The 57,384-nt window shown below is 64.7% G+C and carries 54 protein-coding genes, 2 tRNA genes and 1 pseudogene (1 of these 57 cut by a window edge); 42 read left to right on the forward strand and 15 right to left on the reverse strand.

Going from position 1 to position 57,384, the window contains the following annotated elements; translation table 11 throughout:
* Positions 1 to 123: 123 nt before the first annotated feature.
* Complete coding sequence (pepN, locus tag ACZY1I_RS14910) at positions 124 to 2,712, reverse strand: aminopeptidase N (protein WP_463755227.1); 2,589 nt, start codon at positions 2,710 to 2,712, stop codon at positions 124 to 126.
* 128 nt (positions 2,713 to 2,840) lie between these two features.
* On the opposite strand from pepN, the gene ACZY1I_RS14915 reads away from it, so the two are divergent.
* The 4 genes from ACZY1I_RS14915 to ACZY1I_RS14930 all read left to right on the forward strand — a co-directional run bounded on the left by ACZY1I_RS14915 (position 2,841) and on the right by ACZY1I_RS14930 (position 5,312).
* The gene (locus ACZY1I_RS14915) at positions 2,841 to 3,452 is read left to right on the forward strand and encodes an Rv2466c family mycothiol-dependent reductase (protein ID WP_463755228.1); all 612 of its coding nucleotides are present in this window, start codon (positions 2,841 to 2,843) and stop codon (positions 3,450 to 3,452) included.
* Between the two features lie 125 nt (positions 3,453 to 3,577).
* The gene (locus tag ACZY1I_RS14920) at positions 3,578 to 4,057 is read left to right on the forward strand and encodes a ribose-5-phosphate isomerase (RefSeq protein ID WP_463755229.1); all 480 of its coding nucleotides are present in this window, start codon (positions 3,578 to 3,580) and stop codon (positions 4,055 to 4,057) included.
* Between the two features lie 15 nt (positions 4,058 to 4,072).
* Entirely contained in the window at positions 4,073 to 4,876 is an 804-nt protein-coding gene (locus ACZY1I_RS14925) for an Fpg/Nei family DNA glycosylase (RefSeq protein WP_463755230.1), read from the forward strand.
* Between the two features lie 139 nt (positions 4,877 to 5,015).
* On the forward strand, positions 5,016 to 5,312 hold the full coding sequence (locus tag ACZY1I_RS14930) for a hypothetical protein (RefSeq protein ID WP_463755724.1): 297 nt from the start codon (positions 5,016 to 5,018) through the stop codon (positions 5,310 to 5,312).
* A 163-nt stretch (positions 5,313 to 5,475) separates the two neighbouring features.
* Here the strand turns inward: ACZY1I_RS14930 and ACZY1I_RS14935 are convergent, their stop codons facing one another.
* Together ACZY1I_RS14935 and ACZY1I_RS14940 are read right to left on the reverse strand one after the other, a co-directional pair.
* Positions 5,476 to 6,666, reverse strand: coding sequence for a serine hydrolase domain-containing protein (locus tag ACZY1I_RS14935; protein ID WP_463755231.1), 1,191 nt, complete (start codon positions 6,664 to 6,666; stop codon positions 5,476 to 5,478).
* A gap of 32 nt (positions 6,667 to 6,698) precedes the next feature.
* Positions 6,699 to 6,769: transfer RNA gene (locus tag ACZY1I_RS14940), tRNA-Gly, on the reverse strand.
* A gap of 166 nt (positions 6,770 to 6,935) precedes the next feature.
* Here ACZY1I_RS14940 and ACZY1I_RS14945 point away from each other — a divergent pair.
* From ACZY1I_RS14945 to clpP2, 4 genes are all read left to right on the forward strand, one after another.
* Positions 6,936 to 7,012 (forward strand) — tRNA-Pro (locus ACZY1I_RS14945).
* Between the two features lie 51 nt (positions 7,013 to 7,063).
* A complete protein-coding gene (tig, locus tag ACZY1I_RS14950; RefSeq protein WP_463755232.1) occupies positions 7,064 to 8,662 on the forward strand; it encodes a trigger factor in 1,599 nt (532 codons plus the stop codon).
* Between the two features lie 108 nt (positions 8,663 to 8,770).
* Positions 8,771 to 9,361, forward strand: coding sequence for an ATP-dependent Clp protease proteolytic subunit (locus tag ACZY1I_RS14955; protein ID WP_463755725.1), 591 nt, complete (start codon positions 8,771 to 8,773; stop codon positions 9,359 to 9,361).
* Entirely contained in the window at positions 9,358 to 9,993 is a 636-nt protein-coding gene (gene clpP2, locus ACZY1I_RS14960; protein WP_463755233.1) for an ATP-dependent CLP protease proteolytic subunit ClpP2, read from the forward strand. Before ACZY1I_RS14955 ends, clpP2 begins: the two co-directional genes overlap by 4 nt.
* Positions 9,994 to 10,057: 64 nt before the next feature.
* Here clpP2 and ACZY1I_RS14965 read toward each other — a convergent pair.
* Positions 10,058 to 10,156: pseudogene (locus ACZY1I_RS14965) on the reverse strand (homocysteine S-methyltransferase); the annotation flags it as partial.
* Positions 10,157 to 10,481: 325 nt separating this feature from the next.
* Between ACZY1I_RS14965 and clpX the strand changes: the two are divergent.
* The 12 genes from clpX (at position 10,482) to ndk (ending at position 25,608) form a co-directional block, all read left to right on the forward strand.
* Positions 10,482 to 11,762 carry an ATP-dependent Clp protease ATP-binding subunit ClpX gene (gene clpX / locus ACZY1I_RS14970; protein ID WP_463755234.1) on the forward strand — a complete coding sequence of 427 codons (1,281 nt, stop codon included), beginning with the start codon at positions 10,482 to 10,484 and terminating at the stop codon, positions 11,760 to 11,762.
* 367 nt (positions 11,763 to 12,129) lie between these two features.
* Positions 12,130 to 14,088: a 2-oxoacid:acceptor oxidoreductase subunit alpha gene (locus ACZY1I_RS14975; protein ID WP_463755235.1), complete on the forward strand. Its 1,959-nt coding sequence runs from the start codon at positions 12,130 to 12,132 to the stop codon at positions 14,086 to 14,088.
* A 202-nt stretch (positions 14,089 to 14,290) separates the two neighbouring features.
* A complete protein-coding gene (locus ACZY1I_RS14980; RefSeq protein ID WP_463755236.1) occupies positions 14,291 to 15,370 on the forward strand; it encodes a 2-oxoacid:ferredoxin oxidoreductase subunit beta in 1,080 nt (359 codons plus the stop codon).
* Positions 15,371 to 15,382: 12 nt separating this feature from the next.
* The gene (gene mobA / locus ACZY1I_RS14985) at positions 15,383 to 15,988 is read left to right on the forward strand and encodes a molybdenum cofactor guanylyltransferase (protein ID WP_463755237.1); all 606 of its coding nucleotides are present in this window, start codon (positions 15,383 to 15,385) and stop codon (positions 15,986 to 15,988) included.
* Between the two features lie 1,034 nt (positions 15,989 to 17,022).
* Entirely contained in the window at positions 17,023 to 17,583 is a 561-nt protein-coding gene (locus ACZY1I_RS14990; protein WP_463755238.1) for a transglycosylase family protein, read from the forward strand.
* A gap of 126 nt (positions 17,584 to 17,709) precedes the next feature.
* A complete protein-coding gene (locus ACZY1I_RS14995; protein ID WP_463755239.1) occupies positions 17,710 to 18,966 on the forward strand; it encodes a saccharopine dehydrogenase family protein in 1,257 nt (418 codons plus the stop codon).
* A gap of 107 nt (positions 18,967 to 19,073) precedes the next feature.
* Positions 19,074 to 19,649: a DUF937 domain-containing protein gene (locus ACZY1I_RS15000; RefSeq protein WP_463755240.1), complete on the forward strand. Its 576-nt coding sequence runs from the start codon at positions 19,074 to 19,076 to the stop codon at positions 19,647 to 19,649.
* A gap of 147 nt (positions 19,650 to 19,796) precedes the next feature.
* The gene (locus ACZY1I_RS15005) at positions 19,797 to 20,432 is read left to right on the forward strand and encodes a LysM peptidoglycan-binding domain-containing protein (RefSeq protein ID WP_463755241.1); all 636 of its coding nucleotides are present in this window, start codon (positions 19,797 to 19,799) and stop codon (positions 20,430 to 20,432) included.
* Positions 20,433 to 20,517: 85 nt separating this feature from the next.
* Complete coding sequence (locus ACZY1I_RS15010; protein WP_463755242.1) at positions 20,518 to 23,169, forward strand: valine--tRNA ligase; 2,652 nt, start codon at positions 20,518 to 20,520, stop codon at positions 23,167 to 23,169.
* Complete coding sequence (gene folC / locus ACZY1I_RS15015) at positions 23,166 to 24,599, forward strand: bifunctional tetrahydrofolate synthase/dihydrofolate synthase (protein WP_463755243.1); 1,434 nt, start codon at positions 23,166 to 23,168, stop codon at positions 24,597 to 24,599. Before ACZY1I_RS15010 ends, folC begins: the two co-directional genes overlap by 4 nt.
* The gene (locus ACZY1I_RS15020; protein ID WP_463755244.1) at positions 24,596 to 25,021 is read left to right on the forward strand and encodes a DUF4233 domain-containing protein; all 426 of its coding nucleotides are present in this window, start codon (positions 24,596 to 24,598) and stop codon (positions 25,019 to 25,021) included. The genes folC and ACZY1I_RS15020 overlap by 4 nt, the downstream gene beginning before the upstream one ends.
* Before the next feature lie 176 nt (positions 25,022 to 25,197).
* The gene (gene ndk / locus ACZY1I_RS15025; RefSeq protein WP_463755245.1) at positions 25,198 to 25,608 is read left to right on the forward strand and encodes a nucleoside-diphosphate kinase; all 411 of its coding nucleotides are present in this window, start codon (positions 25,198 to 25,200) and stop codon (positions 25,606 to 25,608) included.
* Between the two features lie 53 nt (positions 25,609 to 25,661).
* On the opposite strand, the gene ACZY1I_RS15030 is transcribed toward ndk, so the two are convergent.
* Positions 25,662 to 25,805, reverse strand: coding sequence for a hypothetical protein (locus tag ACZY1I_RS15030; RefSeq protein ID WP_463755246.1), 144 nt, complete (start codon positions 25,803 to 25,805; stop codon positions 25,662 to 25,664).
* A 142-nt stretch (positions 25,806 to 25,947) separates the two neighbouring features.
* Here ACZY1I_RS15030 and rne point away from each other — a divergent pair, with 142 nt between their 5' ends.
* The 5 genes from rne to proB all read left to right on the forward strand — a co-directional run bounded on the left by rne (position 25,948) and on the right by proB (position 32,428).
* Positions 25,948 to 28,965, forward strand: a complete 3,018-nt coding sequence (rne, locus tag ACZY1I_RS15035; protein ID WP_463755247.1) for a ribonuclease E — start codon at positions 25,948 to 25,950, stop codon at positions 28,963 to 28,965.
* Between the two features lie 237 nt (positions 28,966 to 29,202).
* Entirely contained in the window at positions 29,203 to 29,514 is a 312-nt protein-coding gene (rplU, locus tag ACZY1I_RS15040; RefSeq protein WP_463755248.1) for a 50S ribosomal protein L21, read from the forward strand.
* A 47-nt stretch (positions 29,515 to 29,561) separates the two neighbouring features.
* A complete protein-coding gene (rpmA, locus tag ACZY1I_RS15045; protein ID WP_463755249.1) occupies positions 29,562 to 29,828 on the forward strand; it encodes a 50S ribosomal protein L27 in 267 nt (88 codons plus the stop codon).
* A 54-nt stretch (positions 29,829 to 29,882) separates the two neighbouring features.
* Positions 29,883 to 31,322: a GTPase ObgE gene (gene obgE / locus ACZY1I_RS15050; RefSeq protein ID WP_463755250.1), complete on the forward strand. Its 1,440-nt coding sequence runs from the start codon at positions 29,883 to 29,885 to the stop codon at positions 31,320 to 31,322.
* Complete coding sequence (gene proB / locus ACZY1I_RS15055; RefSeq protein WP_463755251.1) at positions 31,322 to 32,428, forward strand: glutamate 5-kinase; 1,107 nt, start codon at positions 31,322 to 31,324, stop codon at positions 32,426 to 32,428. Before obgE ends, proB begins: the two co-directional genes overlap by 1 nt.
* Here proB and ACZY1I_RS15060 read toward each other — a convergent pair.
* Positions 32,425 to 33,081, reverse strand: a complete 657-nt coding sequence (locus tag ACZY1I_RS15060) for a TetR/AcrR family transcriptional regulator (protein WP_463755252.1) — start codon at positions 33,079 to 33,081, stop codon at positions 32,425 to 32,427. The genes proB and ACZY1I_RS15060 overlap by 4 nt on opposite strands.
* A gap of 124 nt (positions 33,082 to 33,205) precedes the next feature.
* On the opposite strand from ACZY1I_RS15060, the gene ACZY1I_RS15065 reads away from it, so the two are divergent.
* Together ACZY1I_RS15065 and ACZY1I_RS15070 are read left to right on the forward strand one after the other, a co-directional pair.
* Positions 33,206 to 34,465 carry a cytochrome P450 gene (locus ACZY1I_RS15065; RefSeq protein WP_463755253.1) on the forward strand — a complete coding sequence of 420 codons (1,260 nt, stop codon included), beginning with the start codon at positions 33,206 to 33,208 and terminating at the stop codon, positions 34,463 to 34,465.
* 217 nt (positions 34,466 to 34,682) lie between these two features.
* Positions 34,683 to 34,847, forward strand: a complete 165-nt coding sequence (locus ACZY1I_RS15070; protein ID WP_463755254.1) for a hypothetical protein — start codon at positions 34,683 to 34,685, stop codon at positions 34,845 to 34,847.
* Here the strand turns inward: ACZY1I_RS15070 and ACZY1I_RS15075 are convergent.
* Entirely contained in the window at positions 34,831 to 35,664 is an 834-nt protein-coding gene (locus ACZY1I_RS15075; protein WP_463755256.1) for an NAD-dependent protein deacetylase, read from the reverse strand. The two genes, ACZY1I_RS15070 and ACZY1I_RS15075, sit on opposite strands and share 17 nt — an antisense overlap.
* A 71-nt stretch (positions 35,665 to 35,735) precedes the next feature.
* Here ACZY1I_RS15075 and ACZY1I_RS15080 point away from each other — a divergent pair, with 71 nt between their 5' ends.
* Together ACZY1I_RS15080 and ACZY1I_RS15085 are read left to right on the forward strand one after the other, a co-directional pair.
* Entirely contained in the window at positions 35,736 to 37,790 is a 2,055-nt protein-coding gene (locus ACZY1I_RS15080; protein WP_463755257.1) for an NAD(+) synthase, read from the forward strand.
* A gap of 9 nt (positions 37,791 to 37,799) precedes the next feature.
* Positions 37,800 to 38,615: an isocitrate lyase/PEP mutase family protein gene (locus ACZY1I_RS15085; RefSeq protein ID WP_463755258.1), complete on the forward strand. Its 816-nt coding sequence runs from the start codon at positions 37,800 to 37,802 to the stop codon at positions 38,613 to 38,615.
* On the opposite strand, the gene ACZY1I_RS15090 is transcribed toward ACZY1I_RS15085, so the two are convergent.
* From ACZY1I_RS15090 to ACZY1I_RS15100, 3 genes are read right to left on the reverse strand one after another with little or no spacing between them, the layout of a single operon-like run.
* The gene (locus tag ACZY1I_RS15090) at positions 38,612 to 39,160 is read right to left on the reverse strand and encodes a YbhB/YbcL family Raf kinase inhibitor-like protein (protein ID WP_463755259.1); all 549 of its coding nucleotides are present in this window, start codon (positions 39,158 to 39,160) and stop codon (positions 38,612 to 38,614) included. The two genes, ACZY1I_RS15085 and ACZY1I_RS15090, sit on opposite strands and share 4 nt — an antisense overlap.
* Before the next feature lie 15 nt (positions 39,161 to 39,175).
* Positions 39,176 to 39,391 (reverse strand): hypothetical protein, encoded by a 216-nt coding sequence (locus ACZY1I_RS15095; protein WP_463755260.1) that lies wholly within the window; start codon positions 39,389 to 39,391, stop codon positions 39,176 to 39,178.
* Between the two features lie 23 nt (positions 39,392 to 39,414).
* On the reverse strand, positions 39,415 to 39,648 hold the full coding sequence (locus tag ACZY1I_RS15100) for a hypothetical protein (protein WP_463755261.1): 234 nt from the start codon (positions 39,646 to 39,648) through the stop codon (positions 39,415 to 39,417).
* Positions 39,649 to 39,968: 320 nt separating this feature from the next.
* Between ACZY1I_RS15100 and ACZY1I_RS15105 the strand changes: the two genes are divergently transcribed.
* Entirely contained in the window at positions 39,969 to 40,793 is an 825-nt protein-coding gene (locus ACZY1I_RS15105) for a GntR family transcriptional regulator (RefSeq protein WP_463755262.1), read from the forward strand.
* A 21-nt stretch (positions 40,794 to 40,814) separates the two neighbouring features.
* On the opposite strand, the gene ACZY1I_RS15110 is transcribed toward ACZY1I_RS15105, so the two are convergent.
* From ACZY1I_RS15110 to ACZY1I_RS15125, 4 genes are all read right to left on the reverse strand, one after another.
* Complete coding sequence (locus ACZY1I_RS15110) at positions 40,815 to 41,027, reverse strand: hypothetical protein (protein ID WP_463755263.1); 213 nt, start codon at positions 41,025 to 41,027, stop codon at positions 40,815 to 40,817.
* Positions 41,028 to 41,172: 145 nt separating this feature from the next.
* Positions 41,173 to 42,540, reverse strand: coding sequence for an HNH endonuclease signature motif containing protein (locus tag ACZY1I_RS15115; protein WP_463755264.1), 1,368 nt, complete (start codon positions 42,538 to 42,540; stop codon positions 41,173 to 41,175).
* A 107-nt stretch (positions 42,541 to 42,647) separates the two neighbouring features.
* A complete protein-coding gene (locus tag ACZY1I_RS15120) occupies positions 42,648 to 43,265 on the reverse strand; it encodes a methyltransferase family protein (RefSeq protein WP_463755265.1) in 618 nt (205 codons plus the stop codon).
* On the reverse strand, positions 43,265 to 44,128 hold the full coding sequence (locus ACZY1I_RS15125) for a ribokinase (RefSeq protein ID WP_463755266.1): 864 nt from the start codon (positions 44,126 to 44,128) through the stop codon (positions 43,265 to 43,267). Before ACZY1I_RS15125 ends, ACZY1I_RS15120 begins: the two co-directional genes overlap by 1 nt.
* Before the next feature lie 75 nt (positions 44,129 to 44,203).
* Here ACZY1I_RS15125 and ACZY1I_RS15130 point away from each other — a divergent pair, with 75 nt between their 5' ends.
* The 7 genes from ACZY1I_RS15130 (at position 44,204) to ACZY1I_RS15160 (ending at position 52,962) form a co-directional block, all read left to right on the forward strand.
* Positions 44,204 to 44,959: a hypothetical protein gene (locus ACZY1I_RS15130; protein WP_463755267.1), complete on the forward strand. Its 756-nt coding sequence runs from the start codon at positions 44,204 to 44,206 to the stop codon at positions 44,957 to 44,959.
* 145 nt (positions 44,960 to 45,104) lie between these two features.
* Positions 45,105 to 47,285, forward strand: coding sequence for an adenylate/guanylate cyclase domain-containing protein (locus tag ACZY1I_RS15135; protein ID WP_463755268.1), 2,181 nt, complete (start codon positions 45,105 to 45,107; stop codon positions 47,283 to 47,285).
* Entirely contained in the window at positions 47,286 to 48,689 is a 1,404-nt protein-coding gene (locus ACZY1I_RS15140) for a mechanosensitive ion channel domain-containing protein (RefSeq protein WP_463755269.1), read from the forward strand.
* 236 nt (positions 48,690 to 48,925) lie between these two features.
* Positions 48,926 to 49,330: a hypothetical protein gene (locus tag ACZY1I_RS15145; protein ID WP_463755270.1), complete on the forward strand. Its 405-nt coding sequence runs from the start codon at positions 48,926 to 48,928 to the stop codon at positions 49,328 to 49,330.
* A gap of 42 nt (positions 49,331 to 49,372) precedes the next feature.
* Positions 49,373 to 50,620, forward strand: coding sequence for a glutamate-5-semialdehyde dehydrogenase (locus tag ACZY1I_RS15150; protein ID WP_463755271.1), 1,248 nt, complete (start codon positions 49,373 to 49,375; stop codon positions 50,618 to 50,620).
* Positions 50,621 to 50,644: 24 nt separating this feature from the next.
* Positions 50,645 to 51,520, forward strand: coding sequence for an AAA family ATPase (locus tag ACZY1I_RS15155; RefSeq protein WP_463755272.1), 876 nt, complete (start codon positions 50,645 to 50,647; stop codon positions 51,518 to 51,520).
* Entirely contained in the window at positions 51,520 to 52,962 is a 1,443-nt protein-coding gene (locus ACZY1I_RS15160) for a vWA domain-containing protein (RefSeq protein ID WP_463755273.1), read from the forward strand. The genes ACZY1I_RS15155 and ACZY1I_RS15160 overlap by 1 nt, the downstream gene beginning before the upstream one ends.
* Before the next feature lie 21 nt (positions 52,963 to 52,983).
* On the opposite strand, the gene ACZY1I_RS15165 is transcribed toward ACZY1I_RS15160, so the two are convergent.
* On the reverse strand, positions 52,984 to 53,934 hold the full coding sequence (locus tag ACZY1I_RS15165; protein ID WP_463755726.1) for a methyltransferase domain-containing protein: 951 nt from the start codon (positions 53,932 to 53,934) through the stop codon (positions 52,984 to 52,986).
* 329 nt (positions 53,935 to 54,263) lie between these two features.
* Between ACZY1I_RS15165 and nadD the strand changes: the two genes are divergently transcribed.
* The 5 genes in view from nadD to ACZY1I_RS15190 are tightly spaced (at most 6 nt apart) and all read left to right on the forward strand, a layout consistent with a single transcriptional unit that may run on beyond the window.
* Positions 54,264 to 54,929: a nicotinate-nucleotide adenylyltransferase gene (gene nadD, locus ACZY1I_RS15170; protein WP_463755274.1), complete on the forward strand. Its 666-nt coding sequence runs from the start codon at positions 54,264 to 54,266 to the stop codon at positions 54,927 to 54,929.
* Positions 54,926 to 55,312 carry a ribosome silencing factor gene (gene rsfS / locus ACZY1I_RS15175; protein WP_463755275.1) on the forward strand — a complete coding sequence of 129 codons (387 nt, stop codon included), beginning with the start codon at positions 54,926 to 54,928 and terminating at the stop codon, positions 55,310 to 55,312. The genes nadD and rsfS overlap by 4 nt, the downstream gene beginning before the upstream one ends.
* Positions 55,309 to 55,980, forward strand: coding sequence for a glucosyl-3-phosphoglycerate phosphatase (gpgP, locus tag ACZY1I_RS15180; RefSeq protein WP_463755276.1), 672 nt, complete (start codon positions 55,309 to 55,311; stop codon positions 55,978 to 55,980). The genes rsfS and gpgP overlap by 4 nt, the downstream gene beginning before the upstream one ends.
* Entirely contained in the window at positions 55,970 to 56,770 is an 801-nt protein-coding gene (octT, locus tag ACZY1I_RS15185; RefSeq protein ID WP_463755277.1) for a diglucosylglycerate octanoyltransferase, read from the forward strand. The genes gpgP and octT overlap by 11 nt, the downstream gene beginning before the upstream one ends.
* 6 nt (positions 56,771 to 56,776) lie before the next feature.
* Positions 56,777 to 57,384, forward strand: the 5' portion of a protein-coding gene (locus ACZY1I_RS15190; protein WP_463755278.1) for a DegV family protein. The gene runs 223 nt beyond the window's last position; the window shows 608 of its 831 coding nt (coding positions 1-608); the start codon lies at positions 56,777 to 56,779; its stop codon lies off the right edge, out of view.

Here is a 57,384-nt window from a genome sequence, read left to right on the forward strand (position 1 = left end):
AGCGCTTGCGATCACTCCGGCTTGATGGTCGTGACCCGCTGCGCGCTGCTTGACGCAGCGCTTGCGATCACTCCGGCTTGATGGTCGTGACCCGCTGCGCGCTGCTTGACGCAGCGCTTGCGATCACTCCGGCTTGTCGAACTTTCGGGCCCGTAGCGACCGCTTGACCCCCGCCTGGCCCTCCAGCACGAGTCGGCGCAATGCCGACGGAATCTCGGGGCCGGCCAGGAAAGCGTCGGCCGCCGCGATGGCCTCGTCACTAATGTCCCAACTGGGGTAGAGGCCGATCACTACCGACTGCGCCACTTCGCTGGAACGGCGCGCCCAGACTCCCAGGATCACCTCGAAGTAGCGCGCGGTGAACGGCGCGAGCAACTTACCTTGTCCAGGCGCGTTGATACCCGCGATCATTGCCCGCCCGACCGCATTGGCCAGGGTGTCGTCTTCGACAACCGCGGTGAACGTTTCCTCCTTGACGCTGAGCTGCGGTCGCGCCGCGGACGCCTGAGCGCCGTGCCGTTTGCCGGCCGCCGTGGGGTCGCTCTTCACCTCGGCGTCGATCTTCGGCGAATCCGTTCCGTCGGCGTCGATCGCGCCGGCGGCCGCCAGTGCGATCACGATGCGCCAGCGCAGATCGGTGTCCACGTCCAGGCCGGCCAGCCCCTGCGCTTCGGGGTCGCCGTCCAGCAATGCGGCCAGTGTCTCCACGTGGCGTGGCGACAGGACCGAGCTGCACAGTGAGTTGAAGTACGCGAGTTGGTGGTCCGACCCGGGTGCCGCGTCGCGTGCCAACTCCAGCAACCGGTCGGCGTACTGCGGCCAGCCGTGCTCGCGGGCCCAGTCCGGGTCGGCATACGAGCCCACCGCGGTCTGCGCTTGCAGCAGCAGTCGCTGCAACACCGTGACCTCGGTTTCGGCTTGGATGCCGCCCATTACCAACGACACGAAGTCGCGGGCACGCAGTTCGGCCTCGCGCGTCATCTCCCAGGCGGCCGACCACACCAGCGTGCGCGGCAGCGAATCAGCGATGTCGGCGATGCGTTCCAGCGCCGTCCGCAGCGATTCCTCGTCGAGTCGCAGTGAGCAGTAGGTCAGGTCTTCGTCATTGACCAGAATCAGCTTGCCGCGCGAAACACCAACCAGCGCAGGAACTTCGGTGCTCGGCCCGTCAACGTCGAGTTCTTCCCGGTGGACCCGGGCCAGTTTGCCGGAGTCGTTGTCGTCGTAGATCCCGACCGCAATCCGGTGCACCCTGGTTTCGCCTGCGCCAGGTGCGGCACCGCCCTGGATCACGGCGAACCGGGTGAATTTGCCGTCTTCGTCGACATCGAAGTCCGGGCTCAGCACGTTGAGTCCGGTGGTCTTGAGCCACTGCTGACCCCAGTCCGACAGGTCTCGACCCGAAGCCTTTTCCAGCGCGGCCAGCAGGTCGTCGAACGTCGCATTACCGAATGCGTGGGTACGGAAGTAATCCCGCAGTCCGGCCAGGAATTGTTCCAGCCCCACGTAGGCGACGAGTTGCTTGAGCACCGACGCGCCCTTGGCGTAGGTGATGCCGTCGAAGTTCACCTCGACCGCGTGCAGGTCGGGGATATCGGCGGCGATCGGGTGCGTGGACGGCATCTGGTCCTGTCGATAGGCCCACGACTTCTCCACTGTCGCAAAGGTCGTCCACGCCTCGGTGTATTCAGTGGACTCGGCCTGGCACAGCACCGAGGCGAATGTGGCGAAGGATTCGTTGAGCCACAGGTCATCCCACCAAGTCATGGTGACCAGGTCGCCGAACCACATGTGGGCCATCTCGTGCAGCACCGTTTCGGCACGCCGCTCGTAGGAGGCCCGGGTCACCTTGCTACGGAAGACGTAATCCTCCAGGAAGGTCACCGCACCGGCGTTTTCCATTGCGCCGGCGTTGAATTCGGGAACGAACAACTGGTCGTACTTGCCGAACGCGTACGGTAGCCCAAAGTTCTTGTGGTAGAAGCCGAATCCCTGCTTCGTCTCGGTGAAGAGCCGCTCGGAATCCATGTGCGGAGCCAGCGATGCCCGGCAGTAGATACCCAGCGGGATGTCGCCGTGGTCGTCGCTGTACGTGTCGTTCCACACCGCGTACGGACCGGCGATCAGCGCCACCAGGTAGGTGCTCATCCGCGGCGTGGTGGCGAAAGTGTGCAGGCTGCTGGCTTCGGCCTCGTCGACGGAGACGGTGGCTCCGTTGGAGATCACCTGCCAGTGCTTGGGCGCGGTCACCGCAATGTCGAAGGTGGCCTTGAGGTCCGGTTGGTCGAAGCAGGCGAACATGCGCTTGGCGTCGGCGGTTTCGAACTGTGAGTACAGGTACGTCTGCTCGTCGACCGGGTCGACAAAGCGGTGCAGCCCCTCGCCGGTGTTGGAGTAGAGGCAGTCCGCATCGACCACGACGACGTTGCGGTCGGCCAGTCCGCTCAACGCAATGCCGGTCGATTCGTCGTAGCCGGATACGTCGATGTCCTGACCGTTGAGGCTGGCGCGGTGCACGGTAGCCGCCGCGAGGTCGATGACGGTGTCGGCACCGGCGAGCGCGTCGAACACCACCGTGGTGGTGGAGCGGAAGGTGCGGGTGCCCGGAGCGCCCGAACCGTCGGTGACATCGAGGTTGATTTGGTAGCTGTGCACGGTGAGCAGAGCGGCGCGTTCGACCGCCTGGTCCCGGGTGAGGTTGGGAAGGGCCACGTCGTCCAACATATCGGCTGAGGCGGGAACACTCCTGCCGCGACTACGGTTAGTCCTAGACAGCGGCCCGGAGAAACCACAGCCGCCCCGCAGTTTTGTCCCAGATCTCTTTCTGAGAGGACCGCACTATGTCGGAGAAGTCTGTCGCAGGATTCTGGTTCGACCCGCTGTGTCCCTGGTGCTGGATCACCTCACGCTGGATTCTCGAGGTGGAGAAGGTCCGCGACATCGAGGTGCAGTGGCATGTGATGAGCCTGGCGGTGCTCAACGAGAATCGTGAAGGTCTGCCGGAGCAGTACCGGGAAATGATGGCGAGGGCTTGGGGGCCGGTGCGGGTGGCGATCGCCGCCGAGCAGGCTCACGGCGCCAAGGTGTTGGAGCCGCTTTACACCGCGATGGGCACCCGGATCCACAACGAAGGCAACAAGGACCTCGACGAGGTCATCAAGCTGGCCTTGGCCGACGCGGGCCTGCCTGCCGAATTGGCCGAGGCCGCTACCACCGACGCTCATGACGAGGCGCTGCGCAAGAGCCACCACGCCGGTATGGACGCGGTGGGACCCGACGTCGGCACACCCACCATTCACGTCAACGGAGTGGCGTTCTTCGGCCCGGTGATCTCCAAGATCCCGCGCGGCGAAGAGGCCGGCAAGCTCTGGGATGCATCGGTGACGTTCGCGTCCTACCCGCACTTCTTCGAGCTCAAGAGGACTCGCACCGAGCCGCCCCAGTTCGACTGATACGCCGCGCGAGTGTGAATTCGACGACGCGGCGCGCCGGATTTGTGTCGCGTCGTTCACTCTCGAGGGGTAGTGGCGCCGGTTGAGTGCCGCGGGTGAGAAGTCGTGGGGCACAATGTGCTCCCATGCGCGTCTACCTGGGGTCTGACCACGCCGGATTCGAACTCAAGCAGCACATCATCGAACACCTGAAGACGACCGGTCACGAGCCGATCGACTGCGGTGCGTTCAGCTACGACGCCGAGGACGACTACCCGGCGTTCTGCATCGAAGCGGCCAGTCGCACGGTCGCCGATCCGGACAGCCTGGGCATCGTCCTGGGTGGTTCCGGGAACGGGGAGCAGATCGCGGCCAACAAGGTGCCTTTCGCGCGCTGCGCGCTGGCGTGGAGCGTGGAAACCGCATCACTGGCCCGTCAGCACAACAACGCGCAGTTGATCGGGATCGGCGGACGTATGCACTCCGTCGAGGAGGCATTGGCGATCGTCGACGCCTTCCTGGCCACGCCGTGGTCGAAAGCTGAACGCCACCAACGTCGTATCGACATTCTGTCGGAATACGAACGGACTCACGAAGCGCCGCCGGTGCCCGGCGCTTCGAACTGAGGGGCCTGAGGCCCTGTGCCTGAGGGGCACACGCTGCACCGACTGGCTCGGCTGCACCACCGCCGATTCGCCGGTGCGCCGTTGTTGGTATCGAGCCCGCAGGGCAAGTTCGTCGATGCTGACGCGGTGAACGGACGGGTGCTGAAACGCGCCAGCGCCTGGGGAAAGCATCTTTTTCACTACTACGTCGGCGGTCCCGTCATACACGTGCATCTGGGGCTCTACGGCACCTTTACCGAGTGGGAACGGCCCGATCCCGCCGTGTTGCCGGACGTGGTCGGACAGGTGCGGATGCGCCTGGTCGGCGCCGAATACGGCACTGATCTGCGCGGGCCGACGGTGTGCGAGCTGCTGGATGTCAGCCAGGTCGACGACGTGGTTGCCAGGCTGGGACCAGATCCATTGCGCGCCGACGCCGATCCGGCGTGGCCGTGGGCGCGAATCAGTAAGTCGCGCAGGACTATCGGCGCGCTACTGATGGACCAGACGGTGATCGCGGGCGTGGGCAACGTCTACCGCAACGAGTTGTTGTTCCGGCACGGAATCAATCCGCACCGCATCGGGCAGAAGATCTCCGAGGCCGAGTTCAGTGCCGCGTGGACGGATTTGTTGGCGTTGATGAAAGTCGGCTTGCGGCGCGGGAAGATCGTAGTGGTCCGTCCTGAGCACGACAACGGCGCACCGTCGTACGCGCAGGGGAGGCCCCGCACGTACGTGTACCGGCGCGCCGGCGAACCATGCCGCGTGTGTGGAGACACCATCCTCACGGCTGTGCTCGAGGGCCGCAATCTGTTCTGGTGCCCGACCTGTCAGGTCTGATGTCCAGGAAACTGGCAGCAAGATACGCTCGCGTCTACAGTTTCACTTCAGGTTCGCCGGGTAGACATACCTCGTGAAGACCTTTATACGTTTAGCTGCAACGACTTTCGCGATCGCTGCCGGCGTCGGACTGGCGGGGGTGGGTGCTGCGTCGGAGGCGCAGGCTCAGCCCGGGCCGCTGCCGCAGTGGTGCCCGGGAGATTTTTGGGACCCGCTCTGGGGGGACAACTGGGACGGGAACTCTTGCCATGACAATTGGCGTGGAAACGGACCCAATCCTCATCCGGGCGATTACGGCCCTGGACCGGGGGGACCAGGGGGACCAGGAGGACCAGGTGGTCCTGGGGGACCGGGTGGACCCGGCGGAGGCCCCGGTGGACCCGGATATGGGCCTGGCGGTCCTGGGGGGCCGGGAGGCCCCGGTGGCCCGCGTTAAGTCCCGCTGCGGCAAGCAGTTTCACTGAGAATCGCGCCCTGCTGACGCCAAGTCGGCAGGGCGCGAGCTAACGGAGCCGAGTCTGTGCCGGCGGCATCGAATCCGTACTAAGAGTCCGATGTCGGCTAACAGCGCTTGTCGGTGCGCTGAGCGCAGCAACCCGTCAGTCCTGGATGACTCCGAGGACCCGGTACACCTCGTTGCTCAGCTCGACGCTGCGCGGGTCGGCATTGGCCTTGCTGGCGTCGAACAGGTTCGACACGTACCCGTACCCGATCCGATTCTCCAAGTCGACGAAGGCGAAAGAACCGCCCAATCCGCCATGGCCGAACATCTTCGGGTTGGGCCCGTTGATGCAGCGCTGGTTCAGCATGTAACCCAGGCCCCACCCGTGGTCGGCGACCCGCGGACCCAACACCAGGTCGGTGTCGAGGCCGCCCTGGCACACCCTGACGAGGTCCATGTGTTCGCGGCTGAGCAGCTTCTCCTGGGCGAGCGCGTTGTAGAACGTCGCCATGCCCAAAGCCGACACCTGAGCGTTGGTGCCGGGAAATTCGAGCCGACGCCACAAGTTCAGGTTTTCGGTGTCGAGGTCGTCGTCGCCAAGGAAGCCCATGGAGATCGACATGCCGGCCTTGGGGTGCTCGTCCAGACGCGTCGGGTCGCTGGGGGCCTTCAGCTCGGCGAGCAGCTGACGCCCGGTCGGCTTGTTCACCCGGTCGGCGCAGCGAAGCTGCTGAGCCTCGGACAAGCCGATGTGCACCTCGGCGCCGATCGGTTCGGCAATCTCGGTCCGCAGATACTGGCCGATGGTGCGGCCCGTGACGCGCTTGAACACCTCGCCGAGAATGAAGCCGTACGTAGTCATGTGGTAGCCCTGCGCGGTGCCGGGCTTCCACCAGGGTTCGGCGACGGCCAACTGCGCGCAGACGTAGTCCCAGTCGCAGAGTTGTTCGGTGGTCACCCGGCGGCGCGGCCCGATCACGCCGGATCGGTGACTCATCACCATGGCCAGCGTGATGTCTTCCTTGCCTGCTTGGCCGAACTCGGGCCAGTAGCGGGCCACCGGGGCGTGCAGGTCGAGCTCACCGCGGTCGGCGAGCTGATGGACGCAGGTGGATGTAAGACCTTTGGTGCCGGACAGCACCGTGGTCAGGGTGTCCTCTTGCCAGGGCCGCGTGCCGGCGCCATCCGCGGTGCCACCCCACAGATTGACAACCAGATTGCCGTCGACCCAAACCGCGACAGCCGCGCCGACCTCGCCGCGCAGCTCGAAGTTACGCTCGAACGCGTCGCGCACTCCGACGTAGTCCGACGCGCACACACCGTGAATGACGCTTTTGACGTCGCTCATCGCGCCTTTCTGTCGAGCAAATGTTAGCGCAGAGCGGGCGACGGGAATCGAACCCGCGTAGCTAGTTTGGAAGACTAGGGCTCTACCATTGAGCTACGCCCGCATGTATTCGTCGAGCCAGACTGTACGTGGTGGCGGAGATCAAATCTAATCGACGCAGTCGCGTGATCGCTCTGTGAGCTTTGCCATGCCCTTCCCCAGGACCCAGTGGGTCTCAGGAGGTCTTTGCGTGGCTGGCGGCGCAGGGCCGTAGGATCGCGAGGTCAGCGCGGGGTGTAGCGCAGCTTGGTAGCGCATCCGCTTTGGGAGCGGAAGGCCGCAGGTTCAAATCCTGTCACCCCGACCAGCGCGCAAGACGCATCGCCATACGCAGAAACGACACACCAAGGAGCAAGCCGTGAAGAGCACCGTCAAGCAGTTGAGCCCGACGCGGGTTCGCATCAACGTGGAGGTGCCGTTTACCGAGCTCGAGCCCGACTTCCAGAAGGCATACAAGGAGCTGGCCAAGACGGTTCGACTGCCCGGTTTCCGGCCCGGAAAGGCTCCAGCCAGGCTGCTGGAGGCGCGCTTCGGACGCGAGGCACTGCTCGAGCAGGTCATCGAGGAAGCCGTCCCCAGCCGCTACGGCCAGGCGCTGACGGAGACCGAGGTGCAACCGATCGGTCGCCCCAACATCCAGGTGACCAAGAAGGACTACGGCGAGGAACTGCAGTTCTTCGCAGAGGTCGACGTTCGGCCCAATCTGGAGATCCCCGACCTCGACGCGCTGACCGTGTCGGTCGATCCGGTCGAGGTGAACGACGAAGAGGTCGAAGCCGAACTGGACTCATTGCGGGCCCGGTTCGGAACCCTGACCGGGGTGGACCGCCCCGTGCAGACCGGCGACTTCGTCTCGATCGACCTTTCAGCGACGGTCGACGGTGAGGACGTGCCGAACGCCGCGGCCGAGGGCCTGTCCCACGAGGTCGGCTCGGGCCGGCTGATCGCGGGCCTCGATGACGCACTCGTCGGCCTGGCCGCCGATGAAGCCCGCACTTTCACCGCCAAGCTGGCAACCGGCGACCACGCCGGGCAGGACGCTGAGGTCACCGTCACGGTCAAGTCGATCAAGGAACGCGAACTGCCCGAGCCGGACGACGAGTTCGCCCAGCTCGCCAGCGAGTTCGACACCATCGACGAGCTGCGTGCCAGCCTCAACGACCAGGTGCGCTCCACCAAGCGGGCGCAGCAGGCCGAGCAGATCCGCAACTCCGCCCTGGACGCACTGCTGGAACAGGTCGAGGTGCCGGTGCCGGACGCGATCGTGCGGTCGCAGATGGACGAGACCCTGCAAGCCGCGCTGAGCAGCCTCAAGGGTGACCAGGCCAAGTTCGCCGAGGTGCTCGAACAGCAAGGCACCTCGCGCGCGGAGTTCGACGCAGAAGCGCGCATCGCCGCCGAGAACAACGTCAAGCGTCAGTTGCTCCTGGACGCGATCGCCGACGAACTCGACGTCCAGGTCGGACAGGAAGACCTGACCGAACGCCTGGTGCTGACGTCACGGCAGTACGGCATCGAGCCGCAACAGTTGTTCGCGTACCTGCAGGAGAACAACCAGTTGGCGGCGATGTTCGCCGACGTGCGGCGCGGATTGGCTGTCGCCGCGGTGATCGAGAAGGCGACGGTCACCGACAAGGATGGCAACGCGATCGACACCAGTGAGTTCTTCGGCAGCCGCCAGGCCGACCACGACCACGATCACGACCACGATCACGATCACGATCACGACCACGGTGAGGACGCCGGCGGCGCCGACGAGTCCGACGATGTTGTCGCCGAAGCCGCGGTCGAAACCGAAGCCGCAGCCGCGGTCCAAGCCGGAGACGAGGCCAAAGCGGAGGCCAAAGACGAGGCCGAGGTAGAAGCCGAAGCAAAGCCCAAGAAAAAAGCCAAGAAGAAGGCCAAGAAGGACGACGCCGACAAGGACGATTCCGACAACGGCGACGCCACCGCGTGACGCTGTGAGCGAACGTGCCCCGCTCAGGTAGTCAAAGGGCAGGCCTGGTTGGTTAGTGTCGGTGCAACAAGCAACATTGAGAAAGCAGGTAACCCAGTCGTGACTGACATGCGTGGAAACTCGGTGGGTCTCAACCTCACGGACTCCGTCTATGAGCGCTTGCTCTCCGAGCGCATCATCTTCCTGGGTTCGGAGGTGAACGATGAAGTCGCCAACCGGTTGTGCGCGCAGATTCTGCTACTCGCGGCAGAGGACGGCGACAAAGACATCAACCTCTACATCAACTCCCCGGGTGGATCGATCAGCGCCGGAATGGCGATCTACGACACCATGGTGCTGGCGCCTTGCGATGTCGCGACCTACGCGATGGGCATGGCCGCGTCGATGGGCGAGTTCCTATTGGCCGCCGGAACCAAGGGCAAGCGCTACGCGCTGCCGCACGCTCGGATCCTGATGCACCAGCCACTCGGCGGCGTCACCGGTAGTGCGGCCGACATCGCCATCCAGGCCGAGCAGTTCGCCGTCATCAAGAAAGAGATGTTCCGGCTCAACGCGGAATTCACCGGACAATCGCTCGAACGCATCGAGGCGGATTCCGACCGTGACCGGTGGTTCACTGCTCCGGAAGCCCTGGAATACGGCTTCGTCGACCACATCATCACCCGCGCCGCGCACATCACCAATGGAGAAGCCCGATGAACCCTGAGACCCAGCCCCAGGCGCGGTACATCCTTCCGTCGTTCATCGAGCACTCCAGCTTCGGTGTCAAGGAGTCCAACCCTTACAACAAGCTGTTCGAGGAGCGCATCATCTTCCTCGGTGTCCAGGTCGACGACGCGTCGGCGAACGACATCATGGCGCAGTTGTTGGTGCTCGAGTCGTTGGATCCCGACCGTGACATCACCATGTACATCAACTCGCCCGGTGGTGGGTTCACCTCGCTGATGGCCATCTACGACACCATGCAGTACGTCCGGGCCGACATTCAGACGGTGTGCCTGGGTCAGGCGGCCTCGGCCGCCGCGGTGCTGCTCGCTGCCGGAACGCCGGGCAAGCGGATGGCGCTGCCGAACGCTCGTATCCTGATCCACCAGCCGTCGCTGTCCGGCGTGATCCAGGGGCAGTTCTCCGACCTGGAGATCCAGGCCGCCGAGATCGAGCGGATGCGCACCCTGATGGAGACCACGCTGGCCCGCCACACCGGCCGGGACGCAGCACAGGTCCGCAAGGACACCGACCGCGACAAGATTCTGACCGCCGAAGGCGCCAAGGACTACGGCATCATCGACACGGTGCTGGAATACCGGAAGCTCTCCGCGCAGAGCTCCTGACCGCCAACGCCACGCGAGCCTGACCGCACTGCGGTCAGGCTCGCTGGCTTAAGGCCACCAGTTTGCTGGCTGTGGTGGCGATCTCGGCACCGGCGCGATAGTGGCTGGCATGAATCGCGGTGATCTCATGTGGCGCGTCAAGAAGCACGCCGTCGCTGATGAGTAATGATCCGCCAACAGATCGCGCCAGGTCACTGTAGGGTTATTTGCTGGGGGACCAGCCGTCATTGGTGACTGGCCAACGTCGGTCGGATAACGACCGCGACACGCCAGAAAACGCATAGCGCGTCTCGACCAGTGTCAGACACCGTCGAGGGATATGTTGCATTCAGACGAAGCGGCAGGAATGCGAAGGAATATCAAGCACGCTATTCGGTGCTAACGGTCGCGGCGGGCCGGAACAAACAGGTAGCGTCGTGGGATACACGCGGCAAGCTAGTAAATCAAAGCAAGACGACGGCGAAACAGGAAGTAGGCCCTGAAGCATCATGGCGCGCATCGGAGACGGCGGCGACCTGCTGAAGTGCTCGTTCTGCGGAAAGAGCCAAAAGCAAGTTAAGAAACTCATTGCTGGTCCGGGTGTCTACATCTGCGATGAATGCATCGATCTGTGCAACGAGATCATCGAAGAGGAACTCGCCGACGCCGACGATGTGAAGCTCGACGAACTGCCCAAGCCCATCGAGATCCGGGACTTCCTGGAGGGTTATGTCATCGGGCAGGACACCGCCAAGCGCACGCTGGCCGTCGCGGTCTACAACCACTACAAGCGGATCCAGGCCGGCGAGAAGGGTCGCGACTCCCGCTACGAGCCGGTCGAGCTGACCAAGTCCAACATCCTCATGCTCGGGCCTACCGGGTGTGGCAAGACTTACCTGGCCCAGACGCTGGCCAAGATGCTCAACGTGCCGTTCGCCATTGCCGATGCCACCGCGCTGACCGAGGCCGGCTACGTCGGCGAGGACGTCGAGAACATCCTCCTCAAACTGATCCAGGCCGCCGACTACGACGTCAAGCGCGCCGAGACCGGCATCATCTACATCGACGAGGTGGACAAGATCGCCCGCAAGAGCGAGAACCCGTCCATCACGCGTGACGTCTCCGGCGAGGGCGTGCAGCAGGCCCTGCTGAAAATCCTGGAGGGCACCCAGGCGTCCGTCCCACCGCAGGGTGGCCGCAAGCACCCGCATCAGGAGTTCATCCAGATCGACACCACCAACGTGCTGTTCATCGTTGCGGGTGCGTTCGCCGGGCTGGAGAAGATCGTCTACGAGCGCGTCGGTAAGCGTGGCTTGGGCTTCGGCGCCGAGGTGCGCTCCAAGACCGAGATCGACACCACCGACCACTTCTCCGAAGTAATGCCCGAGGATCTGATCAAGTTCGGTCTGATCCCCGAGTTCATCGGCCGTCTCCCGGTGGTCGCCTCGGTCACCAACCTGGACAAAGAGTCGCTGGTCAAGATCCTGTCCGAGCCGAAGAACGCGCTGGTCAAGCAGTACACCCGGCTGTTCGAGATGGACAATGTTGAGCTGGAGTTCACCGAAGAGGCGCTTGAGGCCATCGCGGACCAGGCGATCCACCGGGGTACCGGCGCTCGCGGTCTGCGCGCGATCATGGAGGAAGTCCTGCTGCCGGTGATGTACGACATCCCGAGCCGCGACGACGTCGCCAAGGTGGTTGTGACCAAGGAAACGGTGCAGGACAACGTGCTGCCGACGATCGTGCCGCGCAAGCCGTCCCGCTCCGAGCGCCGCGACAAGAGCGCCTAAACAGCTAGCTTCCCGTAGCTGAGCAGGCGGCCCCGGGCCACCTGAAGCTGGCGACAAAACGCCAGATTAGAACGTGTTCTAGCAGAGCGCTGGGTGCCGGACTAACCACGACGTCGTCTGCCCCGCGCAGACGTGACCAAAACCACAGTTTGTCCAGTCGTATCGCCTGAAATGGCCTCTGACGTCCCCTTTTAGCCACTGGGTAGATGCACTCGACCCGCTTGCGGTCCCGGTGTATTCCTTAAAGAAGTGCCATAATTGGTACTGCCAGTGACATAAAGGTGAGGACGAGGAGGAAGTCACTCCGACGACGCGTAACCTGAGTGTGCATCGGAGTGCCTGTCCGCAACAGATGGAAGGCGGCGACGTGGATCCGAACGGCAGCGAGGCCGGGGCGGAGTCCCAGAATGGGGCTTCCACCGGATCAACTCGACAACGCCTGGAGAATGTCGTAATTCGTTTCGCGGGTGACTCCGGCGATGGCATGCAGCTGACGGGCGACCGATTCACCTCGGATGCCGCGCTGTTCGGCAATGACCTCGCGACCCAGCCGAACTATCCCGCCGAGATCCGCGCGCCGGCAGGCACACTGCCCGGCGTCTCGTCTTTCCAGATTCAGATCGCCGACTACGACATTCTGACCGCCGGAGACCGGCCGGACGTCCTGGTCGCGATGAACCCGGCAGCGTTGAAAGCCAACATCGGCGACCTGCCGCGCGGCGGCATGGTGATTGTGAACTCAGACGAGTTCACCAAGCGCAACCTGACGAAGGTCGGCTACGTCACCAACCCGTTGGACACCGACGAGCTCGAAGAATACGTCGTGCAATCGGTCGCGATGACCACCTTGACCCTCGGGGCGGTGGAGTCGATCGGGGCGACCAAAAAGGACGGCCAGCGGGCCAAGAACATGTTCGCGCTGGGCCTGTTGTCCTGGATGTACGGCCGTCCGATCCAGACCAGCGAGAACTTCATTCGGGAGAAGTTCCTGCGCAAGCCCGACGTGGCCGAGGCCAATGTGCTTGCGCTGAAGGCGGGCTGGAACTACGGCGAGACCACCGAAGCGTTCGGCACCACCTACGAGGTGACCAAGGCGTCGCTGCCGGTCGGCGAGTACCGCCAGATCTCCGGCAACACCGCGCTGTCGTACGGCTTCGTCGCGGCCGGCCAGCTGGCCGACAAGCAGGTGGTACTCGGCAGCTACCCGATCACCCCGGCATCGGACATCCTGCACGAGCTGTCCAAGCACAAGAACTTCAATGTGATCACCTTCCAGGCCGAAGACGAAATCAGTGGCATCTGCGCTGCCATCGGCGCCTCGTACGGCGGCGCACTGGGTGTCACCAGCACCTCCGGCCCGGGAATCTCGCTGAAGTCCGAGGCGCTCGGACTGGCCGTGATGACCGAGCTGCCGCTGTTGGTCATCGACGTCCAGCGCGGCGGGCCGTCGACAGGCCTGCCGACCAAGACCGAGCAGGCCGACCTGCTTCAGGCGTTGTTCGGCCGCAACGGCGAGTCGCCGGTGGCGGTGGTGGCACCCCGATCTCCCTCGGACTGCTTCGAGACCGCCATCGAGGCGGTGCGGATCGCGGTGTCGTACCACACTCCGGTGATCGTGCTGTCAGACGGCGCGATCGCCAACGGCTCTGAGCCGTGGCGCATTCCGGATGTCACGTCGCTGAAGCCGATCAAGCACATCTTCGCCAAGCCGGACGAGCCGTTCCAGCCGTATGCCCGGCATCCGGAGACCCTGGCCCGCCAGTTCGCGGTGCCCGGAACACCGGGACTCGAACACCGCATCGGCGGACTGGAAGCGGCCAACGGCTCCGGAGACATCTCCTACGAGCCGGTCAACCACGACCTGATGGTCCGAATCCGCCAAGCCAAGATCGACGGCATCAGCGTGCCGAATCTGGAAGTCGACGATCCGACCAACGACGCCGAACTCTTGCTGATCGGTTGGGGTAGTTCCTACGGACCGATCGGGGAAGCCTGTCGGCGCGCGCGCGGCAAGGGCATCAAGGTCGCCCATGCCCACCTCCGTAACCTCAACCCGTTTCCGGCCAACCTCGGTGACGTATTGCGTCGGTACCCGCAGGTGGTGTGCCCGGAGATGAACCTCGGACAGCTGGCGATGTTGCTGCGGGCGAAATACCTGGTCGATGTGCAGTCGGTCAGCAAGGTGCATGGCCTCGCGTTCCTCGCCGACGAAGTGGGGCGCATCATCCGTGCCGCCCTGGGCGGGACCTTGGCCGAAATCGAACAAGACAAAGCAATGGTCGCCAGAATGGGTGCGGCGACCGTGGGTGCAGGAGTGGACAAATGACCTCTGACGAGGGTGACGAATCGCCGCGCCCGGTAGCGCCGCGCCTGCGACCGTCCGCTACCGACGGTGGCGATTCGCTACGCCAGGGGTCGCGGGGCTTGCGATCATCCGCTGCCAACGACGAGGGTTCGCTGCGGCCGGGTTCGTCGCGCTTGCGGCCAGGCAGCAGTTCAAAGCGGGACGATGACGGGAAGAGGCGCGGATGACTAGCGTGATTGGCACTGACCTTGGTGTGACAGCGAGACCAGGCAAGAACCACGGTGTACCCACCGCGGATCAGCCACAGAAGGGCAAGGACTTCACCAGCGACCAGGAGGTGCGCTGGTGCCCTGGTTGCGGGGACTACGTCATCCTCAACACCATCCGTAACTTCTTGCCCGAACTCGGCCTGCGCCGCGAGAACATCGTCTTCATCAGCGGCATCGGGTGCAGCAGCCGTTTCCCGTACTACCTGGAGACGTACGGGTTCCACTCGATTCACGGCCGTGCGCCGGCCATCGCGACGGGCCTTGCGCTGGCCCGCGAGGACCTCTCGGTCTGGGTGGTGACCGGTGACGGCGACGCGTTGTCGATCGGCGGCAACCATCTGATCCACGCCCTGCGGCGCAACGTCAACATCACCATTTTGTTGTTCAACAACCGCATCTACGGGCTTACCAAGGGCCAGTACTCGCCGACCTCCGAGGTGGGCAAGGTCACCAAGTCGACACCGATGGGTTCGTTGGACCACCCGTTCAACCCGGTGTCGTTGGCCCTGGGTGCCGAGGCGACCTTCGTCGGACGTGCGTTGGACTCCGATCGGGCCGGCCTTTCGACGGTGCTGCGCGCGGCGGCCCAGCATCGCGGGGCCGCGCTGGTCGAGATCATGCAAGACTGCCCCATCTTCAACGACGGATCGTTCGACGTGCTGCGCAAAGAGGGCGCCGAGGAGCGGTTGATCAAGGTAAGCCACGGAGAGCCGATCGTCTTCGGCGCCAACGGGGAGTTCTGCGTGGTGAGGTCGGGCTTCAGCCTCGAGGTGGCCAAGACCGTTGACGTGTCCGCCGACGAGATCGTGGTGCACGACGCGCATTCCGACGACTCGGCGTACGCCTTCGCCTTGTCGCGGCTCTCTGAGCAGAACCTCGATCACATGGTGATGGGGATTTTCCGTGACATCAGCCGGCCTACCTACGACGACGCGGCTCGCTCGCAGGTCGAGGCCGCTCAGAATGTGACCGCGTCGGACGAAGCTGCGCTGCAGTCGCTGCTTCGTGGGCGCGACACCTGGACCGTGGACTGAGAGGCGGCGTAGGTGCCTGACAAAACTTCATTGGCCGGGGTCGTGCTTGCCGGCGGCGAGTCGCGGCGGATGGGCCGTGACAAGGCTACGCTGCCCGTTCCCGGTGGGTCCACCACTCTGGTCGAGCATGTCGTCGCCGTGGTCTCACAACGTTGCTCGCCGGTGTACGTCCTGGCGGCCCAGGGACAGCCGCTTCCTTCGTTGCAGGCTTCCATCCTGCGCGACGAACTGCGAGGCCTCGGTCCGCTGCCGGCGACCGGCCGTGGATTGCGGGCGGCAGCCGAGGCCGGTGTGCGCTACGCGTTTGTGTCCGCGGTCGATATGCCTTCGCTGACAATCGATTTGATCGACGAGCTGGCTCGTCTCGCCGTCGAGACCGACGCCGAAGTGGTCATGCCGTGGGACGGTCGCAGCCACTACCTGGCAGCGGTGTACCGGACGGATCTCGCCGATCGGATCGACGCACTGGTGGCGTCCGGCAAGCGCAGAATGAGTGACTTGATCGACGCCTCGGATTCGCAGCAGATTGTGCTGACCGATTCTGCGGCGTTGGCCAATGTCAATACGGTGACCGATCTGGGCGCGGCTTCGCGCACGCCAGTTCGCCCGGGACGCTGATAAGTCGCTCCCCGGCGTCAGCTGAAGGTTTCGTTGTATTCGGAATTCATTTCTCATTTCTATTTGTGCGTGATTGGTCACATTTATTTCTGCATTTTGCGCGTATCCAAAATAGATGTGAACCGGTGATTGACTCCCGGCATGTGTTGTCTTGCGGCGCAACGGGTTTGGGCTTCCGGGGACGTGGCCATCGCGGCGACGTGCAGTGGCGCTGGGTCCACCAGCAAAGTCCTAGCGTCTCGGATGAGCGTCTCGGTGCGCATCTCTTGACGATCACCTGGCCGGCCGAGTCCGTCTCCACCTCGTCTTTGCGTCGGGTCAGTGAAAAATGTTGGTAGCAAACGTTATTCAGTCTTAGCTCGAAATGCTGTCTCGCGCGGATGTGGCCACTGCTACGGGTGTGGTTCACTTCGAAAATTGTTGTGACTCTGATCATTCGATGAACCGAATCGCGACACGGTAGGTTGCTCACCCCTGGTGTACCGCGAAAGGGCCGATGAGCACCTATGGGCCACGTCACGGCTTTTGTTCGGTGTGTCGGCGCAATTGATCGCGCGTCGATCAGCAAACTCGGTGGGCCAGCTCACAAAATGGGGGTGATTCGGCTCACGAAATCAGCGAAGTCACGACGGCCTTAGGTTCATCTGAAATGGTGGGCTGACCTGCAAGTATCATTGCCGCACAGCGCTGTGATCGACTCGTTATTGAACCGATATATATGTATGCCCCGGGATGACGAATCCGAATCGTTATCGTACGGTCGTCTTAGCCCGAAAACGGGTAGCGAGGAAAATAGATAGCAAAAACTGAATCCACGGAACCGCGTGTGAGCGGAGCGGGAGACGGCACTCGAATTGAGGGCGCCGCCCCGCAGGCGTTGGCTGTAGCCGCGCCGGGCAGTTCGAGCCCTCCGCTGTAGTGCCGAAACGTGACGGCACGAACTGAAGCAGCATCCAGCTTTTTTGGACGCACAAGCACCAACCCAACCCACCCCGGTGGGTCGCTTCGGCGCGCGCGCAGCGAAAGGAACACTTTTGAAGAACGTCCGTAAGACGCTCATCGTCGCCGCGATCACAGGGACGCTCGTGACTCTGCCGAACGCCGGCATCGCTCACGCGGAAGCCGACGGTATCGACCCGAACACGACTCAGGGCTTTGACCCGAACCTGCCGGCCCCGGATGCGCCGCCTGTCGACGCGCCGCCGGCGGTGGAAAACGCGGGCTTCGACCCCAACCTGCCGGCCCCGGATGCGCCGCCTGTCGACGCGCCGCCGCCTGCGGAGAACGCGGGCTTCGACCCCAACCTGCCGGCCCCGGACGGCCTCCTCGCTGACGAGGTGCCGCCGCCCGCCCCGGTGAAGGCGTACAGCGTGAACTGGGACGCGATTGCGCAGTGCGAGTCCGGTGGTAACTGGGCAATCAGCACCGGTAACGGATACCAGGGTGGTCTGCAGTTCACCTCCGGTACCTGGCACGCCAACGGCGGTGCGGGTTCGGCAGCGGGCGCAAGCCGTGAAGAGCAGATCCGGGTGGCCGAGAACGTGCTGCACAGCCAGGGCATCGGCGCGTGGCCGGTGTGCGGCCGACGCGGCTGACACAAGGACTGATTGCGCTAACGCGCACGAAAAAGCGCCGGGCTGCACAGCCCGGCGCTTTTTCGTGTCCAGGGTCGTTTCGGGGCTCGCCCGGGTCGAGTCGGCGCCAAGGGTAGCGTCGGGCGAGTGACCGAAACGCCACGCGAATTCGACATTGTTCTGTATGGGGCTACCGGCTTCGTCGGAAAGCTGACCGCCGACTATCTGGCCAGGGCCGGCGGTGACGCCAGGATCGCGCTGGCCGGCAGGTCCATCGAACGACTGGAAGCGGTGCGCAAGGCGCTCCCGGCGTCCGCGCAGTCGTGGGCACTGGTACCCGCCGATGCCACCTCGCAGTCGACTCTCGAGGAAATGGCCGCCCGCACCCGGGTCGTCATCACCACGGTCGGGCCTTACACCCGTTACGGACTGCCGCTGGTCGCCGCGTGTGCCGCCGCGGGCACCGACTACGCCGACCTGACCGGCGAGGCGAACTTCGTGCGCGAAAGCATCGACGTGTATCACAAGCAAGCCGTCGACACCGGTGCCCGCATCGTGCACGCCTGCGGCTTCGACTCGGTGCCGTCAGATCTGACCGTCTACGCGCTGTACCGGGCAGCGCAGAACGATGACGCAGGCGAGCTGACCGACACCAACCTGGTGGTGCGCTCCTTCCGGGGCGGTTTCTCCGGCGGCACGATCGCGTCCATGACGGAGATCTTCCGCAGCGCGTCCAGCGACCCGGAGCTGCGTCGTCAGCTCCAAGACCCCTACACCCTGACCACCGACCGCGGTGCGGAACCCGAAGTCGGACCGCAGCCCGACCTACCGTTGCGCCGCGGCCGCCAACTTGCGCCGGAACTGAGCGGTCTGTGGACGGCGGGATTCGTGATGGCGCCGTACAACACCCGCATCGTGCGGCGCAGCAACGCACTTCTGGACTGGCCCTACGGCCAGGCGTTCCGCTACGGCGAAAACGTGAACCTCGGCAAGCCGCCGTTCGGGCCGATCGCGTCGGCCGTCGTCACCGGGTTCAGCAACGCGTCGTTCGGATTGGGCAGCCGCTACTTCCGGCTGCTCCCGCCGAAGTTGGTGGAATTTGTCCTGCCCAAGTCGGGTTACGGGCCCAGTGCGAAGGCTCGCGACCGCGGCTACTACAAGATCGAGACGTACACCACAACGACATCCGGTGCTCGCTATGTTGCGCGCATGGAGCAACGGGGCGACCCCGGCTATAAGGCGACCTCGGTAATCCTGGGGGAGTGCGGCCTTGCGTTGGCCAAAGACCGTGACAAGCTGACCGATCTTCATGGCGTGCTGACACCGGCGGCGGCGATGGGTGACGCATTGATGGCGCGATTCCCAAGCGCGGGTATATCACTGCGAACCGAGAAGTTAAGTTGACGGAGCCAGTTGAAATCGCTTCGCGGCAAGGGGTGTCGATCCAGATCGGGTGAGTCTAGTGTCGGAGATGACTCGCGCATGGGTACCAGCGACGAAGGTGGATAACGATGGCCGGGCTTGATGACCTCTACCAGCAGATTCCCACATCGGAAATCGCGTCCAAGTTGGGTGCGGATCAAGGCGAAGTCGACAAAGCGGTCCATGCCCTGGTGCCGGTGTTGCTCAGCGGGTTGCACCACAATTCGCAAGATCCCGAGCACGCCAGCAAGATCGAGTCCGCTGCAAGTGGTCACGCCGAGCGCGGCCTACTCGATGCAGGCGGCGGCATAGACCAGGTCGACGAGAGCGACGGGCACCACGCCGTCGCAACGTTATTCGGCGGCAAGGGCACCGACGAAGTGGCTTCCGCATTGTCCAGCGGCGGTGCCGGCAACAGCGATCTGCTCAAGCAGTTGCTGCCCATCGTGTTGCCAATTGTGTTGGCGTACATCGGCAAACAACTCGGCGGGCAGGAAAGTGCGCCCCAGCAGAAGAATTCCGGCGGCGGGCTCGGCGACATCCTGGGCAGCATCCTGGGCGGCGGCAACGACAAATCGCTGGGCGGCATCCTCGGCAGCGTGCTGGGCAGCAAAGGCGGCGGGCTCGGCGACATCCTCGGCGGTCTGCTCGGCGGCAAGAAATAGCCAGCGCGACAACAAGATTGCGCTGAGCGGAAATCTGTCCAGCCCATATCGGATTAGTAGGCTTGCGTTCAGGGGTACCAGACATGACGGTCGACTCCGATTGGACCTGAGATTCATTGGGAAACAAGTGAGAACGAGAGGGAAGTTATGTCAGACACGCTCACTGAAGGACAGAAGCTAGTACGCGGAGAGTCGCTGGTCTCCAACAACGGCGCGTACTCCTTGACCCTGCAGGATGACGGCAACTTGGTGCTCGCATCCCGGGGCAACCCGCTGTGGTCCACCTCGACCAGCGGTCAGGATGTGGTGCGCGCCGAAGTGCAGGGCGACGGCAATTTCGTTCTCTACACCGCGGACAAGCCGGTGTGGCACAGCGACACCAAAGGCAAGAAGAAGGTCAGGCTGGTGCTTCAGGACGACCGCAACCTGGTGCTGTACGCCGCCGACGGACCGGCCTGGTCGACTAAGACCGAGACCGACGGGCCGCCGCCGCCCGAGCCCGTCGCCGAGGCCGAGAAGTCCGGTTCGGGCTCGGGTGAATCCGGCTGGTGGGGCTCAAAGGAACCGGCGGAAAACGCAGTTGCCGAGCCCGCCGCCGAAGCCCCGCCGGAGCCGGCCCCCGAGCCTGCCGCGCAGACCTACACGGTGGAGTCCGGGGACACCTTGTGGGCCATCTCGGAGCGCTTCTACGGTGACGGCAGCAAGTACCAGGTGATCGCCGACGCCAGCGGCATTGCGAACCCGGACCTCATCCACCCCGGGCAAGTGCTGACAATTCCGTAATTCGTTGCCTATCGCGGCCCTATCCCGCTCACCTGCGGGTTTAGGCGCCTACACGGGCGCGGCTGGCGGTTCCTAGAATTGACCGGTGACCGCCAGCCCCAGCCCCGCCGACGACCAGCTGCCCAAGTCGTGGGATCCGGCCGCGATGGAGGGCGTGATCTATCAACAGTGGCTTGATGCCGGCTACTTCGCCGCGGACCCGAACAGCACCAAACCCGCCTACTCGATCGTGCTGCCGCCGCCCAACGTGACCGGCAGCCTGCACATGGGTCACGCGCTCGAACACACCATGATGGATGCGCTGACCCGCCGTAAGCGGATGCAGGGCTACGAGGTGCTGTGGCAGCCGGGCATGGACCACGCCGGGATCGCCACCCAGAGCGTGGTGGAAAAGCAGCTTGCCGTCGACGGCAAGACCAAAGAAGACTTCGGTCGCGAGTTGTTCGTCGACAAGGTGTGGGACTGGAAGCGCGAGTCGGGCGGCGCGATCGGCGGGCAGATGCGCCGACTCGGTGACGGCGTGGACTGGAGTCGCGATCGGTTCACCATGGACGAGGGCCTGTCGCGGGCGGTCCGGACGATCTTCAAGCGGCTCTACGACGCCGGATTGATCTATCAGGCCGAGCGCCTGGTCAACTGGTCACCCGTGCTGGAGACGGCGATCTCAGACCTCGAGGTCAACTACCAGGACGTCGAGGGTGAGCTGGTCTCGTTCCGGTACGGGTCTATGGACGATTCCGAACCTCATATCGTGGTCGCCACCACCCGGGTCGAGACCATGCTCGGCGACACCGCGATCGCCGTGCACCCGGACGACGAGCGGTACCGCCACCTGGTCGGCACGAATTTGGCGCACCCGTTCGTGGACCGGCTCATGATCGTCGTCGCGGACGAGCATGTGGATCCCGAATTCGGCACCGGCGCAGTCAAAGTCACGCCCGCGCACGACCCGAACGACTTCGAGATCGGGATGCGCCATCAGCTGCCGATGCCCTCGATCATGGACACCAAGGGCCGAATCGCAGACACCGGAACACAATTCGACGGTATGGACCGCTTCGAGGCCCGGGTTGCGGTGCGTGAGGCGCTGGCCGCGCAGGGTCGGGTCGTCGAGGAGAAGCGGCCTTACCTGCACAGTGTCGGGCACTCCGAGCGCAGCGGTGAGCCGATCGAGCCGCGACTGTCGCTGCAGTGGTGGGTTCGGGTGGAGTCGATGGCCAAGGCCGCCGGCGACGCAGTTCGCAACGGTGACACAGTGATTCACCCGGCCAGCCTCGAGCCGCGGTGGTTCGCCTGGGTCGACGACATGCACGACTGGTGCATCTCGCGTCAACTGTGGTGGGGCCACCGCATTCCGATCTGGCACGGGCCCAACGGCGAGATGATCTGTGTCGGTCCCGACGACACGCCGCCGGAGGGTTGGGAGCAGGACGCCGATGTGCTGGACACCTGGTTCTCCTCGGCGCTGTGGCCGTTCTCGACGTTGGGTTGGCCATCGAAGACAACGGAACTGGAAAAGTTCTATCCGACAAGTGTTCTGGTCACCGGTTACGACATCCTGTTCTTCTGGGTGGCCAGGATGATGATGTTCGGCACCTTCGTCGGTGCCGATGACGCCATCACGCTCGACGGCGGTCGCGGCCCGCAGGTTCCCTTCACCGACGTTTTCCTGCACGGGCTGATCCGCGACGAATTCGGCCGCAAGATGAGCAAATCCAAGGGCAACGTCATCGACCCGCTGGACTGGATGGACAAGTTCGGCGCTGACGCGTTGCGGTTCACCCTGGCCCGGGGCGCCAGTCCCGGCGGTGACCTCGCGATCGGTGAGGACGCCGTGCGAGCGTCCCGCAACTTCGGCACCAAGCTGTTCAACGCGACCCGGTTCGCCTTGATGAACGGCGCGGCCCTGGCGGCCCTGCCCGAACCGGACGAACTGACCGACGCCGACCGCTGGATTCTGGGGCGGCTGGAAGAGGTTCGGGCCGAGGTGGATTCGGCTTTCGACAGCTACGAATTCAGCCGGGCCTGCGAAGCGCTATATCACTTCGCGTGGGACGAGTTCTGCGACTGGTACGTCGAATTGGCCAAAACCCAACTGGGCCAAGGCCTCACGCACACCACCGCGGTGCTGGCCGCGGGCCTGGACACCTTGCTGCGGCTGCTGCACCCGGTGATTCCCTTCATCAGCGAGACCTTGTGGCAAGCGCTGACCAGTCAGGAATCCCTGGTGATCGCCGACTGGCCGGAGTCGTCCGGATTCGCGCTGGATCCCGTTGCCGCACAACGAATCACCGATATGCAAAAACTGGTGACCGAGGTACGGCGGTTCCGCAGCGATCAGGGTCTGGCCGATCGGCAGAAGGTGCCTGCCCGGTTGGCCGGTGCCGCGGAGGCGGGTCTTGCTAACCAGATCCCGGCGGTGACGTCACTGGCTTGGCTGACCGCACCCGGAGAGGACTTCGAGGCCTCGGTGTCCCTCGAAGTCCGGCTCAGCGCCGCTACCGTGGTCGTCGAACTCGACACCTCGGGCACCATCGATGTGGCCGCAGAGCGGCGCCGGTTGGAAAAGGATTTGGCCGCAGCGCAAAAGGAATTGGCATCGACTGCCGCCAAGCTCGGCAATGCGGACTTCCTGGCGAAGGCGCCGGAGGCGGTCGTCGGCAAGATTCGCGGGCGCCAACAACTGGCGCAGGAAGAGACCGACCGGATCACGGCGCGGTTGGCCGCGCTGAAATGAGTCTCGACGACGAGGATTGGGAGCCCGTAGTCCAACTGGCGCCCACCCCAGATGAGATCGCGTCCCTCCTACAGGTCGAGCACCTGCTAGATCAACGCTGGCCGGAAACCCGCATCGAGCCGAGCCTGACCCGGATCAGTGCACTGATGGATCTGCTCGGTTCGCCGCAGTTGAGCTACCCGGCCATTCACATCGCCGGCACCAACGGCAAGACCTCAGTGGCACGGATGGTCGACGCGTTGGTGACTGCCCTGCAACAGCGCACGGGCCGCACCACCAGCCCGCATCTGCAGTCGGCGGTGGAACGCATCTCGATCGACGGCAAGCCGGTCAGCCCGGCGCAGTATGTGGAGACCTACCGCGAGATCGAACCGTTCGTGCAGATGGTCGATCAGCAGTCGTTGGCTGACGGCGGGCCGGCCATGAGCAAGTTCGAAGTGCTCACCGGGATGGCGTTCGCCGCGTTCGCCGACGCACCCGTCGACGTCGCGGTGGTCGAGGTGGGGATGGGCGGCCGCTGGGACGCCACCAACGTGATCAGCGCGCCGGTCAACGTCATCACCCCGATCAGCATCGACCACGTCGACTACCTCGGGTCCGAAATCACCGGGATCGCAGGGGAGAAGGCGGGCATCATCACCCGGGCGCCCGAAGGCGCGCCGGACACTGTCGCGGTCATCGGTCGCCAGCTTCCCGAGGTGATGGAAGTGCTGTTGGCTCAGGTGGTCCGTGCCGATGCCGCTGTCGCCCGCCAGGATTCCGAGTTCGCGGTGCTCGAGCGGCAGGTGGCGATAGGTGGCCAGGTGCTGCAGCTGCAGGGTCTGGGCGGGGTCTACCCGGATATCTACCTGCCGCTGCACGGCGAACATCAGGCACACAACGCCGCGTTGGCCCTGGCCGCTGTCGAGGCGTTCTTCGGGGCCGGTGCGCAACGTCAACTCGATGTCGAAGCCATCAGGGCCGGCTTTGCCGCCGTGACCAGCCCCGGCCGGCTGGAGCGGTTGCGCAGCGCGCCCACGGTGTTCATCGACGCCGCACACAACCCGGCGGGTGCGGCAGCACTGGCGCAAACGCTGGCTGACGAGTTTGATTTCCGAATGCTGGTCGGAGTGCTCAGTGTGCTGGGCGACAAGGACGTGGACGGCATTCTCGCGGCTCTGGAACCGGCGTTCGATTCCGTCGTCGTCACTCACAACGGCTCACCGCGGGCGCTCGACGTCGAGACCTTGTCATTGTTGGCGCAGGAGCGGTTCGGGCCCGACCGGGTCATCGCCGCCGAGAATCTGCGCGACGCCATCGACGCGGCAACCGCGCTGGTGGACGCCGCCGCAGCTGAGGGAGAGGCGTTCGGTGGCACCGGAATCGTCATCACCGGCTCCGTTGTGACTGCCGGGGCAGCACGCACCCTGTTCGGTCGTGATCCGGAATGACCGAGGAGCCGCTCGCTGACGCAGGCGACGACGCAGGTGACCAAGCGCCATCTCGGCCCGATCCGTGGAAGAGCTTCGCCGGCGTGATGGCCGGCACCCTCATCCTCGAGGTGATCGTGGTGCTGTTGGCGATACCGGTCGTGGGTGCGGTGGGCGGCGGGCTTACAGCGGCGTCACTGGGTTACCTGATCGGGGTGGCCGTGCTGCTGGTGGTGCTCGCCGGATTCCAACGCCGCCCCTGGGCAATCTGGCTCAACCTGGGAGCGCAGGCGGTACTGGTTGCCGGATTCGTGCTGTACCCGGCCGTTGGCTTCATCGGTGTGTTGTTCGCCGGGGTGTGGGGTCTGATCGCATACCTGCGCGCCGAAGTCCGGCGCCAGCAGGAACGCGGGCTGGATTCGTTCGGACCCCCAGCGGACTGACGAGCCGCTGACCGCGTCGAGACTGCGCTCAGGTATCAATAATTCGGCTCCGGTGCCTCTCACCGCCGGCTCGGCGCCGTGAGCGCAGGCTCGGCGGTGATCGCCAGCAACTTCGACATGCGGGACTGGCGGCCACGGTTTGGGCATCTTCGGTCGGCCCTCTAGTCTTTAGCACCGTGACCGAACGGACCCTCGTATTGATCAAGCCCGACGGCGTCGAGCGCCAGTTGACCGGCGAGATACTCAGCCGCATCGAGCGGAAGGGCCTCACCATCGCGGCCCTCGAGCTCAGGACTGTCGGTGATGAGTTGGCCCGCCAGCACTACGCCGAACACGACGGCAAGCCGTTCTTCGGGTCGCTGTTGGAGTTCATCACGTCGGGATCCGTGGTGGCGGCCGTCGTGGAGGGCCCACGCGCGATTTCCGCCTTCCGGCAGATCGCCGGGGGCACCGACCCGGTGGAAAAGGCGACGCCCGGCACCATTCGCGGCGATTTCGGCCTGGAGACCCAGTACAACCTGGTGCATGGCTCCGATTCAGCCGAATCTGCGCAACGCGAGATCGGGCTCTGGTTCCCCGGTATTTAGCGTTACCCGCGCGTTCTTGACGCTCGCTCCGCGAGCTTTGCGGAGCGCCCAGGTCAGGCGGCGATGGGCTCGTTTAGTGATGTGGGATACTGACTGCGGGTGAACGTCGTCGAACTGGCGTCGAACACCCGAATGACGACTTTGACAAGCGCGACCATCGCCAGTCCGCGGTCCGGCGCAGCATGTAGAACCGTCATTCAGCACGGCGCCGGGTGGGTTCGTTTTGGGCCGCTCGGCGCGAGACCATCACAAGTCCGGGAGAAGTGACCCGGACCCATAGCGAAGCCCTCGCGTGGCCGCGTCGATAGGACGACGCGCCCGGGGGCTTGAGGAGAATACGTGGTAGACGGTGCCCCAACTTCAGACCCAGCAAACGAGCAGATGCAGCACGAGGAGCTGCCGGAGCGCCTGAGAGTGCATTCGCTCGCGCGCACCCTCGGCACCACCAGCAGGCGGGTTCTGGACGCGCTGGCCGAACTCGACGGCCGGATCCGCAGCGCACATTCCAGCGTCGAGCACTCCGAAGCGGTCCGGGTGCGAGATCTGCTGGCCGCCGAAGTGGACGCGCCGGCCGGCGAAGCCGAGCAGGTCGCTCCCGAAGAAGCGCAGGTCCCCCCCGAAGAAGTGCAGGTTGCTGCTGAAGAGGCGCCGGTTGCTCCGGACGAAGCGCAGGTCACCGCTGACGAGGCGTCCGATTCGCCCGCCGAGCCCGAATCCCGGCTCATGCTCGAAACCCGCGACGAGGTTCGATCGGTCCCGGATAGCGCGATCGAGCGCCCGCACTACATGCCGCTGTTCGTCGCGCCGCAGCCACTGCCCGCCCCGGTCGAGGTCGAGGACGAGGTCGGCGACGACGAGGCCGCCGATGATTCGGACTACGGCGACGGGTCCGGCGGCGACGATGACGACGACCAGACTGATCGTCCGGCCAACAAGCGGCGGCGGCGCGGGCGCCGGGGTCGCGGCCGCGGTCGCGGTGAGCAGGGCGGATCCGACGGGCCCGACAACCAGAATCAGCCTGGTGACGACGCCGCACAGCGCAACGGCGAAGCCGCCGACGCCGGCGAAGGCAACGACTCCGACGACTCCGATGACCCCGACAACGGCGACGACGAAAATGGCTCCGCCGAGGGCGGCAACCGCCGTCGCCGTCGCCGTCGGCGTCGCAAGACAGGCTCCGGCGAGGACGGCGACGACAGTCCGTCCCCCGATGACCCGCCGAACACCGTGGTGCACGAGCGCGCACCTCGCAGCGGTGGCGGCAAGCAAGGCTCAGACAACGGGTCCGGTGGGTCCGATTCCAGTTCCAACGAGATCAAGGGAATCGACGGCTCGACGCGACTGGAAGCCAAGCGCCAGCGCCGCCGGGATGGGCGCGACGCCGGCCGGCGCCGTCCACCGGTACTGACCGAGGCCGAATTCCTGGCTCGTCGCGAGGCCGTCGAGCGGGTGATGGTGGTCCGCGACCGTGTTCGCACCGAACCGCCGCATCCGGGTGCGCGGTACACCCAGATCGCGGTGCTCGAAGACGGCATCGTCGTCGAGCACTTCGTGACATCGGCTGCCTCGGCGTCGCTGGTGGGCAACATCTACCTGGGCATCGTGCAGAACGTGTTGCCGTCGATGGAGGCGGCCTTCGTCGATATCGGTCGCGGCCGCAACGGCGTGCTCTACGCGGGTGAAGTCAATTGGGAGGCCGCCGGTCTGGGCGGTTCCGACCGCAGGATCGAGCAGGCTCTCAGGCCCGGTGACTACGTGGTGGTGCAGGTCAGCAAGGACCCGGTCGGCCACAAAGGCGCGCGGCTGACCACGCAGGTGTCGCTGGCCGGTCGCTACCTGGTCTACGTGCCCGGTGCATCGTCGACCGGGATCAGTCGCAAGCTGCCCGATACCGAGCGTCAACGCCTCAAGGAGATCTTGCGCGAGGTGGTGCCGTCCGACGCGGGCGTCATCATCCGCACCGCGTCCGAAGGCGTCAAAGAGGACGACATCCGTGGTGATGTCACCCGACTGCAGGAGCGATGGCACCAGATCGACGCCAAGGCCGCCGAGACCAAGAAGAAGGCCGCCGGCGCCGCGGTGCCGTTGTATGAAGAGCCCGACGTGCTGGTCAAGGTCATCCGGGACCTCTTCAACGAGGACTTCTCCGAATTGATCGTCTCCGGCGACGACGCGTGGAAAACGATCAACGACTACGTGAATTCTGTTGCCCCCGATCTGGTTTCGAAGCTGACGCAGTACGAGTCGGCCGGGCCGGATGTTTTCGCCGTTCATCGCATCGACGAGCAACTGGCCAAGGCCTTGGACCGCAAAGTGTGGTTGCCATCGGGCGGAACCCTGGTGATCGACCGGACCGAGGCGATGACGGTCGTCGACGTCAACACCGGAAAGTTCACCGGGTCCGGCGGCAACCTCGAGCAGACGGTCACCAAGAACAATCTCGAGGCGGCCGAGGAGATCGTGCGACAGCTCCGGCTGCGCGACATCGGCGGCATCGTGGTCATCGACTTCATCGACATGGTGCTCGAGTCCAACCGTGATCTGGTGCTGCGCCGGTTGACCGAGGCGCTGGCCCGCGACCGCACCCGCCATCAGGTATCGGAGGTGACTTCGCTTGGCCTGGTGCAGTTGACCCGAAAGAAACTGGGCACCGGGCTGATTGAGGCGTTCTCCACGTCGTGTGCCAGCTGCGCGGGCCGCGGCATTCTGCTGCACACCGACCCGGTCGACTCGGCGCCCGCAGTGGGCCGCAAGACCGAGACCAGCAGCCGGCGCAGCAGGCGGGCCAAGAAGCCCAGGCCCGAGGAGACGATCGAACAGGTCGTCGAGAAAGAGGCCGTCGCCAAGGTGCCGGCGCACGCCCCGGGCGAGCACCCGATGTTCAAGGCGATGGCAGCCGGCTTGACGACACACGATGACGAAGACGGCGACGAATCCGACGATGATGAATCGACCGCCGAAGCCGACGAGCAGACTCAGGACCAGCTGGCCGAGGCTCCCGCCGTCGACGTTGCGGAAGAAGATCTCGAAGAGGCCGACGACGAGGATGCCGAGGACGAAGACGCTGACGAGGACGAAGACGACCTCGACGATGACGAGGACCTCGACGACGACGACGAAGATGTCGACGAACTCGACGACGAGGATCTCGACGAAGACGACAGCGATGAAGACGACGGCGACGACGAAGACAGCGACGACGAAGACGACATCGAAGATGTGGATCTCGACGACGAGGTCGAGTCCGAGGTCGCTTCCGATGAAGCCTCCACCGTCGTCATTGCCGAGGTGTCGAGCCCGCCCCGCAGGCGGCGCGCAGCCGGCAGACCGGCCGGTCCGCCCGTCCACGTGGACTAACCCAGGACTAACCCGGCTCACCAACCAGCGCAGCAGGGCCGGTTTGACCCTCTAGCCGCTGGTCACGTACCCTTGGACAGTTGTCGTTAGGCGTTCGCACGGCGAACGGATATGCATGACGACGGCGGGGTACAACAACCCGCACCTCAGACCACCACGCGCACTGTCGCTGGCACTCGCCCGAGTGCCCGTGACGTGTGGGCGGGCAGACGACCGAATGAAGAGGCAGGAGCGACGATGGCGACCTACGCAATCGTGAAGACCGGCGGCAAGCAGTACAAGGTTGCCGTCGGAGACGTGGTCAAAGTCGAGAAGCTGGAAATCGAGCCGGGCGCCGCAGTGTCGCTGCCGGTCGCTCTGGTCGTCGACGGCGCCAACGTCACCACCGATGCAACCGCGCTGGCCAAGGTCGCGGTGACCGGTGAGGTGCTCGAGCACACCAAGGGTCCGAAGATCCGCATCCACAAGTTCAAGAACAAGACCGGTTACCACAAGCGCCAGGGACACCGTCAGAGGCTGACGGTCGTCAAGGTCACTGGCATCGCGTGATGAGCCGTCAGGCGCAGAACAGAAAATACTGAGCGGAGTCGATAGATATGGCACATAAGAAGGGCGCTTCCAGCTCGCGCAACGGGCGCGATTCAAACGCTCAACGGCTCGGCGTCAAGCGGTTCGGCGGCCAGGTCGTCAAAGCCGGCGAGATCCTGATCCGCCAGCGCGGCACCAAGTTCCACCCCGGCATCAACGTTGGCCGCGGCGGCGACGACACCTTGTTCGCGAAGGCGGCCGGAGCGGTCGAGTTCGGCGTCAAGGGCGGCCGTAAGACCATCAACATCGTCACAGCCGGCCAGACCGCCGACTGAGCGCCACTGGTGTGCAGCACACGCACACCTGTGGTCAATTGAGGGGAAAACCCGATGCCTCGATTCGTCGATCGGGTGGTCATCCACACACGGGCGGGATCCGGCGGCAATGGCTGCGCATCGGTCCACCGCGAGAAGTTCAAACCGCTGGGCGGTCCGGACGGCGGTAACGGTGGTCGCGGTGGCAGCATCGTCTTCGTCGTCGACCCGCAGGTCCATACACTGCTGGATTTCCACTTCCGTCCGCACGTCACCGCACCATCCGGCAAGCAGGGGATGGGCAACGACCGCGACGGCGCCGCCGGCGCCGACCTGGAAGTCAAGGTGCCTGATGGCACCGTCGTCCTGGACGAAAAGGGCCGCCTACTGGCCGACCTGGTCGGCATCGGCACCCGCTTCGAAGCCGCTGCCGGTGGCCGGGGCGGGTTGGGCAATGCCGCACTCGCGTCTCGTGCTCGCAAGGCCCCCGGATTCGCCCTGCTGGGTGAGCCGGGACAGGCCCGCGACCTCACCCTGGAACTCAAGACCGTTGCCGACGTCGGACTGGTCGGGTTCCCCTCGGCCGGTAAATCGTCGCTGGTATCGGTCATTTCGGCGGCCAAACCGAAGATCGCTGACTACCCGTTCACCACATTGGTGCCCAATCTCGGCGTGGTCACCACCGGCGAGCAGTCCTTCACCGTCGCTGACGTTCCCGGCCTGATCCCGGGTGCGTCCGAAGGCCGCGGTCTGGGTCTGGACTTCCTGCGGCACATCGAACGCTGCGCGGTGCTGGTCCACGTGGTGGACTGCGCCACCATCGAACCCGGCCGCGACCCGATTTCGGACATCGACGCGCTGGAAGCCGAACTGGCGGCCTACACACCCACCCTGCAGGGCGACGCGGTGCTCGGCGACCTCGCCGAGCGGCCACGGGCGGTGGTGCTCAACAAGATCGACGTGCCCGAGGCCCGCGAGCTCGCCGAGTTCCTCCATGACGACATCGCCGAGCGCGGCTGGCCGGTGTTCCAGGTATCGGCTGTCACGCGAGAAGGATTGCAGCCGTTGATTTTCGGGCTGTGGCAGATGGTCTCGGAATACAACGCATCCCGCCCTGTCGCGGTGCCGCGACGCCCGGTGATCCGACCAATTCCGGTCGACGAAAGTGGATTCACCGTGGAGTCCGATGGTGAGGGCGGCTTCGTGGTGACCGGGGCGCGTCCCGAGCGCTGGGTCGGCCAGACCAATTTCGACAATGACGAGGCCGTCGGCTATCTGGCCGACCGGTTGGCGCGACTCGGTGTGGAGGATGAGCTGCTGAAGCGGGGCGCCCGACCCGGCTGCGCAGTGACCATCGGCGAGATGACATTCGACTGGGAGCCGCAGACGCCCACCGGCGACCAGGTCACGCGGACCGGCCGGGGAACCGACGTGCGCCTGGAACGCACCGATCGGGTCGGTGCCGACGAGCGCAAGGCCGCGCGCAAACGGCGCCGCGAACACGAGGACGATTGATGGTCAGCCCGCACCGGGAAGCCATCCGGAGCGCGCGCAGTGTCGTCGTCAAGGTCGGTACCACCGCCCTGACCACCCCGTCGGGCATGTTCGACGCCAGCCGACTGGCCGAACTCGCCGACGCGATCGAGGCACGGATGACATCGGGCTCCGACGTGGTCATCGTGTCCTCCGGTGCCATCGCCGCCGGGCTCGAACCACTCGGATTATCCCGTCGCCCAAAGGATTTAGCGACTAAGCAGGCCGCGGCCAGCGTTGGTCAGGTCGCACTGGTCAATTCCTGGAGCGGGGCCTTCGCCAGGTATGGGCGCACGGTCGGGCAGGTGTTGTTGACGGCGCACGACATTGCGATGCGGGCCCAGCACACCAACGCTCAGCGCACCCTGGATCGGCTGCGGGCGCTGCACGCGGTGGCGATCGTCAACGAAAACGACACCGTGGCCACCAACGAGATCCGGTTCGGCGACAACGACAGGCTTTCAGCTCTGGTGGCACATCTGGTTGGCGCGGATGCGCTGGTGCTGCTGTCTGACATTGATGGCCTCTATGACTCGGACCCACGAAAGTCGAAGGGGGCCAGGTTCATTCCGGAGGTGTCCGGGCCTGCTGATCTCGACGGTGTGATCGCCGGTCAGGGCAGCCACCTGGGTACCGGGGGAATGGCGTCCAAAATGTCGTCGGCACTATTGGCCGCCGATGCCGGGGTTCCGGTGTTGCTGGCGCCGGCGACGGACGCTGCGGCCGCGCTCGGCGATGCCTCGGTGGGTACGGTGTTTGCCGCCCGGTCCGAACGCATGTCGGCACGCCGTTTCTGGGTGCGGTATGCGGCCGAGTCCACCGGTTCGCTCACTCTCGACGCAGGCGCGGTACGGGCGGTGGTCCGGCAACGGCGTTCGTTGCTGCCCGCGGGCATTACCGCGGTGTCGGGCAAGTTCTTTGGCGGCGACGTCATCGAACTGTGTGGACCCGACGCCGCCGTGGTGGCCCGCGGTGTGGTCGCCTATGACGCGACCGAGCTCGCCACGATGATCGGGCGGTCGACCTCGGACCTGCCCGGAGAGTTGCGCCGGCCCGCCGTGCACGCCGACGACCTGGTGGCCGTTTAGGGGGCTTGGCCGTGCGCAGGCTTGAGATACAGTGCACCCCAAGCAGTTTCGGCCAGTGTGGCGGCCAGCAGGGCGTCGTAGTCGGGGTGCAAGTCCGGCGGATGGGCCGGCAGGTTCTGCTGGCAGGCTCGCTCGACCATCCAGGTCAGTGCACTGGCGGTGATATCCGCGGGCAGTTCACGACGAATTGAGCCGTCGGCCTGGCCGTCGACAATGATGCCGGTGAGTCGCCCCGCGATTGCAGTCAGTATCTCCCGGTAGGCCGCGGCGGTCGTCGGGTCGTAGGCGGCCATCTCGTTGAGCGCGACGAGCACCGGTTCGTGACGCCGGTAGCTGGCGACGATGCCGGTCATCGCGGCGCGCATGTCGTCCGGATTGTGTCGCCAGGCCAAGCCCCACCAACGGTCGGCATTGTCGGCGAGATCGGTGAACACCTGGACGGCAAGGCAGCGCAGCAGATGCCCTTTGTCCTCGAAATAGATATAGAAGCTGGCGCGGGAAATGCCTGCCTCGGTCGCCAGTCGATCCACGCTGAGTTCGGTGAAGCCGGCGCCGTCGCGCATCAGCCGTTCGGTGGCCTCGAGCAAGCGTCGCTCCATCTCTTCTCGTCGCTGCTGTCGCTTGGCCTGCGGATTACGCGTGATGGACGGCATTTCGCCTCCTTTCCGATGCAGCATAACGCTTTGTGAGACGTATTGACTAGACACAGTGTCTAGACATAAAGTCGGGTAGCCGTGACCGACGTCATAGTCGGTCCGCCGCTCAGGAGGGATCGCGATGACAGCGACGCTTGCCAATCCCCGTCCGTACGACGCGATCGACGTGTCTTCGCGCGCGTTCTGGTCCACCACGGCCGCGGACCGGGAACGTTCATTCGCTGTACTGCGCGCCGAACGCCCGGTGAGCTGGCATCCTCCGGTGGAGGACACCCTGATGGACGATCCGAACGATCCCGGCTACTGGGCGGTCACCCGCCGCTCCGACATCGTTGCGGTGAGCCGCAACAGTGAGGTGTTCCTGTCCGGCAAAGGGGTGATGTTCGCGACCATCCCCGAGGAATTGCTCGAAGCATCGCAGTCATTCATCGCGATGGACCCGCCCCGGCACACCAAGATCCGCAAACTCGCCCATGCCGCGTTCACCCCGAGGCAGGTCCGCCGCATCGAGGAATCGATTAGCGCGAATGCCAACGCGATCGTCGCAGAACTACGAACTGCCGGCAGCGGCGTGGATTTCGTCGAGCACTGCGCCAAAGAGCTGCCCATCCGCACGCTGTCGGACATGGTGGGAATCCCGGAATCCCAGCGTCAAAAGGTGGCACATGCCGCCGACGCGCTGGTGTCCTGGGGCGACCCCGTCTATCTCGCCGGGCGCAACCCGCTCGAGGTGCTGTTCGAGAACCAGATGTATTTGCACCAGGTGGCCACTGCGCTCGCGGCCGAGCGCCGCGAAAATCCCGGCGAAGACCTGTTCAGCAGCCTGGTGACGGCGGAAGTGGACGGCGACCGCCTGACCGACGCGGAGGTATCCGCATTCTTCGTGTTGCTCGCCGTGGCCGGCAACGACACCACGCGGCAGACCATCAGCCATGCTTTGAAGGCACTCACCGACTTTCCAGGCGAAAGGGCCTGGCTGCAAGCGGCTTTCGACGATCGCATCGGCACGGCGGTCGAGGAGTTCCTCCGATGGGCAACACCGGTGATGACCTTTCGCCGCACTGCCGCGACGGACTTCGAGTTGGGCGGACAGAACATCCGCGCCGGGGAGAAGGTGGTGATGTTCTACGCGTCCGGTAACTGGGATCGCGAGGCCTTCGACCATCCGGAGCGTTTCGACCTGAGTCGCAGTCCCAACCCGCACCTCGGCTTCGGCGGTGGCGGACTGCACTTCTGCCTCGGCGCCCACGTAGCCCGGGCACAGTTGCGCGCGATCTTCGGCGAGCTGCTCCGTCAAACGCCGGACATACAGGCGGGCGAACCGGCCTACCTCGCGGGCAATTTCGTCCATGCGATCCGCGCCATGCCCTGCACCTTTTGATGAACCGGCGGCAGGGGAGTACGGTCGCGAAGGTCGCAAGCGGCCTGCTCGTGGCGGTGCTTAGGTGATCAAATCGTGTCGGCAATGATGTCGCAAGGTTGACGCAAGAATCTCTACAGTAATTCGCAAGCCGTCCCAGACATGCTCATCGCATCAGATGTGGCGGCCGCCATCCAGGTCGCAACGGCGCGAAACATGGGGGTTCATCATGTGGGCATTGACAACGTCTCACGGTCGACGGGTAGACGGCATCGCCACCGAGCAGGACGCTCGGCTCGCGGTCCAGCTGCTCGGACGCCCTCAGATCATCGGTCCCTACTCTTGGGACGTGGTCGACAACCAAGGCCACCACTTCATCGCTGAGGTCAGGTTTGCGCGCTGACCGCCAGTTCGCTGGCCAGCAGTGTCAACATCTCCGAGCACCCGCCGTCGATCTTGACGGTAGCCAGGTCGTCGCCGCGGGTGCGGCCGCGATTGACGATCGCGACCGGGATGCCCGCCGCGGCAGCATGACGCACGAAGCGGTACCCGGAGAAAACGGTCAGCGACGAACCGGCGACCAGCAACGCCTCCGATCCGCCGACGAGTGAATACGCTTGATCCACCCGGTCTTTGGGGACACTCTCGCCGAAGTACACGATGTCGGGCTTGAGCATCCCACCGCAACGTGGACAGTCGACGTAGCGGAACGAATCGGTTTCGGCGACCACGGCGTCCGCGTCCGGCGCCACCGCCAACCCGCCGACAGCTTCGGCACGCTCGATGAATCCAGGGTTGAGCGCCTCGAGTTGTTCGGCCAGCGCACCGCGACTCACGGTGTAGTCGCACCTCAAGCAGGCCACCTGGGCATAGGTGCCGTGCAGGTTGATGACATTGGCGCTGCCGGCCTTGGTGTGCAGCAGGTCGACGTTCTGGGTGATCACGCCGGTGACCACGCCGGCGCGTTCCAGCGTGGCAAGTGCGCGGTGGCCGGCATTTGGCTGGGTGTCGTCCATGTGCCGCCAGCCGACATGGTTGCGGGCCCAGTATCGCTGCCGGAAGAGCGGGTCGGAGGTGAACTGACGGATCGTCATGGGATTGCTGGGCGGCGAGTCAGGACCCCGATAATCCGGAATGCCGGAGTCGGTGGACATGCCCGCGCCCGTCAGCACCGCGATGCGGCGGTCGGCGAGCAGCGAGACGAGTTCGGGGGACTCCACTCAACCGAGCGTAGGCACTCGTTGACACCCCGTCACCCGAACTTGACCACAACCAGCGAGAATGGAACGCGATGAGCTTCTATTCGGCATATCAACACGGTTTCGTGCGCGTCGCAGCGTGTACGCACCACACCACGCTTGGCGACCCGGCGGCCAACGCGGCATCGGTGTTGGGGTTGGCGCGCGAGTGCCACGGCGAGGGCGTCGCACTCGCAGTGTTTCCGGAACTGACACTGTCGGGCTATTCGATCGAGGACATCCTGCTGCAGGATGCCTTGCTGGACGCGGTCGAAAAGGCGCTGCTCGAGTTGGTCGCTGCGTCCGCCGATCTGCTGCCGGTGCTGGTGGTGGGCGCGCCCCTGCGGCATCGGCACCGCATCTACAACACCGCGGTCGTCCTGCATCGCGGGGTGGTGCTCGGCGTCGTACCGAAGTCCTACCTGCCCACCTATCGGGAGTTCTACGAGCGCCGTCAGATGGCGCCGGGGGACTACGAACGCGGCACCATTCGCGTCGGTTCGGCTTCACAAAAGGAAGAGGTGCCGTTCGGATCGGACCTGCTGTTCAGTGCGTCGGATCTGCCCGGTTTCGTCCTGCACGTCGAGATCTGCGAAGACATGTTCGTGCCGGTGCCGCCGAGTGCGGAGGCGGCGCTGGCAGGTGCGACGGTGCTGGCCAACCTCTCCGGCAGCCCGATCACCATCGGTCGCGCCGAAGACCGCGCGCTGCTGGCCCGGTCGGCCTCGTCGCGGTGCCTGGCGGCCTACGTCTATGCCGCTGCTGGCGAGGGTGAATCGACGACTGACCTTTCCTGGGACGGTCAGACCATGATCTGGGAAAACGGTGTGCTGCTTGCGGAGTCGGAGCGTTTCCCCAAAGGCGAACGTCGCTCGGTCGCCGATGTCGACACCGAGTTACTCCGGTCCGAGCGGCTGCGGATGGGGACGTTCGACGACAACCGACGGCACCATCGAGCGTTGGTGGAGTCTTTCCGGCGCATCGAGTTTCGGCTCGACCCGCCCGATGGCGACATCGGCCTACTGCGCAAGACCGAACGTTTCCCGTTCGTTCCCGCGGATCCCGAACGGCTGCAACAGGATTGCTATGAGGCATACAACATCCAGGTGTCCGGCCTCGAGCAGCGGCTGCGGGCGCTGAGTTATCCGAAGGTCGTCATCGGTGTCTCGGGTGGGCTGGATTCGACTCACGCGTTGATCGTCGCTGCGCGCGCCATGGACCGGGAAGGCCGCCCGCGCAGCGACATTCTGGGATTCACGCTGCCCGGATTCGCGACCGGTGAACACACCAAGAACAACGCGACGAGGCTGGCGCGTGCACTCGGCGTCACCTTCGAAGAGCTCGACATTCGAGACACCGCTGCGCTGATGCTCAAGGAGATGGACCATCCCTTCGCTCGCGGCGAGAAGGTCTACGACGTCACCTTCGAAAATGTGCAGGCCGGTCTGCGCACCGACTATCTCTTCCGGTTGGCCAACCAACGCGGTGGAATTGTGCTGGGCACCGGTGACCTGTCGGAGCTGGGCTTGGGTTGGTCGACTTATGGTGTCGGCGACCAGATGTCGCACTACAACGTCAACGCCGGTGTGCCCAAGACGTTGATCCAGCACCTGATTCGCTGGGTGATTTCCACCGGCGAGTTCGATGCGCAGGTCGGTGAGGTGCTGCAGTCGGTGCTCGACACCGAGATCACCCCGGAACTGGTGCCGACCGGTGAAGAAGAGGAACTGCAGAGCAGTGAGGCGAAGGTCGGCCCCTTCGCGCTGCAGGATTTTTCGCTGTTCCAGGTGCTGCGCTTCGGCTTCCGCCCCTCGAAGATCGCCTTCCTGGCATGGCACGCATGGAGTGACGCCGACAACGGCGGTTGGCCGCCCGGCTTCCCGGTCGACAAGCGCCCGTCGTATTCGCTGGCCGAGATCCGGCACTGGCTGCAGATCTTCGTGCAGCGGTTCTACTCATTCAGTCAGTTCAAGCGATCCGCATTGCCTAACGGCCCCAAGGTTTCTCACGGCGGGGCGTTGTCACCGCGCGGGGACTGGCGGGCGCCGTCGGACATGTCGGCGCGGATCTGGCTCGAAGAGATCGAGCGCGAGGTTCCGAAGGACTAGCGAGGTGCCGTGACGCAGACCGAACAGTACGAGCGATTTCTCGCCCTGCACCATCAGTCCGAAGCATTTGTGATGCCCAACGCCTGGGACGGGATGTCAGCGCTGATCCTCAAGAGCGCCGGGTTCGCCGCGCTGGGTACGTCGTCAGCGGCGCTCGCCGCCGCGTTGGGCCGCCGCGACGGACGTCATTCCGTCAGTGCCGCCGAACATCTGACGCACGCCCAGTTGCTCGCGGATGTCAGCGGCCTGCCGATCAACGGGGACTTCGAGGACGGGTACGGCGAGACGCCCGCGGACGTGGCTTTGACGGTGGGTGCGGCGATCGACACCGGATTGGCCGGGATCGGGGTGGAGGACACCTCCGGCGATCCGGCCAACCCGATCCGCGATTTCGACGACGCGGTCGCGCGGGTGCGGGCCGCTGCGGAGGTAGCGCACGGCCGAATCGTGTTGACCGGGCGCACCGACAATTTTCTGCACGGCCGCAATGATCTTGACGACACCATTCGCCGGTTGTGCGCGTTCGCCGAGGTCGGTGCCGACGTCCTGTACGCGCCATACCCGCATGACCTGGCGGCCGTCGAAGCGATTGTGAAAGCGGTTGCCCCGAAGCCGGTCAACCTGGTGGTGGGCACCAAGACGGAGAAGCCCACCGTCGCACAGCTTTCCGCGGCCGGAGTCAAGCGGATCAGCACCGGGTCGGCGCTCTACGCCCACACGGCCGCGGCGTTGCAGGCCGCGTCGACGGCATTGAGCCAGGGGGATATTGCGACCGCGACGACCGGGATGCCGTTGTCTGAGTTGTTCAACCTCATCCCCGGCTAACGCTCATAGGTGCCGGTGAGCACACCCCGGGCGAGTACGTGTCCCCTCATCGCGGCCAGCAGTCCCTTAGCGATGGTGACGCCATCCGCGACGGGCCCGTCGATCGCGAACACCTGAAATCGGTAGTGGTGCTTGCCATGTCCGGGTATCGGGCGCGGGCCGGCGTAGCCACAGTGGCCCAAATCGGCTCGAACGAAACGTATTCCGGGTGTGCCCGGCTGTAGTGCACCTGCGTCGACGCCGTCGACGGTCGGTTCGATCACCGCGGCGGTGTGCAGCAACGGTCGCGGAAGTGGCACGTCGATATCGTCGACGATGAGCACCACCGCCTGGGTATCCGGCGGCAATCCGGTCCAGCGCAGCGCCGGGGAGATGTTTTCTCCGACACCCTTTCCCGCACTGGATATCGGCATCTCGGCACCATCCACGAACGCCGCGCTGGTGACGGTGATGACATTGGGCGTGCCGAAGTCGTTGCCGGCCAACGGACCTCGACGCGCACCCGCCCGTACGCCGCGCAGCAGCCTGCCGAGCATTGTCAGCATGAGAGCCCTTTCCGGTTAGTCGAGCGCACCCGCGACCGGAGCGGCCAGCAGATCGATCAGGTTGTTCGCGTCGTGCAGGTTTTCCAGGCCGACCACCGCGTGTTCGATTGCATCGGCGCGGTTGCGGGTGGTGACCCGGTCGGCCAGCGCGTGGAATTTGGCGACGAGTTCGTCATTGGTGACCGGATCGTTCGGCGCGCCGTGCGGCAGGTCGGCGCGCGCGCGAAACACCTCGCCCTCCCGATCGGTTACGGCTACGCAGGTGCGAATCGCTCGGTGATGTCGGCATGGGCCAGCGAATCACCTGGTTGGACTGTGGTGTTGGCGATCAGCGACCAGATGTCGTCAGCATCGAGACGTTCGGGCGTGAACTGTTCGGGCAGGACGTTGCCGTCGAGCAGTGCTGCGGCGGTCGCGTAGCCGATGTTCATCTGGGCGCCGATCGCGGTGAGTGGCCGCTCTGGGACCCACCAACCGTGCCGGTGCACGGTCTCGCCGACAATGATGTCAATCTTCGAAATATTGTCGGGACAACGGAAGATCGAATTTGTCGGGCGGCATCGATCGCCCCGTGCAGGCCTCCCATTGCGGCGTAGGACTTGACCATGATGATCGTGGTTTCCCAACGCTCGCCGAGCTGGCCGGTCAGCGCGGTCGCGTCGGGGTCGTGCCCTTCGCCGAAAACGGCGTCCGGATCGGTGGCGGGCTGCTCATGTATCGCGGTAGTCATCGTCTTTCACCTGCTTCCCAATGCGTCTTAGTTGTTATATACATATAACAACTAATCGGAACGTGCAACCGAGGCAGTGTGGAAGCATTGAGCACCGTGCAGGAGACCCGCGACAGGTCCGGACCGGTATCGACCGCCGCCGGAGTGCCGCTACACCGTCAGCTTTTCCTGGTATTGCACGACGAGATCGACCGTGGCGTACTGGCGCCTGGGGACGCGCTGCCCACCGAAGCGACACTGGGTGAACAGTTCGGGGTCTCCCGGATCACCGTCCGTCGAGCACTGGCGGACCTGGCCCAACTCGGCTATATCGAGCGCCGCCGGGGCGTCGGTTCCTTTGTGTGTGAGCACGGCGCCGCGGATCCGTCGCCGGCGGGACGTTCGTACCTGGACGGCTTGCGGCAGGCCCAGTTCGAGACCGAGGTCGAGGTGATCGAACTCGGCGTCCGCGAGCCACCGCGATCCATCGCCGCCGCCCTCGGCACTTCCGGTGAATTGCTGCACGTGCTGCGGGTTCGCCGCCAACGCCGCACCGGCGAACCGTTGATCGTCACCGAAGCGTGGCTGCCGACTCACCTCGCGGACACCTTGACCGAAGCCGAACTGCAACGGGCACCGTTGTACGAACTGTTGTCGGAGGCCGACGTCGTCGTGGAACGGGTGCAGCACGAATTCACCGCTGAGATCGCCGGCCCGCGCAATGCAAACCTTCTGGATACCGCGATTGGCGCCGCGCTGTTGCGCGTCAACCGGTTGGTATTCGTGGCCGGCCGGCCGCATCATCACTTGTCGGTCCTGTTGTCGCCCAACCGCAGTCGCGTCCTGATAAGCCAATCTGGTAGTGACACAGGTTCAGTCGACGGTATAGCTTTCGCCCACGACGTGGGTCGCTCGTCTCGTTAGCCGCGCCGGTGTTGGTCCGTGTTAGGCGGACTGTCCGATGCTGCCGTAGCCGATGCCGCTAGAGCCGCTGCGTCCGCCGTCGCCGCCTTCGCCGGAAGCAGTACCGCCGTCGCCGCCGCCGTTGGTGAAGAAGCTGTCGCCGCCGCCCGATCCGCCGACGGCACCGTCGGCGCCGGCGTTGCCGTCGCCCGTGCCTTTGCACGGTACTCCCCGCAGCCGGCTGCCGTGACGCATTTCGGGTAGTTCAGGTGCGCAAGAAACCACCCTGTCGTGGTTCTGTTGTGCCTCAGCCGAATTCGTATAAAGCTCAGCTATCGCCCACCACGTGGGTCGCCCGTCGCATCAGCCGGACGGCGGCGCATCTACGACGATGTGCACGTCAAGCGGGTTCGTCATCGTCATCGCCTTCGCGCAACAGCTTCTCGGGATGGTGAAAGGAGTTGACGCGGGGTTGACCGTGGTCGAGGTGGGCCGGCGGGATCCACTCGGTCTCGCCCCGGGCGTTTTTTCGGGTGACCCAGCCATTTTCGACGAGCCTGTTGTCGGGTCCGCACGCAAAGGTGAGCTGGTCGATGTCGGTACAGCGCGTGCCGGCCCATCCCTGAACATGATGGACCTCGCAGCGGTATCCAGGCGCGTCACAGCCCGGCTTCGTACAGCCACGATCCTTGGCGTACAACACAATTCGCTGCCCCGGCGAAGCTAGTCGCTTGCTGTGGTAGAGCGCGATCGCTTTGCCCTTGTCGAATATTGCCAAATAGTGACGCGCATGACGGGCCAGTCGGATCACGTCGCTCATGGGCAGTAGCGTCCCGCCGCCGGTGAGTCCTTGGCCCGCGGCGGCTTCGAGGTCGTCCAGGGTGGTGGTCACGATGATTGAAGTCGGTAATCCGTTGTGCTGGCCGAGGGCGCCGCTGCACAACACCACTCGACCCGCGGCCACCAAGGCGTCGTGGTTTCGTTGGGCCGAACTGCGGGTGTCCCGCTTCACCGCATCTTCTGCGGGTGGCCCGTCTACACAGGGGGCGTCGTCATTGGGGTTGCACATGCCCGGGGCGGCAAGCTTGTTGAACAGCGCTTCGATGGTGGCGCGCGCTTCGGGGGTGACATACCCGCTAATGCGCGACATGCCGTCGTCACCTTGAGGTCCCAAGGTGATGCCGCGCCGGCGCGCCCGGTCTTCGTCCGTGTAGTCGCCGTCGGGATTGAGGCAGTCCAAGGTCTTGTTGGCCAGTTTGGTGAGTTCGTCTGGACGGTGCTCGGTGGCCTTGTTGGCGAGCCTGGCCTCCACGGACTCGCGGGTGGCCAGGTCCACCCATCCGGGCAGATTATTGAAGAACGTGCGAATGACCCGGACGTGTTCTTCGCCGATGTGCCCGTCGCGTTGGGCCTGGGCAGTCGCGGTGAGCTTGGGCGCCAGGGGCTCTCCGGTGAGCGCGTGCCGTTGGCCGAGATCCTGTGCCTCGACAATCCAGCGGCGGGCTTCGGTGGGGGAGATGCGCAGCCGGTTGGCCAGCGCCAGATGCAGCTTGGCCCCCAGCTCTTCTGCCGTGGCCTGTTCGGCCAGCAGGTTGACCAGAGCATGCCGCGGCACCGGATGCCGGCGTTCGATCTGCTTGAGACGCTCCAGGACCCGCAGCCACTCCGGGGTGGTCAGTCCGTCAAAAGTCAACGCGCAGAGCCGCTTCTGATACTCCTCGTACCCTTCGAGCACCTCAGCGATCTGTTCGCGGGTACTCGATGTCATACCTGAATACTATGGGTACCCACCGACAAGATCCCTCGTCAGATACTGGAGAAAACAGAGTGGCACATGGGGTTTCGATATTCTGACGCATCGATCGGGCGAACGAGTCAGCGGCGCCCGACACCCGGTATGAACCGTCCCACCCGAGCGGTATAAGCCCGATAAACATCGCCGTGCAGCCGCGACAAGTGCGGCTCTTCCACCTGCCGGACTTGCAGTTCGATCGCGGTGATAAGCAGGAAAAACGCCCCAATAGCAACAATATTCGGCGTCACCAGGACCATGCCGAGGCTGAAAATGAACATCGCGGTGTAGATGGGATTTCGCACCACGCCGAATATGCCGGTACGCACAAGTTCGGTGGTCTCTTCGTCGTCAACCCCGATCCGCCACGAGTCGCCCATCGCGAGTTGTGCCCCTACGGTAGCCAGGATGCCGGTCGTCGCCACGAGGATCCCGGCCACCTGAATCCAGAGCCCCTGCAGAAACCCCACTGGTTCAACGACATTGAAGCGCTGCAGTACCGGAGCGCTCACCGCCGCCAGTAGCGCCAGAACAAAACCCACCCCGCCGATCCATTCCGGTGAGCCCAGCTTGCCGCTGACACCGTGGAATCCGCTTGAGCCCGTGCGCCGGTGCTGCACCCAACTGCGCCAACCGAATCCAAGCACGCTGAAAACCACGAACAGTGCCAGCGCGATATCGGCGGCGGTGGTGGTGGACATCAGTGGTCCATCGCCACGTCGATGGCCTGAGCATCGGGCGCACAATCGCCTGCACCGGGCACCAGTGTCGCTAGCGCTCCTGCCGCGCAGGCGCGCTGCAACGCGCGGCGCCGGTCGTCGGGTGATCCACAACGGCCCGGCCAATTGGCGGCCAGCACACCGGCGAACACGTCACCCGCGCCGGTGGTATCGACGGCGTTCACCACCGGCGCGGGAACATCGAAGTCCCCGTCCGCACCGGTGTACCGGGCGCCTCGTGCACCGAGAGTGACCACGAAATGGGTTGGTCGCCAGGGCCAATCGCCGGCTTCGCGTTCGTTCACGATCACCACGTCGGCGACGGCAGCCAACTCGGCCAGTGCGTCTCGTTCGCCTCCCGCGGGTGACGCATTGACCATGACGACAACTCCGGCCGAGTGTGCTGCCTGTGCGGCCGCGATCGCCGTGGTCACCGGGATCTCCAACTGGGTCAACAACACATCGCAGTCGGAACTCACTGATGGCGCAAGGGTTAGTGCCGCGTTGGCATTCGGTGCGACCACGATGGTGTTCTCGGCACTTTCGTCGACGAGGATGATTGCCGTTCCGCTGGGTCCGGGAACGCGGACAGTTCCGTCCACGCCGATGCCTTCGGCACGCAGATGAGCAAGCAACTCGTCCGCCGCGGGGTCGTCGCCGACCGCGCCGATGAATTGGACGAGCGCCCCGTCGCGCGCCGCCGCGACCGCCTGATTGCCACCCTTGCCGCCCGGCGCGTACTTCAGCGATGACGCCAACACGGTTTCGCCTGGCCGCGGCAGGCTGGCGACGTCGAACGTCAAGTCCATGTTCACGCTGCCGACGACGGACACCCGCCTTGCCATGGAATGAGATTAAGCGCGTCGGTCCTGAGGCCAAACTTGGGCTTGGTAGCGGGGACGTGCGGCTACCGTCCCGCCATGGAGATGTTGGGACCCATGTTGGGCCTTGCCGTGCCCCTGATTGCCGTGTCGATCGTTGCGGTGAGCCTTTACCGACTTCGGAAGCCAAGGTTTGCCGGGCCGGCGCTGACGGGAATTTCGCGAATTGAGTCGGTGGAACCGACTGGCACGGTGATCAACGACCGGTATGTCTGCAAGATCCATCTGCGGGTAGAGATCCCGGGCCGCGAGCCGTACGAGGCGGCCGTTCGACGGGCAGTCCATCCGATTTCGATGGCGTGGGTGCAACCGGGTTCGGTTGTACCAGTGCAGGTTGACTCTCAGAACCTGCAGAAGGTCCAGATCGATTCCGGCCGGCCGCCGCGCACAAGCGCGGGCGATACCTTGGTTTCCGCGGATGACCTGGCCGAGGCGTACAACCGACACAAGCGAATTCATGGCGGTAGCTCTGGGCGGTGGGCGTCCGCGGCTGAATTGCTGGCATCAGGCCAGCGGGTACCCGGGGTGCTGAGGTCCTACGCCGCCACCGGAAATAGCTTGCGGAGTCTGGGTAGAAGCGCGACCGCCGCGCCGGCTTTGCTGGATGCCCCGCAGTACGTCATAGAAGTGGAGCTTCGCTTCCCGAATTTGGCACCGGTCACCGGTCGAAATGTCCAATCGATACCGCCGGATGCCGTGCCGCATCTCGCGATCGGCCTCGAAATCGTCTGTGCCATTGACCCCTCTGACCCCGCCCGCCGGTTCGTTGTGGATTGGGCAAGCAGCGTGGAATGAGGACACGTGCTCCCATCACTCTTCGGTGAAAGCTGGGACACAGGCCGGCGTCACTTTTTCCCAATGGCCGATATCGTCCGATCTGCGAGCTAGGGTGCAGCGAGGTCGGAGACCTGCAAAGGGGCGGTAGCAGAAGGGATGCCGATTGACGTCGGCTGATTCAGCGGAGTCGGTAGCGGAGAGTTCGGACGCTCCGGCCAAGAAGCGCGCCCGCCGTTTGGTGCCCCGGATACGTTTCAGGGTGAGCATCCAATCAAAGATTCTGGTGGCGCTACTGCTTTCGAGCATTTTGTCGGTTGCGGTGATCGGCTTGCTGGCCGGTCTCAACGGTCGCACCGCACTGCGTGAAGTCGAGTCCGAGCGACTGGTCGAATTACGCGAAACCCAGAAACGCCAAATCATGGCGCTGTTTCAGGAGGTCACGAACTCAGTCGACGTCTACAGCAGCGGATTCAGCGTCGACCAGGCTCTGACTGCCCTGAGCGCGGGATTCAATCAGTTGGCCAACGCCACCATCACTCCGCTGCAACAGCAGGCGATTGTCAACTACTACGAAAACCAGATGATCAAGCCCATCAAACAGGTGACGGGCGACGAAATCGATCTCAACGCTGTACTACCAAACACCAACGCGCAGAGGTACCTCCAGGCCTATTACACGGCCACATTGAAACCCAATTCGCCTCCGGTGGTGGATGCCGGTGACGGCAGCGCCTGGTCGGCGGCGAATGCCCGCTACGACTTCTACATGCGCGACATCGTCAACCGGTTCGACTACCGGGACGCGCTGCTGTTCGACATGGACGGCAACGTCGTGTATTCGGTGAACAAAGGCCCCGATCTCGGCACCAACATTCTGTCCGGGCCCTATCGCGAATCGAATTTGCGCGAAGCTTATCAAAAAGCGTTGCGGGCCAACGATGTTGAATTCGTCTGGATCACCGACTTCCAGTCGTACCAGCCGGCGCTCGACACCCCGACAGCGTGGGTGGTATCGCCGGTCGGTATCAACGGCAAGGTAGACGGCGTCATGGCATTGCCGCTGCCGATCGCCAAGATCAATAAGATCATGACCGCCGACAAGCAGTGGGAAGTCGCGGGGATGGGCCCCTCTACTGAGACGTATCTGGTCGGTCCCGACGACCTGATGCGCAGTGACGCCCGGGATTTTGTGCAAGACCCGAAGCAATACCGCCGCGAGGTGATAGCTGCCGGCACCTCGTCTGAAATCGCCGACCGAGCTATCCGGTTGGGTGGCACGACGCTGGTGCAGCCGGTGAAGAGTGCCGGTGTTCGAGCGGCCCTGCGTGGCGAGACGGGAGTCGTCGTCGGAACCGACTATGCGGGCAATAAAGAGCTAGAGGCATATACGCCGTTGGATGTACCGAACTCGGACCTGCATTGGGCGCTGCTGGCCACCCGGGACGACTCCGATGCATTTGCGCGACTGGGCCGGTTCAGCAAGACGCTTGCGGTGGCGGTCGCCGCGATGATCTTCGGCATCAGCGTGGCTTCGATGCTGATCGCCCAGGCCGCAGTTCGGCCGGTCCGACGCCTCGAAGAGGGTACCCAGAAGATCAGCTCCGGCGATTATGAAGTCGTTATCCCGATCACGTCGCGTGACGAAATCGGTGATCTCACTGGTGCTTTCAACGAGATGAGCCGAAATCTCGCGATCAAGGAAGAACTGCTCAACGAGCAACGCCGCGAGAACGATCGGTTGCTGCTGGCGCTGATGCCCGAGTCGGTCGTGGCGCGGTATCGCGAGGGTGGGGCAACCTTCGCGCAGATGCATCAGGACGTTGCGATCGTCTTCGCCGAACTCGTCGGGGTCGACGAGATTTCCTACGACCTTCCCGGCCACGAATTGGTCGGCATCATCGGTGACCTCTTCCAGCAATTCGACGCGGCCGCCGAAAGCCTTGGTGTGGAGCGGATTCGCACTTTCCACAATGGCTACCTGGCCAGCTGCGGTGTGATCACACCACGACTCGACAGCGTGCACCGGAGCCTCGAATTCGCCCTTGAAATGCGCCGTATCGTCGTGCGGTTCAACAGCCAGAGTCGTCACGAATTGGGCCTTCGGATCGGCATCAACACTGGGAACGTCGTCAGCGGGCTGGTCGGGCAATCCGGTCTCGTCTACGACATGTGGGGCGCCGCAGTAAGTCTGGCCTACCAGATGAACAGCGGCTCACCGCAATCCGGCATCTTCGTCGCGTCGCAGGTGTACGAGGAGATGCGCGAAACCCGCAGTTTCACTCCGGCAGGCACCATTTCAGTCGGCGGCACCGAGCAGACGATCTACCGGTTGGTGGAGCGGTAAATGAATCCCCTGAGTTCGTCGTGGTTTTACTGGGCACTCGTGGTCGCGATCGGATTCCCTGTCGGAGTGATCCTGCTGACCGAGTTGCATCACATACTCCTGCGGCGGAAAAGTCGGCTGGCGCGACAGGTCGGCATGGTGCGCAACTGGCTGCTGCCGCTCGGCGCCTTGTTGCTGCTCCTGGTGAAGGCCTCGCAAATTTCGGCCGGCGATGTCCCAGTGCGACTTCTCACGACCGTGTTCGGCTTTCTGGTTCTGGTGTTGCTGCTGTCCGGACTCAACGCCACCGTATTCGAAGGCGCTCCCGAGGACAGTTGGCGCAAGAGACTTCCCGCGATATTCCTCGACGTCAGCCGCTTCGCGCTGATCGGACTGGGGTTGGCGGCGATCCTTTCCTACATCTGGGGCGTACGGGTCGCCGGTGTGTTCACCGCGCTGGGCGTCACATCGGTTGTCATCGGCCTGATGTTGCAGAACTCCGTCGGCCAGATCGTGTCTGGCCTGTTCATGCTGTTCGAGCAGCCGTTTCGCATCAACGATTGGCTGGACACGCAAACGTCGCGCGGGCGGGTCATCGAGGTGAACTGGCGTGCCGTCCACATCCAGACGGGCGGCGGCATGCGAGTCATGCCGAATTCGATGCTGGCCACCACCGCCTTCACCAACCTCAGCCGCCCGGCCGGGCCGTACAAATGCTCGATCACCACCACGTTTGCGACGTCGGATCCGCCCGATAAGGTATGTGAGTTGCTGACTCGGGTGGCCGGCGCCCTGCCGCTGATCAAGGCCGGTATCCCACCAACCTCGGTGGCTCTGGGGGCCGGCGAATACCGCACCACGATCAAGATCAACTCGCCCGCGGACGAAGGAGCTACCCAGGCGACATTTCTCCGCTGGATTTGGTACGCCGCACGACGGGAAGAGCTACATCTCGACGGTGATGCCGACGACTTCGCCACTCCCGAACGCGTCAAGAACGCGTTGCGTACGGTGGTCGCGTCGGAACTGCGGCTGACCCTGGCTGACCAACAATTCCTCGCTCCCTACGCCAGGATCGTCCGATACGGGGCCGACGAGATCGTTCAGTACGCGGGCACGATTCCCACCGCGATGACCTTTCTTGTCGAGGGCAGTGTGCGCCTCACCGTGGTCGACGAGAACGGCGTCGTCGTCCCCGTGACGACACTCGACCAGGGGTCGTTCATCGGTATCACCGCGCTGACTCGGCAGCCCAACCTGGCCAGCGCGTACGCACTCAATGAAGTGACCGCCCTCGAGATCGACCGTAAGGACGTAGAAAAAATCGTGATGAACAAGCCGATGCTGCTCCAAGACCTCGGCCGGCTCATCGAAGAACGGCAGCAGAAGGCGAGGCGGGTCACCGTCCGCGAGCGGGTCGGCTGAGCCGCCGAGAATTTTTGCGCCGAAACTCTAGCGTCCTCGCCCGGTCGGCATTACCGTTTGCCACACCGCGCTGCGATGCCGGTCGCAGCCTGATAGCCGGTGACGCTGGTCCGAGGAGGTTGTTTGCCGTGGGGCGTTCGACTTATGCAACCCGATTGATGGTTATTGCAGCTGTGTTCCTAGCGGGAGCAAGCGTTGACCCGACGGCATCGGCAGATCCGAGCAAACTGATGGGGATGCTGCCGGAGGGTTTCTCGTCGAGCAACTGCCAGGTCAAACCGGCCAAGTTGCCGGCGATCGAGAAGGTGACCTGTGACCAGAGCACCGCGTCCGGTGGCCCCAGCGAGGCCGCGTTCGGGCTGTTCGGAAGTCAGACCGACATGGAGACCGGATTCAAGCAAGTCGGCGGCGACAAGATGGACATCGCCTCCACCTGCCCGGGCAACCAGGACTCGCCAGGCCCATGGACCTACGGCAGTAGCGGCAAAACCGGGGGCCAGGTGGAATGCGCCACCATGACGATGAACTCGGTGAAGCACCCGATAGTCGTTTGGAGCGACGACTCCAAACTCAGAGTGGCGATGATCGTGGGCACCGACATGACGAGTCTCTATCAGTGGTGGAAGGCGAAATCCGGCTGACCCACCCAGGCTGAACAGGGGCAAGCCCGATAAGCTGGGCTAATGAGTCTGCAAGCACCGGCGCTCCCCGACTTGCGTCAAGACGTGCATGACGCCGCGCGCCGTGCTCGGGTGGCCGCCCGCGTCCTGGCCTCGATACCGACGGTGATCAAAGACCGCGCACTGCATGCCGCCGCCGACGAGATCCTAGCCCACACCGACCAGATCCTGGCTGCCAACGCCGAAGATCTCAACGCGGCGCGGGAGGCCGGCACTGCCGGAGCGATGCTCGACCGGCTGGCGCTGAACCCGCAGCGTATTGACGGCATCGCGGCCGGACTGCGCCAAGTCGCCGGCCTGCCCGACCCGGTCGGCGAGGTGCTCCGCGGCTCCACCCTGCCCAATGGGCTACAGCTGCGCCAACAGCGCGTCCCGCTCGGTGTGGTGGGAATGATCTACGAGGGTCGCCCCAACGTCACCGTCGATGCGTTCGGTCTGACGCTGAAGTCGGGCAACGCCGCCTTGCTGCGGGGTAGCTCCTCGGCCGCCAAATCCAACGAAGCGCTGGTCACGGTGCTACGCGGAGCGCTGGTCAGTCAGGACTTGCCCGCCGACGCGGTGCAACTGCTCTCGTCAGCGGATCGATCCACCGTCACCCACCTGATCCAGGCCCGCGGACTCGTCGACGTGGCGATTCCTCGTGGGGGAGCGGGGTTGATCGAGGCGGTCGTCCGTGATGCCCAGGTCCCCACGATCGAGACTGGTGTGGGCAACTGTCACGTCTACGTGCACGAGGCCGCCGACCTGGCTGTCGCCGAACGCATCCTGCTGAATTCCAAGACCCGCCGACCCAGCGTCTGCAACGCCGCCGAAACACTGCTGGTCGACGCGGCCATTGCCGCCGAGGCGATGCCCCGGTTGCTCACCGTGTTGCAGGACGCCGGCGTCACCGTCCACCTTGACCCCGACGAGGCCGAGCTGCGGCGTGAGTACCTGGCGATGGACATCGCGGTCGCGGTGGTCGACGGCGTCGATGCCGCCATCGCGCACGTCAACGAATACGGCACCGGACACACCGAAGCCATTGTCACCACCAATCTCGCTGCCGCCCAACGGTTCACCGAACAGGTTGACGCCGCCGCCGTGATGGTGAACGCCTCGACCGCGTTCACCGACGGCGAACAGTTCGGTTTCGGTGCCGAGATCGGCATCTCCACCCAGAAGCTGCACGCCCGTGGCCCGATGGGGCTTCCGGAACTGACTTCGACCAAGTGGATTGTGTGGGGGAACGGCCAAACCCGCCCGGCCTGACTCTTCTAGTAAGGAGCTTCATCTATGAGCGTGCCCGCCCGGCCTGTGCCGCTGTTCGCCGACATCGCTGACGTTTCGCGACGGCTGGCCGAGACGGGTTACCTGCCCGACACCGCCACCGCCACTGCGGTGTTTCTCGCCGACCGCCTCGGCAAGCCGCTCCTGGTGGAAGGGCCGGCCGGGGTCGGCAAGACCGAACTTGCCCGCGCCATCGCGCAGGCGACCGACTCCGGACTGGTGCGGCTGCAGTGCTACGAGGGCGTCGATGAGGCCCGCGCGCTGTATGAGTGGAACCACGCCAAGCAGATCCTGCGCATTCAAGCCGGATCCGGCGACTGGCAATCGACCAAGGATGACGTATTCAGCGAGGAGTTCCTGTTACAGCGCCCGCTGCTGACCGCGATCCGCCGCTCCGAGCCGACCGTGCTGCTCATCGACGAAACCGACAAGGCCGACATCGAGATCGAGGGCCTGCTGCTCGAGGTGCTTTCCGACTTCGCCGTGACCGTCCCTGAACTCGGCACCATCACCGCGACCCGAAAGCCCTTGGTGGTGTTGACATCCAACGCCACCCGGGAGCTGTCCGAGGCGCTCAAGCGTCGCTGCCTGTTCCTGCACATTGATTTCCCGAGCCCGGAGTTGGAACGCCGCATCCTGTTGTCGCGCGTCCCCGAACTGCCGGCGCATCTCGCCGAGGAACTGGTGCGCATCATCGGCGTGATGCGCGGAATGCAGCTCAAGAAACTGCCCTCGGTGGCTGAGACCATCGACTGGGGTCGCACGCTGCTCGCGCTGGGAATGGACACCATCGATGACGCGGTGGTCGCCGCCACACTCGGTGTGGTGCTCAAGCATCAGTCCGATCAGCAACGCGCGAGCGGCGAGTTAAGGCTGAACTGATGGCCAGCCGACGCATCCGCCCGTCCCGGCCACTGGCCCCGCATGGGCTGCCCGGCCATCTGGTCGGATTCGTGGAAGCGCTTCGCGGAAGCGGGATTTCGGTCGGTCCGTCCGAGACGGTGGACGCCGGACGGGTGATGGCGACACTGGGCCTCGGCGACCGCGAGGTGCTTCGCGAGGGTATCGCGTGTGCGGTGTTGCGCCGCCCCGACCACCGGGATACCTACGACGCCATGTTCGACCTGTGGTTCCCCGCGGCGCTGGGCGCGCGGGCTGTCGTTGCGGATGAAGATGGCGCCGAGGACCCCGACGCGCTGCCACCCGACGACGTCGAGGCAATGCGGCAGATGCTGCTGGATCTGCTCGCCGACAACCCGGACCTCGCAGACATGGACGAGCGAATGGTCCGGATGATCGCCCGGATTGTGGAGGCGTACGGAAAATACAACTCCAGCCGCGGTCCGTCCTTTTCGTCGTATCAGGCGCTCAAGGCGATGGCGTTGGACGAACTGGAGGGCAAGCTGCTGGCCGGCCTGCTCGCCCCGTACGGTGACGAGCCCACACCGAGTCAAGAGCAGATCGCCAAAGCAATTGCCGCGCAGAAGATTTCACAGCTGCGAAAGATGGTCGACGCCGAGACCAAACGGCGCACCGCTGAGCAACTGGGTCGCGAGCATGTCCAGATGTACGGCATCCCACAGCTTTCCGAGAACGTCGAGTTCTTGCGTGCCTCCGGTGACCAACTGCGGCAGATGCGTCGGGTCGTGGCCCCGCTGGCGCGCACCTTGGCGACGCGACTTGCTGCCCGTCGGCGTCGGAGCCGGGCCGGGACGATCGACCTGCGCAAGACGCTGCGCAAATCGATGTCCACCGGCGGCGTGCCGATCGATGTGGTGCTGAAGAAGCCCCGCCCGGCGCGTCCGGAATTGGTTGTGCTGTGCGATGTTTCGGGCTCGGTCGCCGGGTTCAGCCACTTCACGCTGTTATTGGTGCATGCGCTGCGCCAACAGTTCTCGCGGGTGCGGGTGTTCGCCTTCATCGACACCACCGACGAGGTGACCCACATGTTCGGGCCGGAAGCCGACCTGGCCGTGGCGATCCAGCGGATCACCCGGGAAGCCGGCGTCTATGCCCGCGACGGCCACTCCGATTACGGCAACGCGTTCGTCTCATTCGTGCAGGCGAACCCGAACGTATTGTCGCCGCGCAGTTCACTGCTGGTGCTCGGGGACGGACGCACCAACTACCGCAACCCGGCCGTGGATGTGCTGGCCGACATGGTGACCGCCGCCCGGCATGCGCACTGGCTCAACCCCGAACCTCGACACCTGTGGGGCAGCGGCGACTCCGCCGTGCCGCGCTACGAGGAAGTCATCACCATGCACGAATGCCGGTCGGCGAAGCAGCTGGCCACGGTGATCGACCAGCTGCTCCCCGTTTAGCCGTGCTCCGGCGGAGCGCGGTCAGCGCTTCTTGCGGAACACCAACCAGCGCATCTCGATCGGGCTCTTCTCGCGCTCGAGCGGGAACACGTCCAGGCCGCTCACCCAGGCGGCGTACCAGCTGGTCTGCGGCCATGCACCGGGGGGCAGGTGCGCCTGCTCGTACTCGTAGACCGAGTCGTCGGAGACCTGTTCGAGGGGCAGTCCGGCGGCTGCGGTCGCCATCTCCTCCCAGCTGAACATGCCGCTGTAGGCCTGCTGTCCGAATTCGCGCGCAGCCTCGGTGAGTTCGTAGCCGTCACGCGGCAGGAAGGTGTTGAACACCAACCGGCCTCCCGGCGCCAGGCACTGCGCGGCGAGCTCGAACAGCCGGCGCAGCTGAGAAGTGGTGCGGAAATCGGGCACTACCTCCGACAGCAGGATCAGCTGGTAGTCCTGGCGCAAATCGTCGGTGGTCTCGAAGACATTGCGGACGAGAACGCGCACGTCGAGGTTTTCCCGTCGGGATTCCGAACGGATGATCTCGGCGAACTTCGGGGTCAGCTCCACCACATCGACGGGGTGTCCGCGCCGCGCCAGCGGCAGGGCGTTGCGCCCTGTGCCTGCGCCGATGTCGAGAATTCGATACGTGCTGGGTTCGGCGGCTTCGTTGGCCAGCGACCACACCCGGGCGTCGGGTTGAGTACCGAACAGCGGTGGTTCCCGGGTGCTGATCCAGTTCTCGTAGGCCTCCGAGACGGTGAACCAGCGGGCGTTGACCTGGTAGTGCAGGGTCGGGCCGACCGGGGCGTTATAGGTGATCACGATGTTGGAGCGCTGCGAAATCGAGAATGCCTCGGCCAATTGACCTTGAAGCACGGTCCGCAGGTGAGCGAGTTCGTCGTCGTTGAACTTCCTGCCCACGCCGGCGAAGATCCGGCTGCACATCTCGACGTACTCCTCGAGCAAGCTCGGCACCGCCGGGAGCGAGATCTCGCCGCTGACTACGGATCGGCTGTGGAAGCGCCGGACTAGGGCGTCGTCCCACTCTTGCTTCTGGTCTACCTTCTCGTCTACCGAGGCCTGCGGCGATTTTTCCACAGACTCCTTCTACACGATCGACGGCTCAATTGGGAGGGCCTCGAATCAAAAGAGCGCCGATATACGAAATCCGCGCCGGCGGCGAAGGACGCGGAAGCAAGGTGGGAGCTGCGTGTACCTCAGATCAAACTCATGGCTAACGCAGAGTAAGTGGCCGCTGTGTTGACCACCGTCTAACGCCACCCGGCTGGGGCGCTACGACTCCAGTAAGCTGGCAAATCGTGCAGAAACAGGTTCGACGGCTGGGAGTGATGGGCGGGACGTTCGACCCCATCCACTACGGCCACCTGGTTGCTGCCAGCGAAGTGGCCGACAAGTTCAAGCTCGACGAGGTCGTGTTCGTGCCCAGCGGACAGCCGTGGCAGAAGGAGCGCCTTGTCTCGGCTGCCGAAGACCGGTACCTGATGACGGTGATCGCCACCGCGTCCAATCCGCGTTTCTCCGTGAGCCGGGTCGACATCGACCGCGACGGCCCCACGTACACCAAGGACACGCTGCGGGACCTGCGCACCCTGAACCCGGACTCGGAGCTCTACTTCATCACCGGCGCCGACGCACTGGCCTCGATTCTGACCTGGCAAGGCTGGGAGGAGTTGTTCGATTTGGCGCGATTCGTCGGTGTCAGCCGGCCCGGCTACGAGTTGAGCCACGATCACATCACCGGCGTCGTCGGCGACCTGGCGGAGGATGCATTGAGTCTGGTCGAGATTCCCGCGCTGGCCATTTCATCGACCGACTGCCGTCGGCGTGCCCGCGAGCGCCGGCCGTTGTGGTACCTGATGCCCGACGGCGTCGTGCAGTACGTCTCCAAACGCAGGCTCTACCGCAAAGCCGATGGCGCCGAGAGTTCAACCGCCGCCGGCCTGACCGCAGGGAACAATGCATGAGCGCCAACCAGGAAGCCGTCGACATGGCGAAAGTGGCAGCCGTTGCCGCGGCGTCGAAGCTGGCCAACGACGTCGTTGTCATAGATGTCTCGGGGCAGCTGGTCATCACGGACTGCTTCGTGATCGCGTCGGCGTCCAACGAGCGGCAGGTCAACGCCATCGTCGACGAGGTCGAAGAGAAGATGCGCCAGGCCGGTTACAAGCCCGCACGCCGGGAAGGCGCCCGGGAGGGCCGTTGGACGCTGTTGGACTACCGCGACATCGTCGTCCACATCCAGCACCAAGACGATCGCAACTTCTACGCGCTGGACCGGCTTTGGAGCGATTGCCCGGTGGTGCCGGTGGACCTGGGTGACGCACCCGAAGAAGTGGACGCCCGGTGAGAGCCCGCCGGCTGGTCATGCTGCGACATGGGCAGACCGACTACAACCTCGGCAGCCGGATGCAGGGCCAGCTCGAAACCGACCTGAGTGACTTAGGTCGTGCCCAGGCCGTCGCCGCCGCCGAGGTGCTCGGCAAGCTGCAGCCATTGCTGATCGTGTCCTCGGATCTGCGGCGTGCCTACGACACCGCGGTGAAGCTGGGGGAGCGGACCGGTCTGCCCGTCCAGGCGGACGCACGGCTGCGTGAGACGCACCTGGGTGACTGGCAGGGCAAGACCCATACCGAGATCGATGCCGAAGTCCCAGGTGCCCGGCTGGCCTGGCGCGAGGACGCCACCTGGGCGCCGCACGGTGGCGAGAGCAGGGTTGACGTGGCCGCCCGGAGTCTACCGCTGGTTGCCGAACTGGTCGCCGCCGCGCCGCAATGGGGTGACGCGGGGGAGCCGGAGCGACCGATCGTGCTGGTCGCCCACGGCGGACTGATCGCCGCATTGTCGGCAGCGCTGCTGAAGCTCCCGGTCGACAACTGGCCGATCCTGGGCGGGATGGGCAACTGCAGTTGGGTGCAGCTGTCGGGGCATTCCGGCGATGCAGCCGAGTTCGACGCAATTCGCTGGCGACTGGACGTATGGAACGCTTCGGCGCAGGTGTCCAACGATGTCCTCTGAGATCGGTTTCGGCGGGCCGGTCCTGAAGGACGGGGCCAGGCCCGCGCTGCTGATCTTCGCCGACTCGCTGTCCTATTACGGACCTGCCGGTGGCCTGCCCGCCGATGATCCCCGGATCTGGCCCAATATCGTTGGCTCTCAACTGGGTTGGGACGTCGAGCTGATCGGCCGGATCGGCTGGACCTGCCGCGACGTGTGGTGGGCGGCGACCCAGGATCCTCGGTCCTGGGCGGCGTTGCCCCGAGCCGGCGCGGTGATATTCGCCACCGGCGGGATGGACTCACTGCCCTCGGTGTGGCCGACGGCACTGCGTGAACTCATTCGCTACGTTCGCCCGCCCTTGCTGCGACGCTGGGTCCGCGACGGGTACGGCTGGTTGCAGCCGCGGCTTTCGCCGGTGGCCAGGTCGGCGCTACCGCCGCACCTGACCGCCGAATATCTCGAATTAACCCGCGGTGCAATTGATTTCAACCGGCCGGGGATCCCGATCCTGGCGTCGTTACCCGGGGTGCACATCGCCGAATCGTACGGCAGAGCACATCGTGGCCGCGCCGGCACCGTCGCGGCGATCACCAAATGGGCTGAGCAACACAATATTCCGTTGATAGACCACAAAGCGGCCGTCGCGGACGAGGTGTTGAGCGGACGTGCCAACCCGGATGGAATTCACTGGAACTTCGCGGTGCATCAGGCCGTCGCGGAACTGACGCTCAAGGCGCTGGCCGAGGCCTTCCAGATAGGTACCGTGCCTGTCGAGAAAGACGCGTGGCCCATCGAGAGAGACGCGTGACTGACCATGCCCGTTCAGGTGGTCACTGATACCTCGTCGCGCCTGCCGGCCGAATTGCGCGACAAGTGGGCGATCCGCGAGATCCCGTTGCACATCCTGCTCGACGGCGCCGACTTGCGTGACGGGGTCGATGAAATTCCCGAGGACATCCACAAGCGGCAAGCCACCACCGCAGCAGCCACCCCGGCCGAGTTGCGCGCTGCCTACCAACGGGCGCTGGACGACAGCGATGGCGATGGCGTAGTGGCAGTGCATATTTCGTCGGGTCTGTCGGGGACGCACCGCGCCGCCCAACTGACCGCTGCCGGTCTGGGGCCCGCGGTGCGAGTCATCGATTCCAAATCCACCGCAATGGGAACCGGTTTCGCGGTGCTCAGTGCTGCGCAAGCGGCGGCCGACGGCGCCGATCTGGACGCGGTCGCTGCCGCCGCGGTCGACGCCGTGCGGCGCACGCACGCGTACATGATGGTGCACCGACTGGACAATCTGCGCCGCAGCGGGCGCATCGGGGGCGCTAAGGCATGGCTGGGCACGGCACTGGCACTCAAGCCGCTATTGCATATCGAGGACGGCGAACTTGTTCTGGCGCAACGTGTACGGACCGCCAAGGGCGC

The sequence above is a fragment of the Mycobacterium sp. IDUB_37 genome (assembly GCF_055419245.1).

Excerpts from the sequence above, each read along its gene's own strand:
- ACZY1I_RS14915 (WP_463755228.1), top strand. The coding sequence starts at position 2,841 with ATGTCGGAGAAGTCTGTCGCAGGATTCTGGTTCGACCCGCTGTGTCCC.
- ACZY1I_RS14920 (WP_463755229.1), top strand. The coding sequence starts at position 3,578 with ATGCGCGTCTACCTGGGGTCTGACCACGCCGGATTCGAACTCAAGCAG.
- ACZY1I_RS14935 (WP_463755231.1), bottom strand. The coding sequence starts at position 6,666 with ATGAGCGACGTCAAAAGCGTCATTCACGGTGTGTGCGCGTCGGACTAC.
- ACZY1I_RS14955 (WP_463755725.1), top strand. The coding sequence starts at position 8,771 with ATGCGTGGAAACTCGGTGGGTCTCAACCTCACGGACTCCGTCTATGAG.
- clpP2 (WP_463755233.1), top strand. The coding sequence starts at position 9,358 with ATGAACCCTGAGACCCAGCCCCAGGCGCGGTACATCCTTCCGTCGTTC.
- clpX (WP_463755234.1), top strand. The coding sequence starts at position 10,482 with ATGGCGCGCATCGGAGACGGCGGCGACCTGCTGAAGTGCTCGTTCTGC.
- ACZY1I_RS14980 (WP_463755236.1), top strand. The coding sequence starts at position 14,291 with ATGACTAGCGTGATTGGCACTGACCTTGGTGTGACAGCGAGACCAGGC.
- ACZY1I_RS15000 (WP_463755240.1), top strand. The coding sequence starts at position 19,074 with ATGGCCGGGCTTGATGACCTCTACCAGCAGATTCCCACATCGGAAATC.
- ACZY1I_RS15005 (WP_463755241.1), top strand. The coding sequence starts at position 19,797 with ATGTCAGACACGCTCACTGAAGGACAGAAGCTAGTACGCGGAGAGTCG.
- folC (WP_463755243.1), top strand. The coding sequence starts at position 23,166 with ATGAGTCTCGACGACGAGGATTGGGAGCCCGTAGTCCAACTGGCGCCC.
- ACZY1I_RS15020 (WP_463755244.1), top strand. The coding sequence starts at position 24,596 with ATGACCGAGGAGCCGCTCGCTGACGCAGGCGACGACGCAGGTGACCAA.
- ACZY1I_RS15030 (WP_463755246.1), bottom strand. The coding sequence starts at position 25,805 with ATGACGGTTCTACATGCTGCGCCGGACCGCGGACTGGCGATGGTCGCG.
- rplU (WP_463755248.1), top strand. The coding sequence starts at position 29,203 with ATGGCGACCTACGCAATCGTGAAGACCGGCGGCAAGCAGTACAAGGTT.
- rpmA (WP_463755249.1), top strand. The coding sequence starts at position 29,562 with ATGGCACATAAGAAGGGCGCTTCCAGCTCGCGCAACGGGCGCGATTCA.
- obgE (WP_463755250.1), top strand. The coding sequence starts at position 29,883 with ATGCCTCGATTCGTCGATCGGGTGGTCATCCACACACGGGCGGGATCC.
- proB (WP_463755251.1), top strand. The coding sequence starts at position 31,322 with ATGGTCAGCCCGCACCGGGAAGCCATCCGGAGCGCGCGCAGTGTCGTC.
- ACZY1I_RS15060 (WP_463755252.1), bottom strand. The coding sequence starts at position 33,081 with ATGCCGTCCATCACGCGTAATCCGCAGGCCAAGCGACAGCAGCGACGA.
- ACZY1I_RS15065 (WP_463755253.1), top strand. The coding sequence starts at position 33,206 with ATGACAGCGACGCTTGCCAATCCCCGTCCGTACGACGCGATCGACGTG.
- ACZY1I_RS15080 (WP_463755257.1), top strand. The coding sequence starts at position 35,736 with ATGAGCTTCTATTCGGCATATCAACACGGTTTCGTGCGCGTCGCAGCG.
- ACZY1I_RS15090 (WP_463755259.1), bottom strand. The coding sequence starts at position 39,160 with ATGCTGACAATGCTCGGCAGGCTGCTGCGCGGCGTACGGGCGGGTGCG.
- ACZY1I_RS15110 (WP_463755263.1), bottom strand. The coding sequence starts at position 41,027 with ATGCGTCACGGCAGCCGGCTGCGGGGAGTACCGTGCAAAGGCACGGGC.
- ACZY1I_RS15115 (WP_463755264.1), bottom strand. The coding sequence starts at position 42,540 with ATGACATCGAGTACCCGCGAACAGATCGCTGAGGTGCTCGAAGGGTAC.
- ACZY1I_RS15120 (WP_463755265.1), bottom strand. The coding sequence starts at position 43,265 with ATGTCCACCACCACCGCCGCCGATATCGCGCTGGCACTGTTCGTGGTT.
- ACZY1I_RS15125 (WP_463755266.1), bottom strand. The coding sequence starts at position 44,128 with ATGGCAAGGCGGGTGTCCGTCGTCGGCAGCGTGAACATGGACTTGACG.
- ACZY1I_RS15130 (WP_463755267.1), top strand. The coding sequence starts at position 44,204 with ATGGAGATGTTGGGACCCATGTTGGGCCTTGCCGTGCCCCTGATTGCC.
- ACZY1I_RS15140 (WP_463755269.1), top strand. The coding sequence starts at position 47,286 with ATGAATCCCCTGAGTTCGTCGTGGTTTTACTGGGCACTCGTGGTCGCG.
- ACZY1I_RS15145 (WP_463755270.1), top strand. The coding sequence starts at position 48,926 with ATGCTGCCGGAGGGTTTCTCGTCGAGCAACTGCCAGGTCAAACCGGCC.
- ACZY1I_RS15150 (WP_463755271.1), top strand. The coding sequence starts at position 49,373 with ATGAGTCTGCAAGCACCGGCGCTCCCCGACTTGCGTCAAGACGTGCAT.
- ACZY1I_RS15155 (WP_463755272.1), top strand. The coding sequence starts at position 50,645 with ATGAGCGTGCCCGCCCGGCCTGTGCCGCTGTTCGCCGACATCGCTGAC.
- ACZY1I_RS15160 (WP_463755273.1), top strand. The coding sequence starts at position 51,520 with ATGGCCAGCCGACGCATCCGCCCGTCCCGGCCACTGGCCCCGCATGGG.
- rsfS (WP_463755275.1), top strand. The coding sequence starts at position 54,926 with ATGAGCGCCAACCAGGAAGCCGTCGACATGGCGAAAGTGGCAGCCGTT.
- octT (WP_463755277.1), top strand. The coding sequence starts at position 55,970 with ATGTCCTCTGAGATCGGTTTCGGCGGGCCGGTCCTGAAGGACGGGGCC.